The 56518-nt window shown below is 70.0% G+C and carries 54 protein-coding genes (1 of these 54 cut by a window edge); 17 read left to right on the top strand and 37 right to left on the bottom strand.

Features of this window, described 5'->3' with window-relative positions; genetic code table 11:
• The 4 genes from ACIA5C_RS25860 to ACIA5C_RS25845 all read right to left on the bottom strand — a co-directional run.
• A protein-coding gene (locus ACIA5C_RS25860; protein ID WP_396058899.1) for a 2'-5' RNA ligase family protein crosses the window boundary here: on the bottom strand, positions 1 to 148 show its start. The gene continues 371 nt to the left of window position 1, outside the view; 148 of the gene's 519 nt are visible here — the first part of the coding sequence; its start codon is at positions 146 to 148; its stop codon lies beyond the left edge, outside the window.
• Positions 149 to 152: 4 nt separating this feature from the next.
• Positions 153 to 923: an adhesin gene (locus ACIA5C_RS25855; protein ID WP_396058897.1), complete on the bottom strand. Its 771-nt coding sequence runs from the start codon at positions 921 to 923 to the stop codon at positions 153 to 155.
• Positions 924 to 1005: 82 nt separating this feature from the next.
• Positions 1006 to 1524 carry a peptide deformylase gene (gene def, locus ACIA5C_RS25850; protein ID WP_396058895.1) on the bottom strand — a complete coding sequence of 173 codons (519 nt, stop codon included), beginning with the start codon at positions 1522 to 1524 and terminating at the stop codon, positions 1006 to 1008.
• Complete coding sequence (locus ACIA5C_RS25845; RefSeq protein ID WP_396058893.1) at positions 1521 to 2024, bottom strand: glycine cleavage system protein R; 504 nt, start codon at positions 2022 to 2024, stop codon at positions 1521 to 1523. Before ACIA5C_RS25845 ends, def begins: the two co-directional genes overlap by 4 nt.
• Before the next feature lie 20 nt (positions 2025 to 2044).
• Between ACIA5C_RS25845 and ACIA5C_RS25840 the strand changes: the two genes are divergently transcribed.
• Positions 2045 to 2941 (top strand): A/G-specific adenine glycosylase, encoded by an 897-nt coding sequence (locus ACIA5C_RS25840; protein WP_396058891.1) that lies wholly within the window; start codon positions 2045 to 2047, stop codon positions 2939 to 2941.
• On the opposite strand, the gene ACIA5C_RS25835 is transcribed toward ACIA5C_RS25840, so the two are convergent.
• The 12 genes from ACIA5C_RS25835 to ACIA5C_RS25780 form a co-directional block, all read right to left on the bottom strand.
• Positions 2938 to 3864 carry an NADP-dependent oxidoreductase gene (locus ACIA5C_RS25835; protein ID WP_396058889.1) on the bottom strand — a complete coding sequence of 309 codons (927 nt, stop codon included), beginning with the start codon at positions 3862 to 3864 and terminating at the stop codon, positions 2938 to 2940. The two genes, ACIA5C_RS25840 and ACIA5C_RS25835, sit on opposite strands and share 4 nt — an antisense overlap.
• 84 nt (positions 3865 to 3948) lie before the next feature.
• Positions 3949 to 4914 (bottom strand): arabinan endo-1,5-alpha-L-arabinosidase, encoded by a 966-nt coding sequence (locus ACIA5C_RS25830; protein ID WP_396058887.1) that lies wholly within the window; start codon positions 4912 to 4914, stop codon positions 3949 to 3951.
• Between the two features lie 204 nt (positions 4915 to 5118).
• Positions 5119 to 7641 carry an ATP-dependent Clp protease ATP-binding subunit gene (locus tag ACIA5C_RS25825; RefSeq protein WP_396058885.1) on the bottom strand — a complete coding sequence of 841 codons (2523 nt, stop codon included), beginning with the start codon at positions 7639 to 7641 and terminating at the stop codon, positions 5119 to 5121.
• 346 nt (positions 7642 to 7987) lie between these two features.
• Complete coding sequence (locus ACIA5C_RS25820) at positions 7988 to 8344, bottom strand: Lsr2 family protein (protein ID WP_396058883.1); 357 nt, start codon at positions 8342 to 8344, stop codon at positions 7988 to 7990.
• 536 nt (positions 8345 to 8880) lie between these two features.
• Positions 8881 to 9639, bottom strand: coding sequence for a type III pantothenate kinase (locus tag ACIA5C_RS25815; protein ID WP_396058881.1), 759 nt, complete (start codon positions 9637 to 9639; stop codon positions 8881 to 8883).
• 104 nt (positions 9640 to 9743) lie between these two features.
• Positions 9744 to 10601 carry a carboxylating nicotinate-nucleotide diphosphorylase gene (nadC, locus tag ACIA5C_RS25810; protein ID WP_396059648.1) on the bottom strand — a complete coding sequence of 286 codons (858 nt, stop codon included), beginning with the start codon at positions 10599 to 10601 and terminating at the stop codon, positions 9744 to 9746.
• A gap of 26 nt (positions 10602 to 10627) precedes the next feature.
• On the bottom strand, positions 10628 to 10897 hold the full coding sequence (locus tag ACIA5C_RS25805; protein WP_396058879.1) for a hypothetical protein: 270 nt from the start codon (positions 10895 to 10897) through the stop codon (positions 10628 to 10630).
• Positions 10894 to 12588: an L-aspartate oxidase gene (locus tag ACIA5C_RS25800; protein ID WP_396058877.1), complete on the bottom strand. Its 1695-nt coding sequence runs from the start codon at positions 12586 to 12588 to the stop codon at positions 10894 to 10896. Before ACIA5C_RS25800 ends, ACIA5C_RS25805 begins: the two co-directional genes overlap by 4 nt.
• A gap of 62 nt (positions 12589 to 12650) precedes the next feature.
• Positions 12651 to 13538: a septum formation family protein gene (locus ACIA5C_RS25795; RefSeq protein WP_396058875.1), complete on the bottom strand. Its 888-nt coding sequence runs from the start codon at positions 13536 to 13538 to the stop codon at positions 12651 to 12653.
• A gap of 115 nt (positions 13539 to 13653) precedes the next feature.
• A complete protein-coding gene (gene panD, locus ACIA5C_RS25790) occupies positions 13654 to 14085 on the bottom strand; it encodes an aspartate 1-decarboxylase (RefSeq protein WP_396059646.1) in 432 nt (143 codons plus the stop codon).
• Complete coding sequence (panC, locus tag ACIA5C_RS25785; protein ID WP_396058873.1) at positions 14085 to 14903, bottom strand: pantoate--beta-alanine ligase; 819 nt, start codon at positions 14901 to 14903, stop codon at positions 14085 to 14087. Before panC ends, panD begins: the two co-directional genes overlap by 1 nt.
• Positions 14900 to 15763 (bottom strand): Rossmann-like and DUF2520 domain-containing protein, encoded by an 864-nt coding sequence (locus ACIA5C_RS25780; protein ID WP_396058871.1) that lies wholly within the window; start codon positions 15761 to 15763, stop codon positions 14900 to 14902. The genes panC and ACIA5C_RS25780 overlap by 4 nt, the downstream gene beginning before the upstream one ends.
• Before the next feature lie 174 nt (positions 15764 to 15937).
• Between ACIA5C_RS25780 and ACIA5C_RS25775 the strand changes: the two genes are divergently transcribed.
• On the top strand, positions 15938 to 16912 hold the full coding sequence (locus ACIA5C_RS25775) for an SAM-dependent methyltransferase (RefSeq protein WP_396059644.1): 975 nt from the start codon (positions 15938 to 15940) through the stop codon (positions 16910 to 16912).
• Between the two features lie 8 nt (positions 16913 to 16920).
• On the top strand, positions 16921 to 18045 hold the full coding sequence (locus ACIA5C_RS25770) for an NADH-quinone oxidoreductase subunit D (protein ID WP_396059642.1): 1125 nt from the start codon (positions 16921 to 16923) through the stop codon (positions 18043 to 18045).
• 5 nt (positions 18046 to 18050) lie between these two features.
• Here the strand turns inward: ACIA5C_RS25770 and ACIA5C_RS25765 are convergent, their stop codons facing one another.
• The 4 genes from ACIA5C_RS25765 to ACIA5C_RS25750 all read right to left on the bottom strand — a co-directional run bounded on the left by ACIA5C_RS25765 (position 18051) and on the right by ACIA5C_RS25750 (position 22696).
• Positions 18051 to 20021, bottom strand: coding sequence for a hypothetical protein (locus ACIA5C_RS25765; RefSeq protein ID WP_396058869.1), 1971 nt, complete (start codon positions 20019 to 20021; stop codon positions 18051 to 18053).
• Between the two features lie 111 nt (positions 20022 to 20132).
• The gene (locus tag ACIA5C_RS25760; RefSeq protein WP_396059640.1) at positions 20133 to 21107 is read right to left on the bottom strand and encodes a glycine betaine ABC transporter substrate-binding protein; all 975 of its coding nucleotides are present in this window, start codon (positions 21105 to 21107) and stop codon (positions 20133 to 20135) included.
• Between the two features lie 159 nt (positions 21108 to 21266).
• Positions 21267 to 21980, bottom strand: coding sequence for an ABC transporter permease (locus ACIA5C_RS25755; protein ID WP_396058867.1), 714 nt, complete (start codon positions 21978 to 21980; stop codon positions 21267 to 21269).
• Positions 21977 to 22696 (bottom strand): ABC transporter permease, encoded by a 720-nt coding sequence (locus tag ACIA5C_RS25750; RefSeq protein WP_396058865.1) that lies wholly within the window; start codon positions 22694 to 22696, stop codon positions 21977 to 21979. The genes ACIA5C_RS25755 and ACIA5C_RS25750 overlap by 4 nt, the downstream gene beginning before the upstream one ends.
• A 2-nt stretch (positions 22697 to 22698) precedes the next feature.
• Here ACIA5C_RS25750 and ACIA5C_RS25745 point away from each other — a divergent pair, with 2 nt between their 5' ends.
• A complete protein-coding gene (locus tag ACIA5C_RS25745; protein WP_396058863.1) occupies positions 22699 to 23712 on the top strand; it encodes an ABC transporter ATP-binding protein in 1014 nt (337 codons plus the stop codon).
• Between the two features lie 50 nt (positions 23713 to 23762).
• Here the strand turns inward: ACIA5C_RS25745 and ACIA5C_RS25740 are convergent, their stop codons facing one another.
• From ACIA5C_RS25740 to folP, 7 genes are all read right to left on the bottom strand, one after another.
• Positions 23763 to 24254, bottom strand: a complete 492-nt coding sequence (locus ACIA5C_RS25740) for a hypothetical protein (RefSeq protein WP_396058861.1) — start codon at positions 24252 to 24254, stop codon at positions 23763 to 23765.
• 55 nt (positions 24255 to 24309) lie between these two features.
• Positions 24310 to 24597 carry a hypothetical protein gene (locus ACIA5C_RS25735; RefSeq protein ID WP_396058859.1) on the bottom strand — a complete coding sequence of 96 codons (288 nt, stop codon included), beginning with the start codon at positions 24595 to 24597 and terminating at the stop codon, positions 24310 to 24312.
• 31 nt (positions 24598 to 24628) lie between these two features.
• Positions 24629 to 25846, bottom strand: a complete 1218-nt coding sequence (locus tag ACIA5C_RS25730) for an ABC transporter permease (protein WP_396058857.1) — start codon at positions 25844 to 25846, stop codon at positions 24629 to 24631.
• 126 nt (positions 25847 to 25972) lie between these two features.
• Positions 25973 to 26452, bottom strand: a complete 480-nt coding sequence (locus tag ACIA5C_RS25725; protein WP_396059638.1) for a DUF3180 domain-containing protein — start codon at positions 26450 to 26452, stop codon at positions 25973 to 25975.
• Between the two features lie 67 nt (positions 26453 to 26519).
• Positions 26520 to 27044, bottom strand: coding sequence for a 2-amino-4-hydroxy-6-hydroxymethyldihydropteridine diphosphokinase (gene folK / locus ACIA5C_RS25720; RefSeq protein ID WP_396058855.1), 525 nt, complete (start codon positions 27042 to 27044; stop codon positions 26520 to 26522).
• Entirely contained in the window at positions 27041 to 27406 is a 366-nt protein-coding gene (gene folB / locus ACIA5C_RS25715; RefSeq protein ID WP_396058853.1) for a dihydroneopterin aldolase, read from the bottom strand. Before folB ends, folK begins: the two co-directional genes overlap by 4 nt.
• Before the next feature lie 82 nt (positions 27407 to 27488).
• Positions 27489 to 28376 (bottom strand): dihydropteroate synthase, encoded by an 888-nt coding sequence (gene folP, locus ACIA5C_RS25710; RefSeq protein WP_396059636.1) that lies wholly within the window; start codon positions 28374 to 28376, stop codon positions 27489 to 27491.
• 325 nt (positions 28377 to 28701) lie between these two features.
• Here folP and ACIA5C_RS25705 point away from each other — a divergent pair, with 325 nt between their 5' ends.
• From ACIA5C_RS25705 to ACIA5C_RS25675, 7 genes are all read left to right on the top strand, one after another.
• Entirely contained in the window at positions 28702 to 28995 is a 294-nt protein-coding gene (locus ACIA5C_RS25705) for a hypothetical protein (RefSeq protein ID WP_396058851.1), read from the top strand.
• Between the two features lies 1 nt (position 28996).
• The gene (locus tag ACIA5C_RS25700) at positions 28997 to 29359 is read left to right on the top strand and encodes a hypothetical protein (protein WP_364095198.1); all 363 of its coding nucleotides are present in this window, start codon (positions 28997 to 28999) and stop codon (positions 29357 to 29359) included.
• Positions 29360 to 30530: 1171 nt separating this feature from the next.
• Positions 30531 to 33617, top strand: a complete 3087-nt coding sequence (locus ACIA5C_RS25695; RefSeq protein ID WP_396058849.1) for an ATP-binding protein — start codon at positions 30531 to 30533, stop codon at positions 33615 to 33617.
• Position 33618: 1 nt separating this feature from the next.
• Entirely contained in the window at positions 33619 to 35595 is a 1977-nt protein-coding gene (locus ACIA5C_RS25690; protein ID WP_396058847.1) for an MFS transporter, read from the top strand.
• A gap of 5 nt (positions 35596 to 35600) precedes the next feature.
• Complete coding sequence (locus ACIA5C_RS25685; RefSeq protein WP_396058845.1) at positions 35601 to 36146, top strand: hypothetical protein; 546 nt, start codon at positions 35601 to 35603, stop codon at positions 36144 to 36146.
• Positions 36143 to 37264: a M23 family metallopeptidase gene (locus ACIA5C_RS25680; protein ID WP_396058843.1), complete on the top strand. Its 1122-nt coding sequence runs from the start codon at positions 36143 to 36145 to the stop codon at positions 37262 to 37264. Before ACIA5C_RS25685 ends, ACIA5C_RS25680 begins: the two co-directional genes overlap by 4 nt.
• On the top strand, positions 37261 to 37866 hold the full coding sequence (locus tag ACIA5C_RS25675; protein WP_396058841.1) for a hypothetical protein: 606 nt from the start codon (positions 37261 to 37263) through the stop codon (positions 37864 to 37866). Before ACIA5C_RS25680 ends, ACIA5C_RS25675 begins: the two co-directional genes overlap by 4 nt.
• 4 nt (positions 37867 to 37870) lie before the next feature.
• Here the strand turns inward: ACIA5C_RS25675 and ACIA5C_RS25670 are convergent, their stop codons facing one another.
• Entirely contained in the window at positions 37871 to 38251 is a 381-nt protein-coding gene (locus tag ACIA5C_RS25670) for a hypothetical protein (protein ID WP_396058839.1), read from the bottom strand.
• A 270-nt stretch (positions 38252 to 38521) separates the two neighbouring features.
• Between ACIA5C_RS25670 and ACIA5C_RS25665 the strand changes: the two genes are divergently transcribed.
• From ACIA5C_RS25665 to ACIA5C_RS25655, 3 genes are all read left to right on the top strand, one after another.
• Entirely contained in the window at positions 38522 to 41125 is a 2604-nt protein-coding gene (locus ACIA5C_RS25665; RefSeq protein WP_396058837.1) for an FtsK/SpoIIIE domain-containing protein, read from the top strand.
• Between the two features lie 258 nt (positions 41126 to 41383).
• A complete protein-coding gene (locus ACIA5C_RS25660; RefSeq protein ID WP_396058835.1) occupies positions 41384 to 42079 on the top strand; it encodes a hypothetical protein in 696 nt (231 codons plus the stop codon).
• Positions 42080 to 42101: 22 nt separating this feature from the next.
• Positions 42102 to 42362, top strand: coding sequence for a hypothetical protein (locus ACIA5C_RS25655; protein ID WP_396058833.1), 261 nt, complete (start codon positions 42102 to 42104; stop codon positions 42360 to 42362).
• On the opposite strand, the gene ACIA5C_RS25650 is transcribed toward ACIA5C_RS25655, so the two are convergent.
• Both ACIA5C_RS25650 and ACIA5C_RS25645 read right to left on the bottom strand, forming a co-directional pair.
• Positions 42359 to 42760: a RidA family protein gene (locus ACIA5C_RS25650; protein WP_396058831.1), complete on the bottom strand. Its 402-nt coding sequence runs from the start codon at positions 42758 to 42760 to the stop codon at positions 42359 to 42361. The two genes, ACIA5C_RS25655 and ACIA5C_RS25650, sit on opposite strands and share 4 nt — an antisense overlap.
• Before the next feature lie 11 nt (positions 42761 to 42771).
• Positions 42772 to 43227 carry a MarR family winged helix-turn-helix transcriptional regulator gene (locus ACIA5C_RS25645; protein ID WP_396058829.1) on the bottom strand — a complete coding sequence of 152 codons (456 nt, stop codon included), beginning with the start codon at positions 43225 to 43227 and terminating at the stop codon, positions 42772 to 42774.
• Positions 43228 to 43306: 79 nt separating this feature from the next.
• Here ACIA5C_RS25645 and ACIA5C_RS25640 point away from each other — a divergent pair, with 79 nt between their 5' ends.
• Entirely contained in the window at positions 43307 to 43813 is a 507-nt protein-coding gene (locus ACIA5C_RS25640; protein ID WP_396058827.1) for a carboxymuconolactone decarboxylase family protein, read from the top strand.
• Here ACIA5C_RS25640 and folE read toward each other — a convergent pair.
• From folE to dacB, 6 genes are all read right to left on the bottom strand, one after another.
• Positions 43800 to 44447 (bottom strand): GTP cyclohydrolase I FolE, encoded by a 648-nt coding sequence (folE, locus tag ACIA5C_RS25635; protein ID WP_396059634.1) that lies wholly within the window; start codon positions 44445 to 44447, stop codon positions 43800 to 43802. The two genes, ACIA5C_RS25640 and folE, sit on opposite strands and share 14 nt — an antisense overlap.
• Positions 44444 to 46459 (bottom strand): ATP-dependent zinc metalloprotease FtsH, encoded by a 2016-nt coding sequence (gene ftsH / locus ACIA5C_RS25630; protein ID WP_396058825.1) that lies wholly within the window; start codon positions 46457 to 46459, stop codon positions 44444 to 44446. The genes folE and ftsH overlap by 4 nt, the downstream gene beginning before the upstream one ends.
• Before the next feature lie 302 nt (positions 46460 to 46761).
• Positions 46762 to 47337, bottom strand: coding sequence for a hypoxanthine phosphoribosyltransferase (gene hpt, locus ACIA5C_RS25625; protein WP_396058823.1), 576 nt, complete (start codon positions 47335 to 47337; stop codon positions 46762 to 46764).
• 136 nt (positions 47338 to 47473) lie between these two features.
• On the bottom strand, positions 47474 to 48424 hold the full coding sequence (gene tilS / locus ACIA5C_RS25620) for a tRNA lysidine(34) synthetase TilS (RefSeq protein WP_396058821.1): 951 nt from the start codon (positions 48422 to 48424) through the stop codon (positions 47474 to 47476).
• Positions 48425 to 48435: 11 nt separating this feature from the next.
• Complete coding sequence (locus ACIA5C_RS25615) at positions 48436 to 49497, bottom strand: zinc-dependent metalloprotease (protein ID WP_396058819.1); 1062 nt, start codon at positions 49495 to 49497, stop codon at positions 48436 to 48438.
• Positions 49498 to 49550: 53 nt separating this feature from the next.
• A complete protein-coding gene (gene dacB, locus ACIA5C_RS25610) occupies positions 49551 to 51302 on the bottom strand; it encodes a D-alanyl-D-alanine carboxypeptidase/D-alanyl-D-alanine-endopeptidase (protein WP_396058817.1) in 1752 nt (583 codons plus the stop codon).
• A 532-nt stretch (positions 51303 to 51834) separates the two neighbouring features.
• Here dacB and ACIA5C_RS25605 point away from each other — a divergent pair.
• Positions 51835 to 52335 (top strand): inorganic diphosphatase, encoded by a 501-nt coding sequence (locus tag ACIA5C_RS25605; RefSeq protein WP_396058815.1) that lies wholly within the window; start codon positions 51835 to 51837, stop codon positions 52333 to 52335.
• A 54-nt stretch (positions 52336 to 52389) separates the two neighbouring features.
• Here ACIA5C_RS25605 and eccD read toward each other — a convergent pair whose 3' ends face one another.
• Complete coding sequence (eccD, locus tag ACIA5C_RS25600; protein ID WP_396058813.1) at positions 52390 to 53823, bottom strand: type VII secretion integral membrane protein EccD; 1434 nt, start codon at positions 53821 to 53823, stop codon at positions 52390 to 52392.
• A 128-nt stretch (positions 53824 to 53951) separates the two neighbouring features.
• On the opposite strand from eccD, the gene eccCa reads away from it, so the two are divergent.
• On the top strand, positions 53952 to 56518 hold a 2567-nt coding region (gene eccCa / locus ACIA5C_RS25595), incomplete at its 3' end, for a type VII secretion protein EccCa (RefSeq protein WP_396058811.1).

The raw sequence follows: 56518 nt of genomic DNA, 5'->3' as shown, positions 1-56518 counted from the left end.
GGGCCACCGCCAGCGAGACGTGCGGCCGGTGCTTCTGCTCGAGCAGGGTGGCCAGGGTGGGGATGCCGTCGTCTTCGAGCGCCTTCCACAAGCCACGCACGCGGCGGGTTGCCTCGACGTCGACGTAGAGCTCGAGTGCCGCGACCACGCCGTCAGTTGACGAAGGTCAGCGTGATCGGGTTGCTGACCAGCGAACCGAGCCGGCCCCGGAGCTGGAACTGGCCGGGCGGCGGCACCGGACCGGCCGCGACCCCGCCCTCGCAGCTGCTCGACTGGCGGCCGTTCCACGTGAGTTTGTAGGAGCGGGTGTTGCCGGGCGACCACTGGCGTACGTCGTGACCGCCGGCCGCGCTGCACTTGTCGGACGACCAGTAGACCTGTACGCCCGAGCTCAGGTAGAGCTCCTGCGGGTCGGAGCCGACGTCGCGGGAGCAGGTACGGGTCCCGATGTATTTGACCGTGAGCGTGAGGTCGACCGTCGGTGCGGCCCGATGGATCGTCGTCGAGGACGCGCTCGGCGTGATCTGCATCTCGGAGTCGGCGCAGCTGCCGTCGGCCGGCACGTTCACGTTGGTGTTGGTCCCGGTCTGACCCCCGCCGGTCGTGGTGCCGGTGCTGGTGCCGGTCGTCGAGCCGGACTGCTGCGACTGCACCTGGGCCGGGTCGGGCAGCGAGGGGCCGCTGCCGGCCGGCGGGTTGTCGACGAAGGTCGGCTGGTCGTCGGGGTCGGACCCGGCGGGCGCGGGAGTCGGCAGCGACGTCGAGGACGACGCCGTTTTGCCTTTCGGACCGGCCTTGTTGTCGCCGCCGCTCTGCGAGCAGGAGACGAACAGCACGATGATGCCGAGCAGGGCCGCGCCCAGCACGACCGCGCGACGCCGCCAGTAGACGGAGGAAGGAAGGGGACCAACCGTCGTTCGCATGATGGGGCCACCGTAAACCCGTACGAGCGCGGCGTCCGGCGCGACGCGCCGGTTATGCGACACCGACTCGCCTTAGGTTTCGTCAGAGATAGACCTTGCGCTGGTAGACGGCGTGGGCGCCGGCCACCCGATCGAGGAAGAGCTTCCCGTCGCAGTGATCGATCTCGTGTTGGAGGGCCCGCGCCTCGAACGCGTCGGTGGTCACGGTGATCGGCTCTCCGCTGCCGGGGAGCACCGCCGAGACCACGACCCGGCCGGCCCGCTTCACGTCGCCGGTCAGGTCGGGCACCGACATGCAGCCTTCGCGGCCCGCCTTCCACCGGCTGGCCTCGATGACCTTGGCGTTGCAGAGGACGAACGTCCCGTGGATGGTGGCCGCCTTGGGGTGGTCGGTCACGTCCACGACGAAGACCTGCACACCGACCCCGACCTGCGGCGCGGCCAGCCCGACGCAGCCCGGCGACACCCGCATGGTGGCGACCAGATCGGCCGCCAGCTGAACGATCTCCGGGTCGGTCGGGTCGACCTCCTCACCGACCGTGCTCAGCACCGTGGCCGGGGCGGTCACGACGGGCCGGACCCGGCCTTCGGGGCTGGTCACAGGATCTCCGACTCGGCGCGCCGCAGCGTCACCTCGACGCCCAGCTCGGAGGCGGCCACGGCCAGCTGCTCGGCGAGCCCGTTCGCGGTGCCCGGCGGCAGATCGACCTCGGCGACCAGCACGTAGAGCGTGCCCGACAGCCGGGTGCTCAGGTCGGTGATGTTGCCGCCTTCGGCCGCCACGACGCGCGTCACGGCGGCCACGATGCCCAGGCGGTCGGCACCGTGCACGCTCACCACGTGCGGTTCGCCGACGTCGTCGGAGCCCGCCTCGGGCGACACCTGGCGCACCGAGGTGACCACATCGGTCAGCGGCTCCAGGGTTTTCGACACTTCCGGCGCGGACGGCCCGGTGCAGACCAGGGTCATTGTGAAGTGGCCGCGCAGGCGGGTCATGGTGGAGTCGGTGAGGTTGGCGCCGACCCCGGCCAGCGCCTCGGCCACGTCGGCGACGATGCCGGTCCGGTCCGGACCGATGACGGTGATGGCAAGCTCGTGCACCCGCCTACAGTAAGTCCTCTATGACTCTCGCCGACGACGCCATCACCTGGTACGACGCCAATCTCCGCGATCTGCCCTGGCGGCAGCCCGGCACCAGCCCGTGGGGAGTGCTGGTCAGCGAGGTGATGCTGCAGCAGACCCCGGTCGTCCGGGTCGAGCCGGCGTGGCGCGCCTGGATGACCCGCTGGCCCACGCCGGCCGCGCTGGCCGACGATCCGCCGTCGGAGGCGATCCGCATGTGGGGGCGCCTCGGCTACCCACGGCGGGCGATGCGGTTGCACGCCTGCGCGGTCGCGATGGTCGAGCGGCATCGCGGCGAGGTGCCCGACGATCTCGATCAGCTGCTGGCGCTTCCGGGCATCGGGACCTACACCGCGCGGGCGGTGGCGACCTTCGCGTTCGGGCAGCGTCACCCGGTCGTCGACACCAACGTGCGGCGGGTGGTTTCCCGCGCGGTCGAGGGCAAGCCGGACGCCGGCCCGGCGACCACCACCGCCGACCTGGTCGCGGTCGAGGAGTTGCTGCCGGCCGACGTCAAACGGGCCGCGCGGGCCGGCATCGCCTTCATGGAGATCGGGGCGGTGCTCTGCACGGCCCGGGCACCGCGCTGCGCGCACTGCCCCTTCGAGGCGGTCTGTGCCTGGCGGCGGAGCGGTTCACCGGCGCTCGGCGGCCCCTCGCGCAAGCCGCAGAGGTACGCCGGAACCGACCGCCAGGTGCGCGGCCTGCTGCTCGAGGTGCTCCGGCACGCGACGGGGCCGGTGCCCCGGCAACGGCTCGACATGGTGTGGACCGACGATGTGCAGCGCGCCCGGGCGCTGGCCGGCCTGGTCGAGGACGGCCTGGTCGAGCCGTTGCACTCGGGCGACTTCGTGCTCGCCGGGGACGGGCCGCGCGACCGGGCGCAGCCGCTCTAGCCGGTGGTGAGAACGAGCTTGCCCCGCGCATGCCCGGACCGGCTGCGCTCCACCGGGGTGCGCCACTCGCCGAGCGGGTAGACGCCGCCGATCGGGATCGAGAATTTTCCCTCGGCGGCCAGCTGGGCGAACTCGCCGAGCACGTCGTACCGCTGAGTGGCGTTGCCGATACCGCCGCGTACGCCAAGCTCTTGAGCCGCCGCGAAATCGCTCAGGGTGACCACCGACCGCGGCGATCCGGCGAGCTCGATCAGGTCGGGCAGCGCGTTGCTCGGCGGTGCGGTGTCGAGCACCAGGTCGACCGGGTCGCCGCGGAGCGCGCGCACGCGCTCGACGAGGCCGGCGCCGTGGCCGGTGACCTCGGCGCCGGTCGCACGCAGAGCCCCGGCGTACGTCTCTCCGGCCGTCGCGATGACCTGGGCGCCGAGCCGTTGGGCGATCTGCACCGCGGCATAGCCGACGGTGGTGCCGGCGCCGTTCACCAGCATGGTCTGGCCGGGCTTCACACCGAGCTGGTCCAGGCCGCGGTAGGCGGTCTCGACCGCCATGGGCAGGGCAGCCGCGTCGACCGGGTCGAGCCCCGGCGGGCGGGGAACCCAGATGTCGAGCAGAGCGAACTCGGAGGCGCCGGCGGTCGGGCCCCGGAAGGGCGCCGGGCCGAAAACCGGATCGCCGATCTTGACGGCGGCGCCGCCGGTGACGCTTTCGCCGATCGCGTCGACGATGCCGGCTACTTCGAGCCCGATGCCGCGTGGCAGGTCACCGGCGAACAGGCCGCCGCAGAGCGCCCAGTCGGCCGGGGTGAGGCCGCAGGCTTGCACCGCGATGCGGATCTGACCAGGGCCGGGGATGGGCACTTCGGCGTCGGTGAGCCGGAGCACGTCGGCCGGGTCGCCGTAGGTGTGGAAGCGAAGGGTGCGCATGGCGTCTCCAGAAAGTGACGACAGATGCTGTCGTCACCAACGTTACCAAGTGATGACAGCATCTGTCGTCGCGAAGATCTACGCTCAGTAGACGTACGGCCAGCCGGACGAGTCGTACGCGAGCAGGTTGATGCCGAGCTGGGCGGCGCCGTTGTCGGCGTAGTAGTGGTAGACCAGCACGTCGGCGTCCGCATCGGTGAAGACCGACTGGCCGCCCGGCCCGTGAATGCTGCCGTGCCCGGCGAGGATTTCGGTGCCGCCCCCGGAGGCCATCGCGGTGCCGTTCTTGTCGGTGAAGGGCCCGTTCACGCTCGTCGACCGGCCGACCATGATCCGGTAGGTGCTGGACGCGCCCCGGCAGCACAGGTCGAAGGAGACGAACAGGTAGTAGTACGACCCGTGGTGAAACAGGAACGGCGCCTCGATGGCCCCGCCGCCGCGACCCGCGACGAGACGGATCGTGCTGTTGAGCCGCTTGCCGGTCGACGGGTCGAGCTGCACCTGCTGGATGCCGGACCAGAACGAGCCGAAGGTCAGCCACCAGCGGTTCGACGAGTCGACGTACAGGTTGGGGTCGATGGCGTTCCAGTTGTTGCTCGTCGTCGATTCGATGACCAGGCCGTTGTTGGTCCACGTGCCCGGGTTCCCGCTACTGCTGGTGGCCAGGAAGATCGCCGAGTGGTTCGAGCCGAACGTCGAGGCCGCGTAGTACATGTAGTACTTGCCGTTGTGATACGACAGGTCGGGCGCCCAGAGCGACGCACTCCCGCCGGTGTACGCGGTGGTCCACGACGCCCCGCCCGGGAAGGCCGCGCCGACGTCTTTCCACGCCGTCCGATCGCTCGACGTCTTCAGCACGATGTTGTTACCGGTGTACGCGATCAGGTACGTCCCGTCGGTCCGCTTGACCACCCCCGGGTCGTGCACCCCGATGCTCCCGGTGACCTTTCCCGGCCCGGGATAGCCGGCGGCGTCGGCCGCCCCGACGCCGGTGAATGTGGCCGCCACAACGACCGCGAGAGTGACGGCGAGCCTGCGTTTGATCGCCACGGAGTTCCCCTTCCGATGTTTCCTCCGGTGCCTTCTCCGATGCCGGCAGGGCCCACGATGCCGGCACTTGTCAGGCCGTCATTGTGAACGTTCACATCGATGACAGTCAAGGGATTCTGTGCGCTGATCAGGGACGAAGACACGAAACGGCCCGGCTGCGCGAAACGCAGCCGGGCCGTTGTCGTCGTTGCTAGTGGATCGGGCTCACTCCTCGGCGGAGGCCGCACCCAGGTCGGCCGGCACCGCGTCGGGAACCGCGACACCGCGATCGGCGCCGTGGAAGGTCAGCTTCGCCTTCTCGACGTTCGCCGGGTCACCCTCGCAGTCCACGACCACGATCTGGCCGGGGCGCAGCTCGTTGAAGAGGATCTGCTCGGACAGGGTGTCCTCGAGCTCGCGCTGGATGGTGCGGCGCAGCGGCCGCGCACCCAGCACCGGGTCGAAGCCCTTGTTGGCCAGGAACTTCTTCGCGGTGTCGGTCAGCTCAAGACCCATGTCCTTGTTCTTGAGCTGGCTCTCGATGCGGGCGGTGAAGATGTCGACGATCTCGAGGATCTCGTCCTGCCGCAGCTGGTGGAAGACGATCGTGTCGTCGATGCGGTTGAGGAACTCCGGGCGGAAATGCTGCTTCAGCTCGTCGTTGACCTTGACCTTCATCCGCTCGTAGTTGGACTCCTCGGCCTCGGAGGCCTGGAAGCCCAGCGACACCGCCTTGGCCACGTCACGCGTGCCCAGGTTGGTGGTCAGGATGATCACCGTGTTCTTGAAGTCGACGATCCGGCCCTGGCCATCGGTCAGGCGGCCGTCCTCAAGAATCTGCAGCAGCGTGTTGAAGACGTCCGGGTGAGCCTTCTCGATCTCGTCGAAGAGGACCACGGAGAACGGCTTGCGGCGCACCTTTTCGGTCAGCTGGCCACCCTCGTCGTAACCGACGTAGCCGGGAGGGGCACCGACGAGGCGGGACACCGTGTAGCGGTCGTGGAACTCCGACATGTCGAGCTGGATCAGCGCGTCTTCCGAGCCGAACAGGAACTCGGCCAGCGCCTTGGACAGCTCGGTCTTACCGACACCGGACGGGCCGGCGAAGATGAACGAGCCGGACGGGCGCTTCGGGTCCTTGAGGCCGGCCCGCGTGCGGCGGATCGCCTTGGAGACCGCCTGCACGGCGTCCTCCTGGCCGATGACCCGCTTGTGCAGCTCGTCCTCCATGCGGAGCAGCCGGGAGGTCTCCTCCTCGGTGAGCTTGTAGACCGGGATGCCGGTCCAGTTGCCCAGGACCTCGGCGATCTGCTCGTCGTCGACCTCGGACACGACGTCGAGGTCGCCGGCCTTCCACTCCTTCTCCCGCTGCGCCTTCTGGCCCAGCAGCTGCTTCTCCTTGTCGCGCAGCTGAGCGGCCCGCTCGAAGTCCTGGGCGTCGATCGCGGACTCCTTGTCGCGGCGCACCTGAGCGATGCGCTCGTCGAAGTCACGCAGGTCTGGCGGCGCGGTCATCCGGCGGATGCGCATGCGGGCGCCGGCCTCGTCGATCAGGTCGATCGCCTTGTCCGGCAGGAACCGGTCGGAGATGTATCGGTCGGCCAGCGTCGCCGCGGCCACCAGGGCGGCGTCGGTGATGCTGATCCGGTGGTGGGCCTCGTAGCGGTCGCGAAGACCCTTGAGGATCTCGATGGTGTGCGCCAGCGACGGCTCGCCGACCTGGATCGGCTGGAAGCGTCGCTCGAGAGCGGCGTCCTTCTCCAGGTGCTTGCGGTATTCGTCGAGAGTGGTCGCACCGATGGTCTGGAGTTCACCACGCGCGAGCATGGGCTTCAGGATCGAGGCGGCGTCGATCGCGCCCTCGGCGGCGCCCGCACCCACCAGGGTGTGGATCTCGTCGATGAACAGAATGATGTCGCCCCGGGTGCGGATCTCCTTGAGCACCTTCTTGAGGCGCTCCTCGAAGTCACCGCGGTAACGGGAACCGGCGACCAGTGCGCCCAGGTCAAGCGTGTAGAGCTGCTTGTCCTTCAGCGTCTCGGGCACCTCGCCCTTGATGATGGACTGGGCCAGGCCCTCGACGACGGCGGTCTTGCCGACACCCGGCTCACCGATGAGCACCGGGTTGTTCTTCGTGCGGCGCGAGAGCACCTGCATGACCCGCTCGATTTCCTTCTCCCGGCCGATGACCGGGTCGAGCTTGCCCTCGCGGGCGGCCTGCGTCAGGTTGCGTCCGAACTGGTCGAGCACCAGCGACGTCGACGGCGCGGCCTCGCCCGCCGCCGCACCGGCCGCGGCCGGCTCCTTGCCCTGGTAGCCCGAGAGCAGCTGGATCACCTGCTGGCGGACCCGGTTGAGGTCGGCGCCGAGCTTGACCAGCACCTGGGCGGCGACGCCCTCACCCTCGCGGATCAGCCCGAGCAGGATGTGCTCCGTGCCGATGTAGTTGTGGCCGAGCTGCAGCGCCTCGCGCAGCGACAGCTCCAGCACCTTCTTGGCGCGCGGCGTGAACGGGATGTGCCCGCTCGGCGCCTGCTGACCCTGGCCGATGATTTCCTCGACCTGCTGCCGCACTCCCTCGAGGGAGATGCCCAGGCTCTCCAGAGCCTTGGCTGCGACACCCTCACCCTCATGAATCAGGCCGAGCAGGATGTGCTCTGTCCCGATGTAGTTGTGGTTGAGCATCCGGGCCTCTTCTTGGGCCAGGACGACAACCCGTCGCGCTCGGTCGGTGAACCGCTCGAACATGCCCTCGTGCTCCTCACGTGCCGTGCGCCAATGGACTGGCGGGGCCAGCGCACGGGCATCGGTGATACCCGTGCTGTAACTCTATCGCCGCCACGCGGTTCCGCCGGGTCCTCGCGGTCCTGAAGAAGCCGTGCGCAACGTTGATTTAGCCAACTTCGCACGCTCAGACGCTGTTCCCCCACCCGAACGAGTACGCGGACAGCGAAATCAGCGTGATCACCCGTCCACAGGCTGTGGACAACTCCTCCACACCTGTGGATAACCCTACGCACCGCAGCTGGGGAGCGCGCTGAAACGCACGCAGGGCCCGCAGCCGGTGGCTGCGGGCCCTGCGAAAACGTACCGGTCAGCTGCGCCCCGGCCCCTTGGCATGGAACTCGTCGACGATCTCCTGCGGGATGCGCCCCCGGTCGGAGATGTCCTTGCCCGACTTCTTGGCCCACTCCCGGATCGCCTTGTTCTGTTCCCGGTCGGCCGTCGCGCCACCGCGGCCGCGGGCGGCCCGGCCACCGACGACCACGCCGCCACGGGCGACCTTGGAACCGGCGCCGACATAGGGGTCGAAGAGCTCCCGCAATTTAGCGGCGTTCTTCTCCGACAGGTCGATCTCGTACTGAATGCCGTCGAGGGCGAACTTGACGGTCTCGTCGGCGTCACCCCCGTCGAGGTCATCGACCAGCTTGTGAATGATCTGCTTGGCCACGCGCCGCAATCCTCCCGAACACAGGTTCTCCCCAGCAATGGGAAGACAATAACGCCAGGGCCGCATCATCCGTCAATGGCGGTCCGATATTTACTCGCCCTGGACACAACGTTTCGGAGAATGTCCGCCCCGGACCGGGCTTCAACCGCCGACCGATTCCGCATTCCGATGACCGGTCCGGAATCCCGGCCGCGGCGCGGCACCCGGCCAGCCTAGGAATGGGTCGAAGCAGGACCGGCCGGGCGTCGCACCTTCGGGATAATCCCGGACGAAAGCGGGCGGAGACCCGCTGCCCGAGTCAACAAAGTCCGCCCGAAGTGCCGTTCGGTTCCGCGGAAAGGTCATGCTTTTGAGCGGCGTTCTTCACCCAGCGCAGCCGAGAGCGAACCGGCGAGAGTGATCGACACCTGTTCGTAGCGGCCGCATTACAGGTTGATCTCGAACACCGGGCCTTCAAAAACAACTGCGGATAAAGATCAGTATCGACTGCGTTGCTGTCCGTCACAAACTGGCCGACGCAAATTCGGGGCCGTCGCTCAGATGTTCCGCTCGTACACCATCCGCAGACCGATCAGCGTGATCATCGGTTCGTAAGCGGTGATCGTGCGGCACTCGTCCTTGACCAGCCCGGCCAGTCCGCCGGTCGCGATCACCGCGGAAACCGGGCCGATCTCGGCGATCATGCGCTCGACGATCCGGTCGACCTGCCCGGCGAACCCGAAGTACATGCCCGACTGCAGGCACTCGACCGTGTTCTTGCCGATCACCGACCGCGGCTTGGCCGGCTCGACCTTGCGCAGCTGGGCCGCCCGGGCAGCGAGCGCGTCGAACGAGATCTCGATGCCGGGCGCGAACGCGCCGCCCAGGAACTCGCCGCGCGCGCTGATCACATCGAAGTTGGTGGTGGTGCCGAAGTCGACGACGATCGACGGACCGCCGTACAGAGCGTGCGCGGCCAGGGTGTTGACCACCCGGTCGGCCCCGACCTCCTTGGGATTGTCGATCGCCAGCTGCACGCCGGTCTTCACACCCGGCTCGACGATCACGTTGGGCAGGTCGCCGTAGTAGCGGGCGAGCATGGTGCGCAAACTGCGCAGGGCGGCCGGCACCGTCGAGCAGGCCGCCACCCCGGTGACCTCGACGTTGTCCGAGGCCAGCAGGCCGCGGAACATCAGGCCCAGCTCATCCGCGGTCGACCGGGCGTCGGTCTTGATCCGCCAGCTGTGCACCAGTTTGTCCCCGTCGAATGTCGCGAGGACCGTATTCGTGTTACCGATGTCGATACAGAGCAGCACGACAGATCAAAACCTTTTTCTCGTACGCGGGCGCGACTCCCCGACCGCACGAGAACCCGTGACGGGCCCGACGACCAGAGAGCTCCATGGTTCCACCCGATTCGTCACGCCCGCGGGCGCAGGTCCATCGCGATGTCGAGAATCGGCGACGAGTGGGTCAGAGCACCCACCGACAGATAATTGACGCCGGTCGCCGCGTACGCCGAAGCGGTCGAAAGCGTGAGATTTCCGGTGGCCTCGAGTTCCGCCCGGTGGCCCACGGCCCGAACCACCTCGCCGAGCAGTTCCGGCGACATGTTGTCGCAGAGCAGGAAACCGGCGCCGGCCTCGACCGCCTCCTGCGCCTCGGCCAGGCTGGTCACCTCGACCTGCACCGGCACGTCCGGGAACTTCTCCCGCACCAGCCGATAGGCCGCGGTGATGCTGCCCGCCGCCAGCTTGTGGTTGTCCTTGATCATCGCAACGTCGTAGAGGCCCATCCGCTTGTTGGTGCCCCCACCGGCACGAACCGCATACTTCTCCAGCGCGCGCAGGCCCGGCGTGGTCTTGCGGGTGTCGAGCACGGTCGCCTTGGCGCCCTCGAGCAGGTCGGCCCAGCGGCGGGTGTGCGTCGCGACCCCGGACATCCGGCTGATCAGATTGAGGGCGGTGCGCTCGGCGGTCAGCAGCGACCGCGTCGGCCCGACAACCGTGGCCAGCACGTCGCCGCGCTGAACCCGGTCGCCGTCCTCCACCCGCTGGTCGAACTCGGCCGTGCCGCCCGACGTAACCGCGAAGACCTGAGCCGCCACCGGCAGACCCGCGACCACGCCGTCAGCCCGGGCAACCAGGTCGGCGGTGTCGACCTGCCAGGCCGAGATGGTGGCCTCACTGGTCACGTCCCGCGGCGGGTCGCCGAGATCCTCGGCCAGCGCGGTGTAAACCACCCGCTCAACCTCGCTGAGATCAAGCCCGCCGTCCAACTCGGCCGCTCCGCTTCCCCCGCTGCTCACCGCTGCGCCTCCATGACCATGTCGTTTCGGCCCACGCCCGCAGGGCCCTCATCAAATGCACCCGGCCGCCACCCAGCCCACCCAGCGCGCCCGGTCCGCTCGGCCTGGCCGATCCGGTCGGCGCGCTCGGTCTGGTCGGCCCGCTCGGCGCCGGTGGGCACGGCGCGGTCGGCGCGGTCGGCGCGGTCGGCGCGGTCGGCGCGGTCGGCGCGGTCGGCGCGGTCGGCGCGGTCGGCGCGGTCGGCGCGGTCGGCGCGGTCGGTCACGGCATTTCCTCGAAGGTCTGGGTCAGGCGGCCGGTCGCGTCCAGGCCGTCCAGGAGGTGGCCGCGCCATTCGTCCTCGGCCACCGGGTGATCCTCGCGCCAGTGGCAGCCTCGGGTCTCGCGACGGGTGGTTGCGGAAGCGACCAGCGCCGACGCCACGGTCAGCAGGTTCGTTGCCTCCCAGGCCGCGTTGCGCGGGGTGGCCCGCAACCCGGCCAGCCGCGACAACTCCGCGGTCGTTCCGGCCAACGAGTCGGCTGAGCGCAGGACGCCGGCGCCGCGGGTCATCGCACGCTGCAGGTCGGGGCGGATCGCGGCGTCGGCCACCCAGGCGGGCTCGGGCGGCGGGGACGCCGGGTCGGCCTGTGGCGGCAGGTCGCGGGCGATGTCGTCGGCGATCCGCTTGGCGAAGACCAGGCCCTCGAGCAGCGAGTTGCTGGCCAGGCGGTTGGCGCCGTGCACGCCGGTGCAGGCCACCTCGCCGCAGGCGTAGAGGCCGGGGATGCTGGTTCGGCCGGCCAGGTCGGTGCGGACGCCGCCCGACGCGTAGTGGGCGGCCGGGGCGACCGGGATCAGGTCGGTCGCCGGGTCGATGCCGGCCGTGCGGGTCGACGCCATGATCGTCGGGAACCGGTGCTCGAGGAACTCGGCGCCCAGGTGCCGCGCGTCGAGGTAGACGTGGTCGCTGCCGGTCGACAGCAGCACCCGGTGGATGCCCTTGGCCACCACGTCGCGCGGGGCCAGTTCGGCCAGCTCGTGCTGCCCGACCATGAACCGCTTGCCCGCCTCGTCGACCAGGTGGGCGCCCTCGCCGCGCAGCGCCTCCGAGATCAGCGGTCGCTGCCCTTCAAAGCCGGCTCCGCCGGACTGCGACAAGGAAGCCCGATGAAGCACCGACGTGACGCTCGCGCTGACGAACGAGGTCGGGTGGAACTGTACGAACTCGACGTCGGTGACCGCCGCACCGGCCCGCAGGGCGAGCGCGACCCCGTCGCCGGTGGACACCGAAGGGTTGGTCGTCGACGAGTAGATCTGGCCCATCCCGCCGGTCGCGAGCACGACCGCGCGGGCCAGGATCGCGCCGACGCCGTCCTCCGAGCCCTCGCCCAGCACGTGCAGGGTGAGGCCGCAGGCGCGCCCGTCGGCCGCGCGCAGCAGGTCGAGCACCAGGGCGTGCTCGACGAGGCGGATCCACGGGTCACGGCGTACGGCCTGGTGCAGCGCACGCTGCACTTCGGCGCCGGTGGCGTCGCCGCCGGCGTGCACGATCCGGTCGGCCCGGTGACCGCCCTCGCGGGTCAGCATCAGCGAGCCGTCGGTGTTGCGGTCGAACTCGGCGCCCATGCGGATCAGCTCGCGTACGCGGGCCGGCCCCTCCTCGACCAGCACCCGCACCGCCGCCGGGTCGCACAGCCCGACCCCGGCGATCTCGGTGTCGTTGGCGTGCGCCGCCGGGGTGTCGAGCGGGTCGAGCACCGCGGCGATGCCGCCCTGCGCCCACCGCGTCGAACCGTCATCGATGTTGACCTTCGTGACCACGGTGACGTGCAGGCCCTGCTCGCGCAGGTGCAGCGCGGCGGTCAGCCCGGCGACGCCCGAGCCCACGACCAGCACGTCGGTGGTCTCGCTCCAGCCGGGTTCGGCCGCGGCGAGCCGGCGCGGCAGCGGCGGCAGGTCGGCGAGGGTAGACATGGACGTAGTCAACTCCGCCGCTACGCCGAATTTCGCGGCGGGGGTGCCGGCAGTGGGGACCATTACTTGTACTGGACAGGAAGACTCTTGGTGCCCTTGCCTTTGAGCGATCCGGTCAGCCCGGCGCTGTCCAGCCACAGGTAGCAGCGCACGCCGCGGTCGCCGAGGGCCCAGACGTCCTCGCCGCCGGGCAGCGACACCACGCCGGTGCGGTACTGCAGGTCGGCGTCGTCGGGTACGCCCACATAGGTCGCGACCAGCTTGCGGCAGCCGTCGTGGAACCGGGTCCAGTCCGCGTCCTTCTTCGGATACTCGAGGTTGTCGCCGGCGTACCAGGTGCCGACGTACTCGGCGTTGTGCTTGGCCGTGCACCCGACCGGCGGCATGCTCTGGATCGCGCCCGCGTTGTCGAGCTGGATCGCGTAGCAGGTCAGCATCAGGTCGGACGAGCCGTCGGACAGCGCGTTGCGGAGCGAGCCGATGCGCTGTACGACACCGCCGTCGTCCTCGACCGAGCTGAGCTCGAGCACCTCGCACCGGAACCAGCGGGCGCCGCCGGACCAGGCGGGCGGCGTGGGGTGGGTGACGCCGATCCACAGCCGGGCGTTGCGCCACGGTCCGGCTACGTACTTGGTGGTCTGGTCGTCGCAGGTCCGGTACGCGCTGCGGGCACCCGCCGAACCGTCCGCGGGCGGATCGTCGGCGTCGGCCGCCGGTGAGTCGTAGGTGCCGACGTACACGGTTTCGGTGCGGTGCTGAAGGTCGCAGCCGACTTCCTCGTACGTCGACCGCGCGCCGGCCGTCGCGAAGTTGGCGGTGTGGCAGGTGTCGCTGGCGGGCGTGAACCCGACGGCGGGGGCCATCGGTCCCCATCCGTTGGTCAGGTTGCCGTCGACCCCGCCCGGATTGCCACACCCGGCGACGAGCACCAGCAGGATTGCGGAGGCCATGATCCCGAGCCGGGTATGTAACCCGTCGCGCATGACCACCTTCCCCGCATGTCGTCGATGTCCGCTTTGTCGATCATAGGGGGATCGACGAGGCCACCGAGGCGGTTCGGGCGAATCAGGGACGGGCCGCGAGCGTCATGTCACCGCGTACGGGATCACCGGCCGTGCCCGGCACCGCGGCCGCGGCGTCGGCACCCAGCTCGATGATCCGGTTTTTGGGGTCGACGTGCACGATCCGCGGCTTGTAGGTGCGCGCCTCGGCCGTCTCCATCTGACCGTAGGCGATGAGAATGACCAGGTCACCGGGGTGCACGAGGTGTGCCGCGGCGCCGTTGATGCCGATCACGCCGGTGCCCCGCTCCCCTTCGATCACATAGGTCTCGAGGCGGGCGCCGTTGGTCACGTCGACGATCGCCACCTGCTCGCCCGGCAGCAGATCGGCCGCCTCCATCAGATCGAGGTCGACCGTCACCGAGCCGACGTAGTGCAGGTCGGCCTGGGTCACCGTCGCGCGGTGGATCTTCGACTTGAGCATCGTGCGGAGCATCATTTGTGCAATCCCAACGGAACGTTGTCGATGAGCCGGGTCGCCCCGACCCGTGCCGCGACCAGCAGCCGAGCGGGCCCCTCGGCCGGCGGCTCGCCCAGGTCGGCCCCGGTCAGCGCCAGGTAGTCGACCCGGACGCCCGGCTCGTCATCGAGGATCTTGCGGGCGGCCTGGAGCACGTCATCGGCGGTCGTGCGGCTCGCGCCCTCGCGGAGCGCACGGGACAACGCGAGCGCAGACCGGCGCTCGGACGGCGACAGGTAGCGGTTGCGGCTGGAAAGGGCGAGGCCGTCCGGCTCCCGCACGGTCGGCACGCCGACGATCTCGACACCCAGCTCGAGGTCGCGAACCATCCGGCGGATCAGCGCGAGCTGCTGGAAGTCCTTCTCTCCGAAGTACGCGCGGCCGGCCCGGGTGAGCAGCAGCAGCTTCTCGACGACGGTCAGCATGCCGCCGAAATGGCCGGGGCGGCTCGCACCCTCGAGGATCTCGCCGAGCTGACCCGGGGTCATCGTGACCTGCGGCGGCCCGTCCGGGTACATCTCGTCGCGGCTGGGCGCGAAGACCAGGTCGACGCCCTCCTCCCGGCACGCCTCGACGTCGGCGTCCAGGGTCCGCGGGTACTTCTCGTAGTCCTCGTTCGGCCCGAACTGCAACGGGTTCACGAAGATCGTGGCCACCACGTAGGGGTTCTGCTCGCGCGCCACCCGCATGAGCTCGCGGTGACCCTCGTGCAGGGCGCCCATGGTCATCACGACCCCGGTGCCCTCCGGCGCTTTCGCCGAGATCTCCTCGCGGGTGTGCACGACGACGGTCACGAGGGGCTCCCCACGGTGGCCCGGGACAGGACATCCATCAGCAGCGCCGCGTCCTGCGGACGCAGGCGCCCGGCGGCGATCGCACGGTCGGCGGTGCGGCGCGCCAGAGCGAGGTACGCGGGGATCGCGTCGGACGGCATCCGGTCCAGGTGCTTGCCGACCGTGCCGGCGTCACCCCGGGAAACCGGACCGGTCAGGGCCGCGTCGCCGAGCCGGAGCGCGTTGTCGAGCGCCGCGTGCAGCAGCGGCGACAGCACCCGCTCGGGCCGGTCGACGCCGGCCGCGCGCAGCAGGTCGGCGGCCTCGTTGACCAGCGTGACCAGGTGGTTGGCGCCGTGGGCGAGAGCGGCGTGATAGAGCGGGCGGGCGTCCTCGGCGATCCACTCCGGCACGCCGCCGAGATCGGCGACGAGGCGGGTGGCGAAGGCACGGTCGGAGGTGGTGACGCCCCAGGCGATGCCGGGCAGCCGCTCCAGATCGGCCTCGGTGCCGGTGAAGGTCATGGCGGGATGCAGTGCCATGCCGTTGATCTGCTGGAAGACGGCCAGGCCGTGCGCACCGCTGGTGTGCGCGATGAGTTGCCCGGGTCGCAGCGCATTTGTGGCGTTCAACCCGCTGACCACGCTCGCGAGGGAGTCGTCCGGCACCGCGAGCAGAAGAAGATCGGTGGCCGCCCGGGCGACCTCATCGGCCGGCCGGATCGCGGCGTCGGGCAACAGCCGGGCCGCCCGCTCCCGGGACGCGGCCGACACCGCGGCAGCGGCCACAACACGATGCCCGGCGGCGTTCAGCGCGGCACCCAGAACGGCGCCGACACGACCCGCGCCGACCACCCCGACAACCAAAGGGCGTGCGCTCATTTTCGTGGATCCAGTCCTCGATAAGGGGTACCGGTCGAGCGCAAGTATGCGCTGCCGTGGCGCTTGCCCGACAAGGGTCTGTGAACAACCCCATGGTCGGCCCGAGGTCGGTCGGCCGCCGCTCGGTTCGGCGGGGGACGACCGGGGGCGGCCGGGACCTAGGGTGGCCGCATGATGGGGTGGCGGCAGGCGATGGCTGCGGCGCTTTACGGGCCGGACGGGTTCTTCGTACGCGGTGACCACGGGCCGGCCGGACACTTCCGGACCAGCGTGCACGCCTCGCCGTTGTTCGCCGGGGCGGTGCTGCGGCTCGTCCAGAGGATCGATGACGCGCTGGGCCGGCCCACGCACTTCGACATCGTCGACGTGGGCGCGGGACGCGGCGAACTGCTGGAAACCCTGCTCGCGCTGATGCCGGACGATCTCGGGGCGCGGGCGCGGCTGGTCGCGGTGGAACTGGCGCCGCGGCCGGCGTACCTCAGCGCGCAGATCCTGTGGCGCAGCGAGCTGCCGGAGGCCGTGACCGGGCTGCTGGTGGCCACCGAGTGGCTGGACAACGTACCGCTGGACGTCGCCGACCTGGACGACCAAGGACGGCTCCGGAAGGTGCTCGTCGACCCGGGCAGCGGGGACGAGACGCTCGGCGGCCCGGTCGATGCGGCGGACCGGTTCTGGCTCGACCGGTGGTGGCCGGAAGCCGGGCGGGTGGAGATCGGGTGGCCGCGGGATGCAGCCTGGGCGCACGCGGTCGAGCGGGTACAGCGAGGGTGTGCGCTGGCAGTCGACTACGGGCATCGGAAACCGGCGCGGCCCGCCGGCGGGACCATGACCGGATATCGGGGCGGGCGGCAGGTGCGGCCGGTGCCGGACGGCGGATGCGACGTCACGGCGCACGTGGCGGTCGACAGTGCGGCGGGCGCGGCCGGCGCGGCGTACGAAATCGTCACCCAGCGCAAGGCGCTGAAAGCGCTCGGGGTCGACGGCGGCCGGCCGTCGTTGGAACTTGCCCGGCAAGATCCGGCCGGTTACGTCCGGAGGCTGGCCGCGGCGGGCGCGGCGGCCGAACTGATCGAGCCGGGCGGGCTCGGTGGGCACTGGTGGCTGCTGCACACCATCGGGATCGACGCACGTGGGAGCATGCTCGGGTGACGCGTGAGATGACGGTCGGCACCGGTGCCGGGCTCGACACCGCCGACATGGTGCTCAACATCGGGCCTCAGCACCCGTCCACCCACGGCGTTCTGCGGCTCAAGCTGACGCTGGACGGCGAGCGGGTGGTGACGTGCGAGCCGATCGTCGGCTACATGCATCGGGGCGCCGAAAAACTGTTCGAGGTGCGGGACTACCGGCAGATCATCGTGCTGGCCAACCGGCACGACTGGCTGTCCGCCTTCGCCAACGAGTTGGGCGTGGTGCTCGCCGTCGAGCGGCTGATGGGCATCGAAGTTCCAGAGCGGGCGGTCTGGCTGCGGATGGCGCTCGCCGAGCTCAACCGGGTGCTCAACCACCTGATGTTCCTCGGGTCCTACCCGCTGGAGATCGGCGCGATCACCCCGATGTTCTACGCGTTCCGCGAGCGCGAGACGCTGCAGGCGGTCATGGAGGAAGTCTCCGGCGGCCGCATCCACTACATGTTCAACCGGGTCGGCGGCCTCAAGGAAGAGGTGCCGGCGGGCTGGACGCGCCGGGCCCGGGAGGCGATCGCCCTGGTCCGGTCGCGGCTGCCCGACCTCGACCATCTGATCCGCAAGAACGACATCTTCCTCGCCCGCACGGTCGGCGTCGGCGTGCTCACCGCGGCCCAGGCCGCTGCCTACGGCGCGTCCGGGCCGGTGGCGCGAGCCAGCGGACTCGACATCGACCTGCGGCGGGACGAGCCCTATCTGGCGTACGACCAATTGAAGGTGCCCGTGGTGACAAAGACCGCGGGCGACTGCCATTCCCGGTTCGAGGTGCTGCTCGACCAGGTGTACGTGTCGCTCGACCTCGCCGAGGAATGCCTCAACAAGGTCGACACGATCGCGGGCCCGGTCAACGTGCGGCTGCCCAAGGTGGTCAAAGCGCCGGAGGGACACACGTACGCCTGGACCGAGAACCCGCTCGGCATCAACGGCTACTACCTGGTGTCGCGGGGCGAGAAGACGCCGTGGCGGCTCAAGCTGCGCACCGCGTCGTACGCCAACGTGCAGGCGCTGGCCACACTCATCCCCGGCTGCCTGGTGCCCGACCTGATCGCGATCCTCGGCTCGATGTTCTTCGTGGTCGGCGACATCGACAAATAGCGGCCCTACCAGCGGCCATAGCCGTTGGGGTCATAGCCCTGCACGTACCGCTCGTCGGCACCCCGGTCGTACCCGCCGCCCGACGACCGGTCATAGCCTCCGTACGCCGCGAAGTCGGCCAGCGTGCCCACGTTGGTGTCGTTGGCGCTCGGCCGGTGCCGGCGGGCCTTGTAGTTGGGGTCGCCGGTAGCCAGGGACGGCTCGTCGTAGGAGTCGTCCGCCGAGGCGTAACCACCGTCCTCGTACCCGCTGTCAACCCCGTAGTCGCCGCCGCCCGACCCGTAGTTCTCCACGCCGTAGTCGCTGCCGGCCTCGTAGCCTTCGCCGTAGCTCGCATCGTCGGTGCCGCCCGAGGGCCGCCCGTAGGTGTTGCCGACCGGCGCCGCCCCGATCTGAGCCGAGCCGAGCTGCGCGCCGCCGCCGTAGACACCGGGGGTTTTGGGTGCGGGACCGGCCATACCGACGGGTCCACTCATGCCGCCCCGGGCAGTCATACCGTGCGGGCCGTTCATCCCGTGCGGGCCGTTCATCCCGTGCGGCCCGTCGGACCCATGGCCGGCGTCCGCATAGCCACTGCCGGCGCCGCCGGGTCCCTGGCCGGCGTCCGCATAGCCGCTGCCGGCGCCGCCGGGTCCGTGGCCAGCGTCCGCATAGCCACTGCCGGCGCCGAAGTCACCGTCGAGCGAGTCCGCCGCGCGGCCGTACTGGCCGCCTCCGCTCACCGGCCCCGGCCGCACGCCGGCCGCCGGACCGGGCGGGACCGCAGCCGCCGCGGCGGCACCCCGCTGGCGTGGAATGGCCGGCCCGGGACGGCCTCCAGGACCGCGCCCACCGGTGCTCATGCCAGGCTCACGCGCCCCGGGGGCCATGCCGGACCCGCTCGGGCCACCCGACACCATGCCCGGACCGCCCAGACCGCCGCCGCCCATTCCCGCGCCATTCGGAACGTCGGGCGCTATGCCGGGACCGCTCAAGCCGCCGGGCCTCATGCCGGGACCGCCCGGACCGCCCGGACCCATGCCAGGACCGTTCAGAGCACCCGAGCCCATGCCGCGACCGCTCGGGGTGGCCGAGCCCATGCCGGGGCCGTTCAGACCGCCAGGGTTCATGCCGGGCCGGTTGAAGCCACCGGATGCCACGCCGGCACCGCCCGGTCCGCCGGGATGCATGCCTCCGCCGTGCGGACGCGCCCCGGGGGCCACGCCGGCGCCCCCCGGGATGCCCGGGCGACCGGGCGCGCCCACGCCGGGGTCCCTCGGGCCGCCCCGCTGGCCGCCGGTGGTCATGCCGGGCTGGTCGGGGTCGGGCTGGTCGTCCCATCCGCCGTCGCCGGGCGGCGGGACCGGCCGGACCGCTGCCGCCGCGGAGGCGACCGGCACGGACGCCCGGCCACCGCCCGCCGGGGCGGGCGCGAAATCCTCGCTCGGCGCCGCGTCAGCGCCGAAGCCGTCGCCGGCCTCGTAGCCGTCGTTCTGATAGCCGTCGCCCGGAAACCCGTCGCCCTCGAAGCCGTCGCCCGAGAGGCCGCCGGCCTGGTATCCGCCGGCCTGGTATCCGCCGCCGCCCTGGAAGCCGCCGCTCGGCTCCTCGTCCGGGGTATAGGCGCCCGGCTGGGACGGGAGCATCGGCTCGTCGCGGAAGAAATCGGACCGGTCGGCGCGGGCGCTCTGCGGCGGGCGGCCGCTCTTGCCCGGGCGGCCGAACTCGGCCCGCAGCTCGCGGCGAAGTTTGCGGACCTCTTCGGTGACGCGGTCCTCGACGTCCATGCGCTGGAGGGCCGGGTCGCTGCGGATCAGCACCGAGGCGCCGACCAGCACGACGCTGACCGCCAGGAGCAGCACGGCGAAGCGCGTCGAGCCTTGGCCGCCGCCGATGAGCACGACGGCGGCGGCGAGCGGGGCAAGCCCCACACCCGCCCAAATCAGGCCACGAAGCAGCCCGGCACTGTGTCCCGCGGTCGGTTCCCGGTCCGGCATGGGCGCTGATGTTACTCAGAGGACGCTTGCGGCGAAACGGGCAAGCGTCGGGCTTCAAATAGGTGAAAACCCGACGCTTGCCCGACAAAACGTTTGTGACCAGGAGGAACGTCAGCCCGCTGCCAGTGCACTGTCGGAGCTGAAGACCACGCCCACGCTCAGCTTGCCGGTCTTGAGCGCGGTCTTGGTCAGCGGGCCGCCGGCGTCCAGCGACTGGAAGCTGCCGGCGTTGAACTTGTAGGTGCTGACCAGGCCCTGCTGGCACTCGGGCCGCTGCGGGCACTCGGCCGGACCGCCCAGGCTGGTCGCCGCGCCGGAGCACTTGGAGGCCAGGTCGGACAGGGTCTTCACGCCATTCTTGTCGGAGAACGCCTTGGTGACGGCGAACGCGTTCTCGTCCTGCGCCTGGGAGGCCGCACCGAAGACGAGGCCGGCCTTTTCACCGAGGGCCTTGAGGTTGGTCACCGTGGTGTCGAGGTCGGACGAGGCCGGTGCCTTGCCGCCCTTGTCGTACTTGCCCTGCAGGAACGTGGCCAGTGAGGCCGCGTATTCAGGGACGATGGCGATCTGTCCTTTTTCCAGCGCGGGCTCGTACAGCTCGCGGTTGCCGATCGTCTGCACCTTGACCGTGTAACCGGCGGCGGTGAGGGTCTGGGCGTAGACCTCGCCGAGCGTGGCGCTCTCGCTGAAGTTAGCCGCGCCGACCGTGATGCTGCCGCCCGGGCCCTTCTGGATGCCGGCGACGACGTTGTTGGCGGCGATGAAGTCGGTCGCCGCCTGCTTCGAGGACTTGCGGTCGACGTCGACCGCCTTGTTGAGAGCGATCAGCTTGGCCGTGTCGAGCGCCGCCGAGGCCTTGTCGAGGGCCGCGATCAACTGCGGAGAGGACTTCTTCTTGTTGATCGCCGGGATCACGTTGTCCGTGGCCTGCAGGTTTTTGTCGTCGGTGAGAGCGACCAGGTCGGTCCCGGCGACCGGGGCGCAACCCGCGCCCGCGGCCGAGGACGGCGGGGCCGCGGTGCCGGAGGAGCCGGCGCTTCCGCAACCGGCGAGGGAAACGACGGCCGCCGTCGCACTGGCGGCCATCAAAAGCATGTGTCGACGCATACTGCCGCCTTCTGTGTCCCGGCATGACCGGTGTGGTCATGCCGCGTGTCCGACGGGCAGCCGAAGTGAGTGCCCGTATGTATGCCCTGAAACTTCTACCCGCTGGGTATGACAACTTCGGAGAACGATGCAGGAGCGTTACCCGGCGGGAGCCGCCGCGGACGGCTTCCGACGCCATGCCGAGCGTAACGGACGGGGCGTGACCAGGCGTTGTACGCCCGCGAGCCCGATCTCGAAGGCGAATGCGAGGAACGCCACAACGATGCCTCCGCCGACGATTTCACCGCCCCCGACGTTGATGCCGAGGCCGAATCCGGCGCTGATGATCTCCCCGAGCCCACCACCGTTGACGAACGCGGCCAGCGCCGTGGTCGCCACCACCTGGACCGTCGCCGTCCGCAGACCGGCCGCCAGGTACGGGACGGACAGCGGCAGCTCGACCCGCCACAGCACCTGCCGGCCGGACAGCCCCATGCCCTTGGCCGCTTCGAGGGTTTCCGGGTCGATCGAGCGCACGCCGGTGTGGGCGTTGGCCAGCAGCGGTGGCACGGCAAAGACGGCCAGGGCGACGATCACCGGCGGCTTTCCGAAACCGAGCGGGGTCAACGGCAGGATCGTGAGCAGGGCCAGGGTCGGGATGGCCAGAGTGATGTTGGCGATCGAGATCGCCGGGCCACCGCCGCGCCCGCGGTGCCCGAACCACACGCCGAGCGGCCAGCCGATCGCGCAGGCGATCAGCACCGCCCAGAAAGTGATCTGCAGGTGCTCGATGAGCCGATCGAACAGGCCGCCCGGATTGGTCCAGTTGAGCGGGTCGTTCAGCCAGAGGATGCCCTGGTGCAGGTAGTTCATGACGCCCTCCGGCGGGCCCACGGGGTCAGCACCCGGCCGATCCCGGCCAGGATCAGGTCGAGGACGAGCGCCAGCGCGACGGTGAGGATCGTTCCGGTGAGGATCTCGGCCTTGTAGAAGTTGTTGCGGAAACCGCCGAGGATGAGTTCACCGAGGCCGCCCTTGCCGATCAGCGCACCCACCGTGACCAGGGCCACGGTCGAGACCGTGGCCAGGCGGATGCCGGTGACGATGCTCGGGAGCGCCAGCGGCAGTTCGACGTGCCAGAGACGGCCGAACCGCCCGTAGCCCATGCCCAGCGCGGCGTCCTTGACCTCGGCCGGGACCTGAGTGAGGCCGTTCAGCGCGTTGCGTACGAGGACCAGCAGCGCGTAGAGCACCAGGGCGATGAGGACGGTGAGGTCGGTCGTCGTGCCGACCACCGGAGCGAGCACCGAGAGCAGGGCGAGCGACGGGATCGTGTACAGGAAGCCGGAGAGTGCAAGAATCGGCCCGGTCAGCGGTTTGATCCAGTAGGCGACGATCGCGAGCGGCAGCGCCACCACCAGTGCGACGATGACCGCCCGTCCGGTCAGCCCGGCGTGGTAGAGCAGTGCACTACGCAGAGCGCCGGCGTTGTCGTGGATGTAGTGCCAGGAAAACCACGGATTTCCGGGCCCGTCATCGGCGGGTGCGGCGAGCGGCCGGACGGCCGGCAGGGCCCACAGGAAGGACATACGTGGACGCTACCGCGATCAACGAGGTGGGCGCCGACCGCAGCGCGGCCTCGATCACGCTGCAGGACGTCGGGAAGGTCTATCCCGACGGCACGGTCGCGGTCGGCGACTTCAGCCTCGAGGTGCGCTCGGGCGAACTCACGGTGCTGATCGGACCGTCCGGATGCGGCAAATCGACCATCCTGCGCATGATCAACCGGTTGATCGAGCCATCCAACGGACAGATCCTCATCGACGGGCGGAACATTCTCGATCAGGATCCGGTCGAGCTGCGGCGGCACATCGGCTACGTGATCCAGAACGTCGGACTGTTCCCGCACTACACCGTCCGCAAGAACGTCGCGACCGTGCCCACGCTGCGCGGCTGGGAGCGCAAGAAGGTGCGCGACCGGGTCGACGAACTGCTCGAACTGGTCGGCCTCGACCCGGCCCGCTACGGCGATCGCTACCCGCAGGAGCTGTCCGGCGGCCAGCGCCAGCGCATCGGGGTGGCCCGCGCGCTCGCCGCCGACCCGGTCGTGTTGCTGATGGACGAGCCGTTCTCGGCGGTCGACCCGATCGTGCGGGCCCGCCTGCAGGAGGAATTCCTCAAGCTGCAGGCCGAAGTACGCAAGACCATCGTGATGGTCACCCATGACATCGACGAGGCGGTACGTCTCGGCGACCGGATCGCGGTGCTTGCCCAGGGTGGCAAGCTTTTGCAGTACGCCCCGCCGGCCGAACTTCTGAGCCACCCGGTGTCGTCCACGGTGAGCGATTTCGTCGGCACCGACCGCGGCGTCCGCCGGCTGGCCGTGACCGCGGTGCGCGGCGCCATGCGTCCGCTCGGCGAGGCTGCGCCGGCCGCCGGGGCACCGACCGTTCCCGAGGACGGGACCCTCTACGACGCGCTGTCGGCGATGCTCACCACCGATTCGGCCGAGGTCGTCGTGGTAAAGGACGGGAACCCGGTCGGCGTGGTGTCGAGGAGCGCGATTTTCGACGTACCGAATCAGGGAGCGCAAGCAAAGGTCTGAGAGCCACCGAATGGCCGGTCCGGGGCGCAGTGGCGCCCCGGACCTTGCCGTCAGCTCTTGCCGCGATAGCCGCCGAGGGTGGCCAGACCGATGATCCAGCCGACGAACAGGCCGTAGGAGGCACCGTCGCCGGCCGAATGGAAGGCGCCGAGAAGCGACGGGTTCTTCAAGAAGAGGGTGGTCAGCAGGGCGGCGAAGCCGCCGGCGAAGATGTACGCGGCCCAGCCCGCGAAGAACTGGCTGATCGTGCCGCGCGCCCGGGCCAATTGCGAGCCGGGCAGCAGAAGCAGAAAGACCAGGGTCAGCACGACCAGCAGGATCGCCTTGAGGTCGCCGACGATGATCGAGCGCAGGGAGTCGTTGGAGTTGAACTGCCAATGCGGCCACGCGAGCAGGCGGAGCCACCAGCCACCAGCCGTGTTGGCGTTCGTGTTCTTGCTCGCCCAGTCGGAGTACCACGGACTGCCGAAGACCAGGACGAGAATGAGTGCGGCCAGCGTGCCCGCACCCGGCGCAGACTTGTAACGGTTACCGAGAGCCATGGCCGGTAAATTCCCAGCCGGGCTTGCTTTTCAAACGACGTCGGTAAATGCCCTTTTACTGGTGTTTCTGCAGGTAATCGATGAAGGCGGCGCGCAGCAGCGGCTCCTGATCGCCGTAGCCGTGCCCCTCGAGCTCGCGGTACAGAGCAACCGCCTCCTCGATCGTCGGACCGATCGAGTTGGGCGCGCCGTCCAACTCGGCCGCCTCGTCGGAATCCGGCAGGTGCTTGAATACCGACCAGAAGAAACCGATGTCGCGGTGGTGCCGGGCCAGGGCGAAGGCGCGTTCGCGCAGCTCCTCGGTGGGCAGGGCGTCCAGCTCGGCGAAGCTCGGTGAGGTCATGACGGCAAGCATAGGGCTGCCGGTTCGGGCCTCAGCGGGAAGATCCCCAGGGTCCGTCGTCCCAGGTCTCGCTGCGCGCCGCGGTGGTCGTCGGCGTCCAGTTCTCCGGCAGGTCGGGCGTCCAGTTGCTGCCGTTGGTGGTGGGCGGCGAGTTCCAGTCGGCACCCGCCCCGGCGCCGAACGGCCGCCCGTAGGTCTCGACGAGCCGGGTCACGATCAGACCGCCGCCCAGCACGCAGGCCGCGATCGCGAACAACGAGATGTCGTAGTGCTTGCGGTCGGAGTAGTCGAGGAACAGCGTCAGCCCGGCGACCGCGAACAGCGTGCCGAAGATGCCGCCGCGCCGCCCGTACGCGCTGGTGCCCGCCAGCAGGGCGAGGCCGACGCCGATGCCGGTCCACTCAAGACCGGTGCCCGGCACGATCGGGCGGGTCGCCTGCGCGGCGAACAGGGTGCCGGCGCCGACCGCGAAGACCGACGAGAGGACCAGCGAACCGAGCACCGGTACCGCGGCGGTCCCACCGCGGCGGTAGGCCGGGTCACCGGCCGGGCGCATGCGCCCGAGCCACCGGCGTACAGGAGTGATCGTGCCCAGTGCACCGCCGATCACGGCCAGCAGCGCGAAGCCGCCGAACAGGAAGAACGCCTGCTTGGTCGGGTCGTACTGACCCTGTAGGGCGACCGGGGCGGCGCGCAGCTGATCGAAGACGACCACGCCGAGGCCGGCCGCGAGGGTGGCCACCCAGCCCGGCACGTGCAGCGCGAGGATCACGACGCCGATCACCAGGCCGCCCGCGGCGGCGATCAGCACTGCCGGAAGCATGCCCTTGACCAGGCCCTGGTCGCCCTGCTCGGCGTACTGCAGGGAGGCGGCCAGGGCGATCGGGCCGATCGCGAGGTTGGGCACCGCGGCCCGCAGACTGAGTCCGGCGCCCATCGCGAGCAGGCCGATCGCCGCGCCGGCGACCAGCAGCGTGTCCAGGGCGGGCCGCTTCAGCGTGCTCGGGTCGAGGCGGTAGAGAAGAAACGCGAAGACGGCCGCCGCGACCAGCAGCACGACCTCCCATCCGAGGTGGACGCCGAGCCGGTCGCGGCCGTCGTCCTCGAACTCGGCCGCCGCGGCTCCGCCGGCCGCGTCGGCGGTCGTCTCGTCCATCATCTCGGCGGCACGGCGTCGCTGCTCGGTGGCGGCAAGCGTATTGGCCCGGTAGGCCGCCGGGTCGGACGGAGTCTCGTCGTCGTACGCCATGTCGTCCGCCTCCTTGGGTGCGCCTCGATGGGGCCGGAAGCGCACGCCGAAATCGGGGCCTGGGTAGCCCGTGCCCAGAGCATACGGATAGAACGGGGGCTCAGTTCAAGGCCCAGAAATGAGCGATCACCGACGGCCGGACGGCCGATCCGAATCACTCTCGTCCGTACGGTCGGGCTCGGGCGGGACCCGGCACGCCCGCTCCAGCCAGAGCGCGGCGCCGACCAGCAGCACGGCGGCGATCAAGCCGCCGATCGCGGGCGGGCGGTCGTCGCGGGCGGCCTTGGTCGGCTCGAGCACCAGCCAGGCCAGCAGGCCGGCCGAGAACCCGGCGGACAGGGCGCCGACCAGCGCCGACGCCTTGGCCAGCGCGACATAGCGGGCGACGGCCAGCGGGTCGACCCGGGGCGCACCCGGCTTGCGCTGGATGCGGGCGCTCGTGTTCTGCGCGAGCAGGCCCTCGGCCACCGCCAGCACCGCCAGCACGATCACCGGCGACCAGGGCAACTGGGGCAGCAACGAATAGGAGAAGCTGAGCAGGAGCCAACCCACCGCGGCGGCGGCGAGCGCCGCGACGATCAGCACCGAGACGCTGGTCGGACGCATCGACGGGTCCGACCTGGGCGACTCCGGGTTGCTGCTCACGTCATCTCCGGTGGCTAATGGCGTCTGCTCATGTCGACTCTAACGGGAGGTCGCCGCGCGGCTGCATCGCGGCGATCTCGTCGGCCAGCGCCGGGGCGTTGAGCAGATCAGTGAGCCAGCCGTGCCCCGGCAACTGCCCGTAGGGCTGGATGTCGATCCACGGGCGGAGCACGAACGCGCGCTCGTGGGCGCGGGGGTGCGGCAGGACGAGATCGGGCTCCTCGCGGATCACCGGCTGGTCGTCGGCGTCCCAGACCGCGATCACGTCGACGTCGAGCGTGCGCGGGCCGAACCGGCGAGCCGGATCGCGTACCCGGCCGGCCGCCGCCTCGCAGGCGTGCGCCCGCTCGAGCCAGTCGCGCGGTGCCGCCCCGGGGTCGGACGCCAGCAGCACCGCGTTGAGATAGGGAGGCTGGTCTGGATCGCCCCACGGCGGTGTCTCGTAGACCCCGCTGGCCAGCACCACGCTGTCGCCGAGCAGCTTGACTGCCAGCCGCAGGTTGGCGATGCGGTCGCCGAGGTTGCTGCCGATCGAGAGGACGGCCCGGCTCATCGGTTTTGTTCCCGTCGTAGGACCACGGCCACGTCGGCGAAGTCGTGCGGGATCGGCGCCTGCGGCTTGTGGACGGTGACCTCCGCCGCGGCGACCCGCGGATCGGACAGGCAGACCTCGGCGAGACGGCCGGCCAGCGTCTCGATCAGATTCACCGGCTCACCGGTGATCACCGTGACCAGGCGCTCGGCCAACTCGCCGTAGTGCACGGTGTCGGCCACGTCGTCGGTCGCGGCCGCCTTACCGAGATCGATCTCGAGAACGACGTCGACCAGGAAATCCTGTCCCTGTTCCCGCTCGAAGTCGTAGACGCCGTGCCGGCCCCGGGCCCGCAGGCCGGTCAGCACAATCCGGTCGCTCACCGTCAGCCCCTCCATCCGTCGCTACCCACCTTGCCGTACGGGCCGGGCGGTTTGGCGCCCCTCACCCGTTCCGGTGGCCGGCTCACTCCTCAGCACGCCCGGAAGGCCCGGATCGGTTCGACGTCATGGCCTTGAACTTCGGCGCCCCGGTGGCCCGCCAGACCGCGAGCGCGTCGGCGGTCGCCCGTACGTCGTGGACCCGGATGCCCCAGACGCCGGCGGCGGCCGCCAGGACCGAGGTCGCCAGCGTGGCCGCCTCGCGCTCGTCGACCGGTCGCGGGGTGCCGTCCGGAGCGGCCAGCAGCCGGCCCAGATAGGTCTTGCGGCTGGCCGCGAAGAGGACCGGGAAGCCGAGATCGATCAAGGCGTCCAGGTGCCTCGTCAGGGCCCAGTTGTGGCGGGCGTTCTTGGCGAACCCGAGGCCCGGGTCGAGGATGATCTGTCCCGGGTCGACACCCCTACCGACCGCCTCGTCGACCCGTTGCAGCAGCTCATTGCGTACGTCCCCGACGACATCCGCATAGACCGCGAGCTCGTTCATGTGGCGCGAGTGTCCACGCCAGTGCATCAGGATCCACGGGCAGCCGGCGTCGGCCGCGACGCCCGCCATCGCCGGGTCGGCCAGACCGCCCGACACGTCGTTGATCACAGTGGCGCCCGCGGTCAGGGCCGCCGCGGCCACTGAGGCACGGGTGGTGTCGATGCTCATGCGTACGCCCGCAGCCGCAAGCCCGGTGATCACCGGGACCACCCGGGCGGCCTCGGTTGCCGCGTCCACCCGCTCGGCGCCGGGCCGGGTGGACTCCCCGCCGACGTCCACGATGTCCGCCCCGCCCTGTTGCAAAGCTATGCCATGTTCGATGGCAGCATCCACGTCGGCGTATCGGCCGCCGTCGGAAAAAGAGTCAGGCGTGACGTTGAGAATCCCCATCACGACCGGGTGATCTTCGCTAGCTGACTCGGCACCCATGAGCAGGGCATCCCTCGGGTTGGTCGTCACGGAAGGAGGGTACGGGGACCATGTCATTCGAACATGTGTACGATACGTCGTGACTCATTTTCATCCACGCCTTTACCTTGCGTAACGAATCAGACGCTTGTAGCTAAGAAGTACGGGCCGTACTCTTCGGAACTGCGGCATCATGAAAGAACCGAAGAGAGCAGATGAGCATGGCAAGCCCGCAACCGCTCACTCGACGCGGTGAGCTGGAAGTAGCACGATATGGGCGACGCCGTGAGGCTTCACAACTGCAGCGTGTCCGGCACCCCCTAACCGGACGCGGGGAGGTTTACCAATGATCGCCACCGAGCTCACCGCTTACGCCTTTACGGCGTTCCAGCACGGTACGCTCGCCGCAGCGGCGCCGACGGGTATCGACACCACGGGCGTCGTCACCTTCTTCGCCAAGAACATCGCCCCGATCCTGCTGGCTGTCCTAGGTGTGATCTTCATCGGACGCGCCAGCCGAGGCGAGATCTCCAAGGTGCTCACCAGCTCCGCGATCGCCATCGTCGGCCTCGCGTTCATCGCCGGTGCGGCCACCCTGTTCTTCCTCGGCGACTATCTCGTCAAGCTGATCTTCAACTGAGATGCGCCTCCGGACCGACGACGACATCTACCGGGCGCGCCTCGTCTATCTGGGGCCGCCCGGCTACACCCTGCCCATGCATCTGCCGTACGCGCAGTACGGACTGTTCGTGGTGCTGGTGCCGCTGTTCTGGTTCATCCACTACCTGATCACGTTCCAGTTCGATCCGTTCCCGGCCTGGGAGATCGCGCTGGCCATGGTCACGACGTCGTACATCTTCCGGCACGTGGACCCGGACCGGCCGGCCCGCATGGTCATCCGCACCGCGTTCACCGATTGGCGCCGCACCCGTGAGCCCACGGTCGAGCAGCGCGATCCGAGACTTGTCGCCACTCGCATCCGGGTTCGGGAGGAGTTGGTATGACCAGTTCAGCGGTGCTCTCCTTCGGGGCCGGCGCATGACCGAATCCTTCCCGCACGGGCATCCCCGGGCGGATGCCCTTGACTCCGGCAGGCAGAGTAACGGTATGCGTTCGGACAACTACTCTCCGCCAGATTCCGGCGAACCGGTCGACGAGTTCGTCGCCGACCCCGGCCACGGTGCGGTGGGTGTGTTCCAGGCGCCGCAGCCCGTGCGGCCCCGGCCCGCGCCGGTCGACACGACGCTCGACATCGACTCGCCGTTCCTCGACCTGTTCGGAGGAACGCCGACACCGGTGTCGACCTCCCCGGGGTCGGGGACGGCCGGCGCGGCACCGCCGGAGTCCGATAATGATCTCGACTTCGGTTTCGAATTCGGCGACCCGGCGGCGCCCCCGCCAACCTTCGACGCGCCTCGGTCTTCTGAGGAACGATCGGCGCGGCCCTTCGACGCGCCGGCGTCTTTCGAGGCGCCCCCCGAGCAGTCCGTTGACGGCCCGCCGGCGCGGTCCCCGGAGGCGGGGCCCGAGCGGTCCTTCGATGCACCGCCGGCGCGGTCGGTTGACTCGCCTGGGCAGTCCTTCGACCCCGCGCCCGTACGGTCGGTTGACTCGCCGCCTGGGCAGTCGTTCGAATCCGCCTCTGAGCGGTCGTTCGGCTCGTCACCTGAGCGGTCCTTCGACTCCGGGCCGGAGCGATCTTTCGACTCGCCGCGTGGGCAGTCCTTTGACTCCGCGCCCGAGGGAACCTCCGATTCGCTGTCTGAGCGGTCATTGGGCTCGCTGCCCGAGCGCTCCTCCGACTCCTCAGCCGTTGAGACGCCGGCTGCTTTTGGGGCGCCCTCTTTTGAGGCGTCTCGTGCTTCGTCCACTGAGGCGCCGCCTTCCGCCACGCCCTCGCCGGCCGCTCGCTCGTCCGCGGCCCCTTCGTCCGCGCGGCCTTCGTCTGCTCCGGCGGCCGTTCCTCCGCCGTCCGGTCCGGCTGCGGTTCCGTCGGCGCCCGGGTCGCGGGCTTCCGGGTCACCGACCTCCGCTTCGACTGCGTTCGCCTCGCCGGCTTCCGCGCCGCCGATCTCGGCTCCGCCGGTGTCGGGGTCGCCGATGTCCGGCCCACCGATGTCCGGGTCGCCAGTGTCCGGGCCACCGATGAGCGGGTCGCCTATGTCCGGGTCGCCTATGTCCGGGCCACCTGCGTCTGCGGCACCTGCGTCTGCGCCGCCTGCTTCCGGACCGCCTGCCTCGGGGCCGCGGTGGCTTTCGAACGGGGCGGGCTCGGTTCCGGACGGGCCTGACTTTGCTCGGGCTCCGGCCGGACCCCGGCCCGACTACTTCGACTCGGCGCCCTCGTCGGCTGCCAACGGTGACTGGCCCAACTTCGACGACTGGCCGGCCTCGCCCACTGCACCCCCCACGGTCGAGCAGGCTCCGCGGTGGCCGGCGGCGGGGCTGCCCTCCGCGCGTACGGGAAGGGAGCCGGAAGCGTCGGCGCCCGGCGTGACCACGATGTCGGCGGACGCGCCCGCGGCCTATGCCGCGCCGATGCGCAGCGAGGCCGAATCGGCGCTGGTCCCGGCGACCGAGACCCGACCCGCCAAGCGCAAGGAGAAGGCCCCGGCCAAGCGCAAGGAGAAGAAGGCCGAGCCGCGCAACCTGCCCGTGCGGCCGCGCCCGCAGGACGTCAAGCCGCTGCGGCCCAACAAGATCAAGTTCAGCGACCGCGACCCGGCCATGGAGTTGGCGATCAGCGAGATCGCCGGGCACCTGACCTTCACCCAGAGCACGGTGACGGCCTGGTACTACCTGCCCGAGGTCCGGTGGGCCTTCCGGCCCGACGCGGAACGCGAGGCGCTGCTCAGCGCCATCTCCGAGCAGTACGCCGGGTTGGCCGGGTTCCGACTGCACCTGCGCCGCACCAACCGGCCGTTCCCGGCCGACGAATGGGCGCGGACGGTCGACTCGTTCACCGCCAAGCCGCTGCCCGACGTGCAAGGCGGCACCTCGTGGTCCGATCACCTGGTCGCGGCCCAGCGGCACCTACTGTCGGTCAACCACGCCGAAGGCCAGACCTATCTGGGTGTGACGTTTGCCCGCCGATCGCTCGGCGACACCTTCTCGGAGAGAATTCTTCGGGTCTTCGGGCGCGGCACATCGGACGGCGAACGGCGCAAGCTGGGGCGTACGGTCGAGCAGTTCGACGAGGTGCTCAACGCGTTCGGCATGCGGGGGCGCCGAGTCACCCCGGCCGAGCTGGAATGGCTGCTCTACCGGTCGGTCGCGCTCTGCATGGCGCCGCCGAGCATGCTCTCGCCGATCTCCAACGGGCACTGGGAAACCGGTGACCTGCTGGCGCTGACCGAGCAGGTGGAACGCTACCGGACGCCGTACGGGTCGACGGTCAAGCTGGTCAACCGCATGACCGGCGAGGAACGGCACGTCGCCGTGCTCTCGGTCGGCCGGATGGAACCGCTCGAGATCCCCGAGAAGCACGAGCCGTGGCTGCACTTCCACGAGCGGCTGCCGTGGCCGATGGAAATCTCGTCGCGCCTCGACATCCTCGGATCCAACAGCTCGTTCAAGAACCTCGAACACCGGCTCCGGATGATCCGGTCGCAGCAGCTCGACTACGCCGAGCACGGCATCGACGCCCCGCCCGAACTGGAACGCCTCGCCAAGCGCGCGCTGGTGATCGGCGACGAGATGACCACCGGCCTGCCGGTCGAATCGGCCCGCGCCCACGGCTGGCACCGGATCGCGGTCGGCGGCGCCACCCGCGAAGAGTGCCTGGAGCGGGCCCGCCGGCTCATCCAGCTGTACTCGCGCGAGCTGCGGATCTCGCTGCAACACCCCAAGAACCAGGACCAGCTGGCCCGGGAATTCATCCCGGGCGAGCCGATCGCCAACACCGGATACGTACGCCGGATGCCGGTCAAACTGCTGGCCGCGGCGCTGCCCCAGGCCGCGTCCACGGTCGGTGACCGGCGGGGCGACCTGATCGGGCGTACGTCCGGAACCTGTCGCCGTCCCGTCTTCCTCGACCTGCACTTCCCGATGGAGGTGCGGGAGCGCTCCGGGCTCGGCGTGTTCGTCGCCGAACCGGGCGGCGGCAAGTCGACCCTGATGGGCGCGCTCGGCTACCTGAACGCCCGCCGAGGCGTCCAGGTGACCCTGCTCGACCCGTCCGGGCCGCTGGCGCGCCTGTGCCAGATGCCGGAACTCCGGCCGTACTCGCGGGTGCTGAACCTGACCGGTTCCGAACAGGGCACGCTCGCGCCGTACGCGCTCATCCCGACGCCGATCCGCACCGAATTCCCCACCGGCCCCGGAGGGGACCGGGAATTCGAGATCGCGGTCTCCAACGCCCGGGCCGAACGTCGCATGCTGGTGCAGGACATCTGCTCGATGCTGGTGCCGCCGCAGGTGGCCAAGGAGGCGTCGACCGCGACGCTGCTGCGGCACGCGGTGCGACAGGTGCCGGCTGAAGAAACGTCGACGCTCGACGACGTGGTCCGCACCCTCCAGCAGGTGGACAACGACGAGGGCAAAGAACTGGCCAACCTGCTCCTCGACACCGCCGAGATGCCACTCGCTCTGCTGTTCTTCGGATCGCCGCCGCAGCACCTCCTCGGCGCCGACGCCGCCCTCACCGTGATCACGATGGCCGGGCTGCGACTGCCCGACCTGAAAATCGAACGCGAGTACTGGTCGGCCGAGGAATCGCTGGCCCTGCCGATGCTGCACACGGCTCACCGGCTCGCCGTACGCCGCTGCTACGGCGGGTCGATGTCGTCCCGCAAAATGGTCGGCCTGGACGAGGCGCACTTCATGGAAGGCTGGCGCTCCGGCCGGTCCTTCCTGGTGCGCCTGGCCCGCGACTCCCGGAAGTGGAACCTGGCCGCCCTGGTCGCCTCGCAGAACCCGCGCGACATCCTCGGTCTCGACGTGCAAAACCTGGTCTCCACGGTGTTCGTGGGCCGGATCGCCGAAGACCAGGAGATCGCGTCGGAGGCACTGCGACTCCTCCGGGTGCCGGTGCACGACGGGTACGAGGCGACGCTGGCCTCGCTGTCTCAGATCGACACGTCCTCGGCCAGCCGGCTGGGCTTCCGCGAGTTCGTGATGCGGGACGTGGACGGGCGCGTGCAGAAGGTCCGGGTCGACGTGTCGTACGTCGACGGTCTCCTGGACCATCTCGACACGACGCCGACGACGGTTAAGGCGGCACCGACGGCCATCTCGATGACGCCGTCCGACCTGGAGGACTGACATGGTGCGGCGGGCGTTGGCGCTGGTGATGACGATGCTCGTCACGGTGGTGGCGTCGATTGTCTGGGCGGTGGCCGCACCACCCGCTTCGGCGGCCCCGATCGAGGGCCCGTTGAGGGCGCCGGGAGGCGCCTGCAGCACCGACGAGTGGAAACAGGACTTCAAGTCCTGCGTGGGTCGCCTCGCCGACGTCAGCGCTAATCGCGCGCAATGCCTGGTGCCTCCTACGCCCAGCACTCCAGACTCAGGTCTCGCCGGTTGGTTCGCGGAACGTCCCTCGTCGTCTACTGCGCCTGGGCCGCAGGGCATGTATAGCCAATACGGATACGCTGGGTACAGCTATACGACTTACGACCTTGAGGGAGGCTGCGCCTCAACTTTTACGCAGCCAGACGATAAGTTTGAGACTACGGTCGCCAATGGCGAATTCATGATCGCCACATCGATCATCGGAGCCTCCAATGCCCTGCGGGAGCGGGCTTGGAATCCTCAGTCGCTGTGGGGATGGGCCAATCCATTGGTCGACCAGGCCACCAAGGCGGTCTACCAGAAAGTCTTCAGCGTATTCGGCACAATTACGCTGGCAATTGTTGGGCTATATCTACTCTGGCGTTCGAGGCAAGCCGATATGGGCGCGGCGACCACTACCGCCGGTTGGGCGATCTTGGTCATGGTCGCGGTAACCGCCATTGCGGCGTGGCCGGTTCGCGCAGCAAACCTCGCTGACAACAGCCTCGTGACAGGGCTCGGTGTCGTCCACGACGCCGTTGGTCCTCGATCGGAGACTCTGCCACCGGGTCAGTGTGACGATCCCACCCCCGGCGCTTGTGACGACCATCGTCCGCCAGCGGTGCGCGCCAGCGACACAGCGACCGAGACGATGCTTTACCGAAATTGGCTCCGCGGCCTGCTGGGCTCGGCCGACAGTCCGACAGCACAAAAGTATGGGCGAGCGCTTTATGACGCCCGTTCGCTATCTTGGCGCGACGCCGAGCGGCTGCGGACCAATCCGGCCGACCGCGACGCTACGTTTACGGCCAAAAACACTCAGTGGGAGAAGGTCGCCGAACAGATCAAGCACGAGGACCCGGAGGCATACCAATATCTCCAGGGCGCAAACGGGATGGATCGGATAGGTTCCGGATTCATCGCGATGCTGGCAGCCGCCATGTTCGCGATGTTCGATCTCACTGCGTCCATTCTGGTTCTTCTCGGCTTCTTGATCTTCCGTTGGGCGGTGATTGCAGCACCAATTCTTGGCACCGTCGGTCTTCTGCGCCCGGCCAGCTCCGGAATCCGCCGATTGGGCAACGCCGTCGTTGCGGCCATCTTCAACATCGTGATCTTTGGAACTGGTGCAGCAATCTATCTCTTCGCGGTCGATCTCATCATGAATACCGCAACGTTGCCGGGGTGGCTCCAAGTAATCCTCGTATGGCTCACCGGCATTGTGGGATGGCTGCTCTTGCGACCCTACCGCCGGATCACCCAACTGGGCGGCAAGGACGGTACTGCCGCGATCGTCTCGGCCGGCGGCTGGCATCGGCGCTTTTTCCGCGACATGCGGGAAGCAGCCAAGCTCGAAGTGGCCGAGGGCGGCGGTACCCGGGAACCGATCATCGGCCGCGGCGGCCGCACCGTCTACGCAGACCAGAGCAATCTCCGGCCCGAGGCGCGTCTTGAGGATCCGGCGCACAACACTGCGGGTCGTCGCGAGCTCGAGCCGGCCACCGACAGCGGTCGCCTCGCCCTGACGGCGCAGACCCGGCCGGACGGCAAGGAGAGCGCCCACGAGGAGCCTCGTCGCGACGGCGATCAACGCAGCTTGCCCGGTCCGGCTCGACGACGCGGTTCGTCGCCGTCCTGGACCGAACCGGACGTGGCCGAGCAGCCGGCGTCGTACGCCATCTATCGGCCGGAAACCGGGTCGACCAGCAATGAGCCGACCACTCCGCGGGTGCGTTCCGAGGCGCGGTGATCTAGATGCCCCGGACAATGGAACTCGGCCTCAACAAGATCTTTCGATCGCGGTGGGGCGTGGCGATCGTGCTCGTCGTCATCGTGTTCGCGGTGATCGGGCTCGGACGGCTCTTCTCCGGCGGGAAGAATGACAACCCGGTGGTTGGCGGCAGGGGCTCGCCCGCAACCGTGGCCAGTGTGAACCCGTCGGAGGACGACGGCGACATCTCCTCCGAGGCGCCGCCGACTCCTTCGACCGGTCCAGGTAAGGCTCAGCCGGAGGCGGTCGCCTATGCGTTCGCCTCGGCGTGGGTCGACAAGAAGGTGTCCGCCAAGACGTGGCGCGACCAACTGTTGCCGAACTCGACCCAGAAACTGGCCGACGAGCTCAAAGGCGTGGATCCGGCCAGTGTCCCGGCTGATCGACTGATCGGACGTCCCAGCGTGGCCGCCGTGAACTCGGATCTGGTCACCGCCGTCGTCACGATGGACTCCGGAAAGCTCAGCCTCCGCCTGACCGCGCCGGACGGCCAGTGGCTGGTCGACGCCATCGACTGGGATCCGGCATGAGCCTGCCACGGCCGCGACCGGTGGTCGTGCTGGTCGCCGCGGTGGCCACCTTCGCCCTGCTCTGCTGCGGGGGCAGCTTGGCCGCGTTGGCATACAGCTTCTACAGCCAGAAGCAGAACGACAGCCAGCTGAACCTCTCCGGCGGTTGCGGTCAGGGCAGTCCGATCAACCCGGACGCGAAGCTGCCGAGCATCCATGACTACGGCCCGGCTCAGATTCGTAATGCCGCGATCATCATCAATGTGGGGGCCAAGCTCAAGCTGCCACCCCGGGCCTGGGTGATCGCGGTCGCCACCGCGATGCAGGAGTCGGCACTGACCAACTTAGGCAACCTCGGCAAGAACAACGACTTCGACTCGCTCGGGCTCTTCCAGCAGCGACCCAGCACCGGTTGGGGCACCCCGGCCCAGGTCACGGATCCGGTCTACGCGAGTACAAAGTTCTATCAGAAGCTGAAGACGATCTCCGGCTGGCAGAACCTTCCCTTGACCGAGGCGGCTCAGAAGGTGCAGGTCAGCGCCTACCCGGACGCCTACGCCAAGCACGAACCGGTTGCCACGCAGATCGTGAACATGCTGGCCCATGGCGCGGCCAACGCGGTCGGCAACTCGGTGGCCATGGTCTGCACGCAGGCCGGTCAGATTGCCGCCTCCGGTTGGACCGTCCCCGTCAAGGGCGCGACCGTGGGCGACCGATTCCGCACACCCCAACGGCCCAAGCACAACGGCGTCGACCTGATCGTGGATCGCCATACCCCGATCATGGCTGCGGCGAGCGGCGTGGTCGCCCGGGTGAAGTGCGATCCCGACTTCCGCGGCCGGTTGTCGTGTAATTCGGACGGTTACGTCGGCAAGGGCGGATGCGGCTGGATGGTGGAGGTCCTGCATGCCGGCAATGTCATGACCCGGTACTGCCACATGGTGCAGCCACCCGACGTCAAGGTCGGACAGGTGGTGAAGGCGGGACAGGTTCTGGGCCAGGTCGGTATGAGTGGAAACGCGTCGGGGCCGCACCTTCACTTCGAGGTGCATCTGAACAATGATCGGTCGAGTGCCGGGGCGACCGACCCGGTAGCGTTCATGAAGCAGCAGGGAGCCCCGTTGGGAGGTGCCGGATGAACGGCGGATCGCTTCCGGATCCGTTCGCCGGGCACTCGGAGTGGACGCCCGAACCGCCTCGACCGGTAGTGCCCACGCCGGCCACAATGGGTGGCCAATTGCGAGGCCGGAGGGTAATCGTCGGGCTGCCCGGACACGGCTGGCGCGGAGACCTACGGGCCGACGAGAAGGTCGTCCAGGGCAGTCGCACCTACGTGCCGGTGATGTCCGAGGGCGAGTGGTACCGCGCCGAGGCCGAGCAGACCGAGGTGTTCGCCCCGTTGGTGCCGGTCGAGCGGGTCTGGGTCGAGGAGTACGGCATGGCCGGCGCGATCGCGTCGAGCCCGGACGTGATGTCACGCCTGGTCTCGCTCGACGAACCGCCGCGGCGCGAGCCGGTCGCGTCACTCGATGCCGGCTCGTTCACCGGCCGACGGGTCGTGCAGCTACTGGAGGATGGTGGCGAGCGACGTGATCTGCGAGCCGTGACCGAGCTCCACACGAACCAGGACGGCGATATCTGCGCGCGCGTCGCGCACGAGCTGGACTGGTATCGCTGGGGGTGGAGCGGACGCGCGCCGCGCACGCTTGAGGTTCCGGTCCATCTGCTCTGGATCGAGTGAACGGTCAGCTTACTTTCGTTGCCGAGCAGACTCGCCAGCCGCTCTCATCGACCAATCCGAAGGTCCACGATTCGGTGTGGCTGCTGACCTGCTGACCATTCTTCGCTCCGCTGATCGCAAGATCGACGGCGACAGATTTGGCGTTCTGGCTGGCTGTGACCTTGAGCGACTCCCAGGTCGCACTTACGGTAGTGCCAAAATTCTTCTCTCGGCTGACCATGTCACTTCGGAGCGTAGCTAGGCCGCCGAGCTGCGGTTGCTTGCAGGTATAGAGCGACGCTTCTTTGTCATCCCGATCGAGAAGATAGGCGCGCAAGAAACTTGACGTGACCTGGTCGGGCGCAGCACGGTCAATTTTCGTTGAGTTGTTGTAGAGCAAGGCCACGACCCCCGCCCCACCCAAGCAGAGCAGCGCCACGATCCCCCCAATCACGGCGACCCACAACCGCGCCCGAGACCGCTTCGGCGCCGTCTTCGTCGGCGCCGCGCTGACCCCCGGCCCCACCGCCGGCGGGGGGATCTGTCCGGTTGATGGCTCCTGCGGCTGCACACATACGACAGTAGTGCCTTCGTCCCACCCCGGCGCGAAAGGACCTGTGGACCGGTAGCGCAACGCCAGGCCCGGTCTGGGATAGGTTTTATCCGCACACAGGAGGTGAGAGCGGTGGCGGATTCGGCTCTGCGGGTCCAGCAGGCTGCGGCTCTGCACCGGCAGGCAGCAGCGGTCGTGGATGCGGCGTCGGTGGCGCTCGAGGGCGACTCGGCGGGCGCCCCGTCCGACCCGCTGGAGCAGCACCGCCTGGCCGAGGAGTTGCGGGCCGCGGCGGCTGCCCTCACGCCCGGCTGGCTCGGCGCCGAGCTGGCCGCGCAGTCACCTCAGGCGCCGCTGGGCGGCACCTTTCCGCCCCAGTTCGTACGCCTCGGCATCGCCCAGCCGCTCGACGATGCCCGTTTTCCGGCCGTCGTTCCGCTGCTCGGCACCGGTCATCTGACGGTCGACCAGAACGTCACCGATCCGCGGGTTTTCGGGCTTCTGCGTTCGCTCCTGTTGCGCCTGCTCGCCGCCGCCCCGCCCGGTTCGCTGCTGGTTCGTGTTGTCGACGGGGTCGGTGGTGGCTTGGTCTTTCAGCCGTTCGCCGATCTCAATGACGCCGGCATCATGTCGCCTCCCGCGACCGACCGGCAGGGCCTGCGGGAGGTGCTCACCGAGGCCGAGAAGTGGTTGCGTCCCGGCCGCAGCGGGCCGCCGAAGCGGGGCCGTCGCGATCGGATGATGCTCGTCGTGATCGCCAGCCTGCCTCAGATGATCGAGGGCGAGGAGCTCAACCGGATCGCCGCGATCGCCCAGCAGGGGCCCGAGTCGGGCCTTCACCTGATCGTCGCCGGCTGGCCGCCGCCTCCGCTGACCGCGGAGACGACCCAGCCGGCGCTTCCGCGGACGACGTCGGTTTCGCTCCGCAATCCGTACGCGGTGATCGGTGACCCGCCCACCAGTTCGTACGGTTCGATCCCCGATGCGAAGTGGCTGAACGCCCCCGTGTTCCTGGACGACGATCCTCCGCCGTACCTGATTGATGCCGTTTGCCGTGAGCTCGCGGCGCATTCCGCCGCGAGTTCGCAGGTGACCTTGGCCGATCTTCTGCCTGAGGAGGCTTCGGAGCCGTTCTGGAGCGGTGACGCGGCCGACGGGCTCGGCACCGTCGTGGGGCACGACGGTGACACGCCGCTGGTGCTGCGCTTCAACGATCTGACCCCGCATTGGATGGTCGGCGGACGGTCGGGTGCCGGCAAGACCGCGTTCATCATCAACGTGCTGTACGGCTTGGGCGCCCGTTACAGCCCGGCCGAGATGGCCCTCTACCTGCTCGACTTCAAGGAGGGTGTGTCGTTCGCCGAGTTCGTGCCGACCCGGCGCGACCGCACCTGGCTGCCGCATGCGCGCGCGGTCGGGGTGGAGTCGGACCGCGAGTACGGCCTGGCGGTTCTCCGCGAACTCGACGCCGAGATGACCCGCCGTTCGGTGGCTTACAAGCGGGCCGGCGTGACCCGGTTCGCCGATCTCCGCGCCTTCGCCCGGGAGGAGGGCAGCAGCAAGCCGCTGCCGCGCATCCTCTGTGTCATCGACGAGTTTCAGGTGCTGCTGGCCGGCAAGGACCCGATGGCCACCGAGGCGGTGGGCCTGCTCGAGTCGCTGGCGCGCAAGGGCCGGTCGTACGGCATCCACCTCGTCCTGGCCAGCCAGACCGTGCTGGGCGTCGAGGCGCTCTTCACCAAGCGTGACTCGATCTTCGGCCAGTTCCCGGTGCGGATCGCCCTGCCGGGCGGCGGCGACGTGCTGGAGCCGACCAACGACTCGGCGGCTGGTCTGCCTCTGGGCACCGCGGTGGTCAACACGGCCGGCGGGCTGGGCGGGCCGCGCGGCGCCACCCGTGGGCACGAGCGGATGGTTCGTTTCCCCGACCCGCACGCCGACCGCAACGTGCTCGGCGATCTGCGGCATCGGCTGTGGGCCGCCCGCGACCCCGAGGCCCTGCCGCCGCGCATCTTCGCCGGCTATGCCCACCAGCACCTGGCCGACGACCCGACCTTCCGGGGCGCGCTGGCCGGCCGTTCCGGCCGCCCGGCGGCACTGCTCGGCCGCGTCATCGACGTCAACCTGACGACGGCCGCGTTCCCGCTCGACTCCTCCCCGGGGCGGCACCTGGCGATCTTCGGTTCGCAGGCGTCCGGCTCGGAGGTGCTCGACGCCGCCGCGCGCAGCGTCGCCGCGTTCCACGCCCCGCGCACCGCACGCTTCGTCATCGCGTCGCTGGTCGCCGAGGGTGACGATCTGGCCCGTGCGCTGGCCGCCGAGATCGCCCAACGACAGGAGGTCGTGGTCGTCGACGCGGCTGGTCTGGCCGCCGAGATGAACCTCGACAACCCCGGTTACCGCGTGGTTTTCGGCATGGACGCGATCGCCTCCGGCTCGCTGCCCGGCCTGCGGCAACTGCTGCGCGACGGTCCGGGCTGCGGCGTGCACCTGCTGTCGTGGTGGCGGGGGCTGCGCCGGTTCGGCGAGGAGACGGGCGGCAGCACCGGCCGGGAGGACGTGGCCGGTCTGCTCTTCCTCAACGTGCCCCAGGCCGACGTGCAGCTCATGCTCAACCGCACGATCGACTGGCAGCCGCGCCCCAACCGCGCCCTCCTGCACGACCGCCACTCGGACCGCACGGTCACGATCGTCCCGTTCCTCCAGCCCGAGGGTGACGACCGGTGACACCGCACCGCAACCGCTCACGAGGGGTGACGCCGCTGCGCAAGCACCCAGGCCTGGCGACAGCCTTACGGGCGCACCCACCCTCGCCAACCGCCCACCGCGAGCACACCAAACCGGTAACAGAACTGCGGGTGCGCACACGGCCGGCCACGACCCTGCACCGACCGCCCGTAAGCGCGGAAGATCGGCAACGGTGGCAAGCGGGCAGGCAAGATCGGTGGCAACCAGAGACAAGCGCAGGAGCGGGGGTAGGGCGTCATGACTGAGCAGCAGCAGGAGCGGGGCGCCGCCACCGAGGCCTCGATCCCGGTTCAGGCGACGCCGCCGGCGCCCGGGCCGTGGGCCGACTATCTGGCCGCCGCGCAGCGGCTCGATGCGGTTCGGCGGGCGGCCAGCGCCGCCGCCGGGGAGCAGCAGGCTACCGTCGCGGCCGCGCAGCATGAGCTGGCCGGGGTCCGGGATCGGCTTGCCCCGCAGCGTGCGCGTCTGGTGCGCGACTTCGGCGTACCGGAAAGCGAACTGATCCCTCAGCCGGCGGAGATTGCCTCGGCGCGGCAGGCGGTGGCGGGCGGAGCCGCCGCCGCGCTGGCCGCGCTTCGCCAGGCGCGAGGCACCGCCGACGCCGCGGATGCCGCGATCATCGGGCCCGGGCCGGCCCGTCCGTGGCGCCCGTGGGCCCGCAATCTGCTGGTCTACGGCCCGTTCGCGGCGACCGTCCTGGTCGTGCAGATCGTGCTCTACCTGGTCGCCCCGCAGGGGTCGGTGCCCAAGCTGGCCCTGCTCTGCGGGCTCAGCCTGCCCGTGTTCGCCTTCGGCCTCGGCTGGGTGACCATCGGGTTCGTCTGGGGCGGTGACGGCAAGGTCGACCGGACACCGATCGCCGGCGCCATCGCCTGCCTCACTCCGGTGCTCCTCACCTGCATGGGTGTCGGGGTGCTCGCACTGTTCCATTGAGGAAGCGAGGAGAGGAGCGAGGATGGCGAACGTCGAAGAGGTCAAGGCCAACGTGGCCGCCTCGGTGGACGGCGCGGGCCGGGCGGTGACCGGCATCCGGCAGATCACCGATCAGCTGGACGACGCGCTGGCCCTGCTGCGGATGACCGCGATCGGCTCCTTCCACCCGTCGGTGGCCAACGCGATCGCCCAGCTCGAGCAGGCCCGCACCCGGCTCGACGAGGCGACCCAGCTGACCCGGGCGGCCATGGACGCCGCCAACACCTTCCGCACGGTGATCTAGGGCAGGGCGGCTGTCAGGTCGATTTCGACCAGCTGGCCGCGGTAGCCGAGGGACGCGACCCCGAGCAGGGTGCTCGCGGTGGTGAAGGCGGGCGCGAGCGCCGACTCGGTGAGCCGGTGCCAGACGCCCGCGAGCACGCTGCTGTCGGGGCTGACCACGTAGATGATCGAGCGGACCACGTCGGACGGCTGGGCACCGGCCGCGGAGAGCACGGCGAGACAGTTGGCGATCACCTGGTCGGTCTGGGCGTCGAAGTCGCCGGGCTCGCCGACCACCTGGGCGTCGAGGTCGAGCGGGCACTGGCCGGCGAGGTGGGCGAGGCGCCCGGCCGAACTGATCGTGAGGTGGCTGTAGCCGGCGGGTTCGTGGACGGTCGGCGGGTTGGTCTTGGTCAGCATGAGGACCAGAATCAACCAAACCATCCGGGGACGTCGACCGGAAATCCGGTCGCGGGCACGACCGTACGCAACGACTCCTCGACAACCGCAAGCCGCTCGGCCCCGAGTTTCACCGCCCAGCTCGCGTGCAGTTCGTCGAAGATTCGTGCCGCCTGCGTGAGTGAGTCGACGCCGCGGGCCGTGAGCCGGATCAGTTTGCGTCGCGCGTCGGCCGGATCGTCGACCCGTTCGACGTAACCGAGCCGTTCGAGCCGGTCGACCGTTTTGCCCGCCGCCTGCTTGGTGACGCCGAGCCGCCGCCCGATCTCGCTGGCCGTGGCCCCGCGCACCCCGATCGCCTGCATGGCGAACCCGTAGGCGGGCCGCACGTCGGGGTGGCCGCGCCGGGCCAGTTCGGCGTGCAGGTCGTCGATCAGCGCGCGGAACCCGGCGAAGAGCAGCAGCGGCAGCTCGAAGCCCTGAGTCAACGAAACCCCCTTGGCAGATTCGACAACCTGGTTTACGTTTTAGAACGACAACCAGGTTGACCACCTTACCGGAGGAATCATGTTCCGCTCGCACACCGTCGACTCCGCCCCGGCCGCCTCGCGCCCGCTGATGGAGGCGACCATCGCCGAATTCGGGCAGCTCGCCGAGCCCGTCGCCCGGCTGGCCGAATCACCGGAGACGCTGGACGGATTTCTGCACGCCAGCCACCTCTTCGAGTCGAGCACGCTCGATCCGCTCAGCCGCGAGGTGGTGGTCATGACGATCGCGACCCGCAACGGCTGCCGCTTCTGCGTCACGATGCACACCGGGCGGCTGCGCAAGCTCGAAGCACCCGCCGAGATGATCAAGGCGCTCCGGGCCGGTGAGCCGCTGGAGATCGAGAGGCTCGAGGCGCTCCGGCAGTTCACGGCCCGGGTGCTCGCCACCACGGGCGAAGTGCCGGACGAGGAGATCGAAGAGTTCCTGGCCGCCGGTTACACGACCCGCAACGCTCTCGAGGTGGTGCTGGGAATCGGCACCTACACGATGTCGACGTTCGCCAACCGGCTGGTCAACGTGCGTTGATCAAGGCCATCGCCTCGGCCCGCACCTTGCCGTCGGTCTGGAAGGCGCCCCGGACCGCGCTGGTGACCGTGCGAGCCCCGACCTTGCGGATCCCGCGCATCTCCATGCAGAGGTGCTCACACTCCAGCACCACTATCACGCCCCGCGCCTCGAGCCGGCTGAGCAGCAGGTCGGCGATCTGCGAGGTGAGCCGCTCCTGCACCTGGGGCCGGCGGGCATAGACCTCGACGAGCCGGGCCAGCTTGGACAGGCCGGTTATGCGGCCGTGCGTGCCCGGGATGTAACCGATGTGCGCGACGCCCTTGAACGGCAGCAGGTGGTGCTCGCACATGCTCATCAGCTGGATGTCGCGTACCAGCACCAGCTCTTCATGGTTGGCCTCGAAGGTGGTGGTCAGCACCTTGGCCGGGTCGACGCGGAGCCCGGCGAAGAGCTCCGCGTACGCCCGGGCGACCCGAGCCGGGGTGCGCTCCAACCCGTCGCGGTCGGGATCTTCACCGATCGCGATCAGGATCTCGCGCACCGCCTTCTCGATCCGCCCGAGGTCGACGGCCTGCTCGACCGGGGTTCCGGTGAGCTTGCCGTCGACCAGACGGGCGGCGAGATAGTCCAGCTCGTCGTCGTCGGAAATCAGTTACTGCCTTCCAGACCGTTGCCGTTCGGGTTCGGACCGACCGCGAACTGGCCGTCAGCCTCCGCCTGGGCCCTCAGCTTCTCCCGCTCGGCGGGGGTGAGCACCGGCGGCGCGTCCGACGGCAGCCGCTTGCCGAAGCCGTTGAACGGCGACATCGGCGGCCGCTTGGCCACGCGCTCGCAGATCCGGTCCATGTCCTCGCGGGTGATGGTTTCCTTCTCCATCAGCTCGAGGACCATGTTGTCGAGCACGTCGCGGTACTCGACCAGGATCTCCCACGCCTCGTCGTGCGCGAGCTCGATCAGCGCGCGCACCTCGGAGTCGATGTCGGCCGCCACCGAGTCGGAGTAGTCCCGCTCGTGGCCCATGTTGCGGCCCATGAACGGCTCGTCCCCGCTGGTGCCGTACTTGACCGCACCCAGCTTGAAGCTCATGCCGTACTGCGTGACCATGGCCCGGGCAAGCCCGGACGCCTTCTCGATGTCGTTGCCGGCGCCGGTGGTGGGCTCGTGGAAGACGAGCTCCTCGGCGGCCCGGCCACCCAGCGCGTACGCCAGGGTGTCGATCATCTCGGCGCGGGTCTGCGTGTACTTGTCCTCGGTCGGCAGGACCAGCGTGTGACCCAGCGAGCGGCCACGCGGCAGGATCGTCACCTTGTGCACCGGGGCCGAGTGCGGCAGGGCGTAGGCCACCAGGGCGTGGCCGCCCTCGTGGTACGCCGTGATCTTCTTCTCGTTGTCGCTCATCGCCCGCGTGCGCCGCTCCGGACCCGCGATGACCCGGTCGATCGACTCCTCGAGGAAGTAGTTCGAGATCGCCCGCTTCTCGTTCCGGGCGGTCAGCAGCGCGGCTTCGTTGATCACGTTGGCCAGGTCGGCACCCGAGAAACCGGGCGTCCGGCGAGCCACCGAGTCGAGGTCGACGTCGGGCGTGAACGGCTTGCCCTTGGCGTGCACCCGCAGGATGGCCTTGCGGCCCTCCATGTCCGGGTTGTCGACCGGGATCTGGCGGTCGAACCGGCCCGGGCGCAGCAGCGCCGGGTCGAGGATGTCGGGCCGGTTGGTGGCCGCGATCAGGATGACCCCGCCCTTGGTGTCGAAGCCGTCCATCTCGACCAGCAGCTGGTTGAGCGTCTGCTCGCGCTCGTCGTGGCCGCCGCCCATGCCGGCGCCGCGGTGCCGGCCGACCGCGTCGATCTCGTCGACGAAGACGATCGCCGGCGAATTCGACTTGGCCTGCTCGAACAGGTCGCGGACCCGGCTCGCACCGACACCGACGAACATCTCGACGAAGTCGGAACCGGAGATCGAGTAGAACGGCACCCCGGCCTCGCCGGCGACCGCGCGGGCCAGCAGCGTCTTACCCGTTCCGGGCGGCCCGAACAGCAGCACGCCCTTCGGGATCTTGGCGCCGAGCGCCTGGTATTTCGCCGGGTTCTGCAGGAAGTCCTTGATCTCGTGCAGCTCCTGGACCGCCTCGTCGGCGCCCGCCACGTCGGCGAACGTCGTCTTCGGCGTGTCTTTGGTGATCATCTTGGCTTTGGACTTGCCGAAGTTGAGCACCCGGGAGCCGCCGCCCTGCATCTGCGACATGAACAGCAGCAGCAGGATCACCAGAATGGCGATCGGCAGCAGGTTGATCAGCAGGCTGAAGAGGATGTTGTCGCCCGAGACCGTGGCGTTGATCGTCCCGGTGATGCGACCGGCGGTCTTGGCCTGGGTAACCGTCGCCCAGACCTCGCTCGTCACCTCGGCCGGGAACTGAGTCTCGATCTTGTCGGTGCTCTTGCCGTCGAACCGCTCGGGGTTGGCGAGATCGATCTGGAGCGTCTGCTCCTTGTCTTTCTCGACGACCTTCTTGATGCCGGGCTGGTTCAGCCGATCGAGCGCGACCGACGTATCAACGCGCTGGTAGCTCGGACCACTGGTGAAGATCGAGCTCAGCGCAATCACACCGATGATCACAAGAATGATCCAGACCACCGGGCGGCGGAAGAAACGCGTACGTTCCATACTGTTGTCGGGCGCCAAGCGCCCGGACCCTCCTGATCGGCGTCCTGGTCACCTCAATGTCGGACACAGGCTTTACCCGCGTCGGAGCGGCGAAACGTGCACCGCGCCGGCCGGGCTCCCGCCTCCGACCCCTCCAGCGCTAGTGACACTGCGCCATCGGTCACTCGACGGTACACCGTACGTGCCCAGTGCGAACCCATGAGCCCGCTCGCCGGACACCCGCACGCCCCCGCCCGTTCAGCCACCTTTACTGCTAAAACCGCCCATAAAGACGATTTCTGAGAAGAGGCTGAGAAAGTGGTTCAGCTACGGGCGTAGACCTCGGGGCGCAGCACCCCGACGTACGGCAGTTCCCGGTAGCGCTCGGCGAAGTCCAGGCCGTAGCCGACCACGAACTCGCTCGGGATGTCGAAGCCCACGTATTTCACCTGGACCTGCACCTTTACCGCGTCGGGCTTGCGGAACAGGGCGACCACCTCGACGCTCGCGGCCGAGCGCGACTGGAGATATTTCATCAGCCAGGACAGCGTCAGACCGGAGTCGACGATGTCCTCGACGACCACCACGTGCCGGCCGGTGATGTCGCGGTCGAGGTCCTTGAGGATGCGGACCACCCCGGACGACGTCGTGCCCTGCCCGTAGGACGAGATCGCCATGAACTCCATCTCGGTGGACGGCCCGTGCGGGGCCAGCGCGCGGGCGAAGTCGGCCATGAACATGACCGCGCCCTTCAGCACGCAGACGAGAAGGATGCCGCCCTCGGCGTCGGCATGATCCGCGGAGACCTGCTTCGCCAGTTCGTTGATCTTCTCGCGGATCTGCTCCTCGGAGATGATCACGTGTGCGATGTCGGCGTCGTACCAAGCGCCCTCTGCCATGCGCCTAAGAGTGCCGTATGAAGGTTGCCGTCCGTCGCGAGGGGCAGCGCTCACCTCACGCTCAAACCCTGGTTATCGCCCTGTTCCGCCGGAACTGCCCGGAGAAGCAGACACCCAGAGTGACAACTCTCACAAGTCACTCGGACACCCGGACGAGGACACCGCGGTTCCTTGCGGCAAGGATGCCGCCCGGCAGGTGTACGGGGCCCTGACCGCGCCAGTGCATCACCAGGGCGTCGAGGGCCTCGACATGCTTGTGGGACAGAGCCGACCCGGGCGCACCCAGGCGCCGTGCCCAAAGGTGCAGCACCCGCCGGCGGACCGCCGTGTGCAGGCCGCCGATCTCCGCCACGTCGAGGGCGGTCGCCTCGCCCAGCGCCGCCGACGCGAGGGCGTCCAGCGCCTCGTTGTCGGCCGCGATCATCGGCGCCGACCGGGCCAGGTTGTCGACCACGGCCGGCCCCAGCGCCGCGACCAGCGCCGGCAGGGCATCGGAACGCACCCGCGCCCGCGCATAGGACGGGTCGACGTTGTGCGGGTCGTCCCACGGCACCAGACCGAGGGCCGCGCACGCCTTCCGGGTGTCGGCCCGCGCCACGTCCAACAGCGGCCGCAGGAGGATGCCCCGCCGCACCGGCATCCCGGCCAGCCCGCGCGGGCCGGCGCCCCGGGCCAGCGCCAACAGCACTGTCTCGGCCTGGTCGTCGCGGGTGTGCCCGAGCAGCACCGCCGAGGCGCCGTGCGAGGAGGCGGCCGCCGTCAGAGCCTCGTAGCGGGCGGTGCGGGCCGCCGCCTCGGGACCACCCGGCCGGCCGTCGGTCCGCACCGGCGCGACCACCACCGGGTCGAAACCGGCCGCCCGGGCCCACCCGGCCACGTCCGAGGCCCGCTGAGCCGACCCCTCCTGCAGCCCGTGATCGACCGTCACCAGCCCGACCCCGCGCCCGCGGCCCACGAACCGGGCCGCCGCCGCCAGTGCCAGCGAGTCAGCCCCGCCCGAGCAGGCGACGAGCACCAGCCCGTCGGCCGGCATGACCCGGCGCACGGCCGCCCGTACGGCGGCGACCGACGCCGGGATGCGCGCCATGGAAAACCGGCTCAGCTGCCGAGAGCCGCCCGCGACCCGTGCACCCGGGCCACCCAGGCGTCCGGATCGCCCAGCTCGTCGAGCCGGGGCAGGGTCAGCGGCGACTCGAAGACCTTGTTGAAGCCGGTCATGCCGACCCGCTCCACCACGCCGTGCACGAACTTGCGGCCCTCCGCGTACTGCCGCATCTTGACCTCGATGCCGAGCAGTCGCCGGATCGCCTTTTCCAGGGGGTTGCCGCCCTCGCGGCGGCGGTTGAACTTGGCCCGGATCGACTCGACGGTCGGGATGACGTCGGGGCCGACGCCGTCCATCACGAACTCGGCGTGCCCCTCGAGCAGCGTCATCAGCGCGGTCAGCCGGTCGAGCACGGCCTTTTGCGCCGGCGTCTGCACGATGTCGAGCACCGACGAGCGGCTCTCCGGGTCGCGCAGGGCGTCGGAGAGCGTCGCCACGCCCCGGCGCAGCCGCTCGAGGATGTGCTCGCCGCTCTGCGACGCGTCGACGAACGCCTGCACCTCGCCCAGGAAGTAGCCGCGCATCCAGGGGACCGCGGTGAACTGGGTGCGGTGGGTGACCTCGTGCAGGCAGACCCAGAGCCGGAAGTCGCGCGAGTCGGCGCCGATCTTGCGCTCGACCTCGACGATGTTGGGCGCGTTGAGCAGCAGCTGACCCGGGTCGCCGGAGAACACCTCGTATTGCCCGAGGACACGGCCCGACAGGTAGGCCAGGATCGTGCCGGCCTGCACCCCGGTGACCCGGGAGCCGATCGCCTCGGTCAGGCCGCCCGACTGCTTGTCGCCGGTGAGGCGGCTGACCAGCGGGCCGATCACCTGCTTGAGCCCCTCGATGTTGACCGCGGCCCAGTCTTTCCGGTCGACCACCCGCACCGGCGGGACGTCGACCTGGGAGATCAGGCCGGTGTAGCTCGCGACGTGGCCGGCGGCCTCGTCGGTGAGTGCCCGCAGCTCGGACACCACCGCCATCGCATCGTCGTAGGAAACCGCGGGGCCGGATTTTGACAGCGCGCCTGCGGTCGCGGCGGCCAGATCCCAGTCAACGAACTGCGCCATGCAACCCACCGTACCCGCGGGATTCCAGCGTGCACTCCGGTGAAACCCTGAGGTCAGCAGCCGCAGGCCACGAGCCGGGCGGGCACCTTGTCGAGAGCCTGCTTAGCCGCCGACGAGCTCGCCCCGCCCTTCGCCATGATCGCGAAGACGAGCAGCCGGCCGTCCTTGGTGACCAGGTCACCGGACATCGTGTTGACGCCGCTGAGCGATCCGGTCTTGGCCCGCACCACGCCCTGACCGACCTTGTTGTCGGCCGGTTTCAGGAAGCGGTTGGCGAGCGTGCCCGACCAGCCGGCGACCGGCAGGCCGTCGAAGAGCCCGGTCAGCGCGGGCTGCTGCCCGCTCGCGGCGAGCGCCAGCGTCTGGGTGAGCAGGGTCGGGCTGATGCCGTCGTGCCGGGACAGGCCGCTCGCGTCGTAGAGGTCACCCTCGTCGGACGGCAGGCCCAATTCTTTGATCTTGTCGAGCATGGCGGCGCTGGTGTCGTCGAAGTTCGCCGTCTTGCCCGCGGCCAGCGCGACCTGGCGTCCGACCAGCTCGGCGATGGTGTTGTCGCTCTCCTGCAGCATCCAGTCGGTGATCTGCACGAGCGGCGGCGACTGCACCACGCCCAGCTGCTTGGCCGACTTGCCGGCCTTGCCGTGCTCGACCGCGCTGCTGGGCACGCCGAGCAGCTTCGCGAACGCCCTGCCGGCCGACTGCGCCGGGTTGGACGAGCGCGGGTCGCCGCTCTCGTTGTGGGTCGGCTTGACCCGACCACCGTTGACCATCAGCGACTGGATCTTGGAGACCTGTCCGCTCGGGATCACATCGCCGTCCCAGCCCAGGCCGGTCTCCGGCCCGTCGAACAGGCTCGTGTCGTACAGCACCCTGGTCGGCCGGGTGCCGCCCAGCGCCGCCTTCACCTGGGCCGCCAGCTGGTCGAGCCGGGCCACCCCGGGATAGATCGACTTGCTGTCGATCGCCAGCGTCGGGTCACCGCCGCCGACCAGCACGACCTCGCCGGGCGAGCTTCCGGCCACCACCTTCGTGCTGATCCGGTAGGCCGGCCCGCGCGCGGCCAGCGCGGCCACCGCGGTCAGGATCTTGGTGGTCGAGGCCGGCGTGATCGGCACGTCGGCGTTCTCGGCGTACAGCACCTGGCTGTTGGCCGGGTCGAGCACCGCGACGTGCACCTCGGTGCCGAGCGCCGACGACTGCACCAGCGGATCGAGGGCGGCCTTGACCGCATCGGCGCTGAGCTCCTTGCCCCGGCCGGCGGCACCGGCGAGCACCGGCGTCGGCTTCGGATCGGGACCCAGCCCACCGGTCGACGAGGCGGTCGTCCCGCCTCCGAACAGGCGTTTCGCCGGCCCCGGCTTCGCGAGCGCGAGAATCCCGCCGATCATCACGAGGATCGCCAGGACCGAAACGGCAGGGACCCAATTCGTACGGGAGTTGCCAGAGGGTCCCGCTTCGACCGGGCGATCGCCGTCGTTGGTCCGGGCCGTAGCGCCCGCATCCGGCGTTGGTGCAACACCGGGCCGGGCGCCCGGCGGCATCGGATCGGCCGGCCCCGGCTCGGGCGCCGGCGGCGCGGTGTTGAGCGGCACCGACGCCCGCCCGTAGGTGCCACCGTGCGGGTCCCCCGGCGCCGACGGACTGCTCGGCGGCGTGGCCCACGCCCCGCGCGCCCGCTCCGGCGACTCACCCGGCCGCTGGTCACCCGGCCGTGGGGGTGGGCCGCCCGGCCAGGCGGAGCCCGGCGACTGCGCCGGCCAGGGCTCTCCCGCCTGCTGGGACGGCGGCTGGCGCCAATCCGACACTTGCGGCGGTTTGGGTTGCTGAGCGCCGGGGCGCCCCTGTCCCCACGACGCCGGCTCGGGGAATTCCCGGCCCGGTCCCTGCGGCTGCATCTGTCGATCTTCCCCGTCTGCGCCACGCCACCGCGTCTGCTGAGGGTTTCCCCAGCTCACAGGGCTTAACTGCGGAGCACTCGGCGGGACACGGGGCGGCGCTTCCCCACCCGTACCCCCGAGGCCGCCGGGCGATATGCCGTATTGATCCATTTTATCGAGGCCGCTCGCCACCGGGCCGGGGAAAGGCACACCCCGGCGACCGGGCACCGAGTTACCGTGGGGAGAGTCGCGCCGGGGTCCGGGCACGCCGCCGTCGGCGGGATCGCTGTGTGAATCTTGCCTCCCCACGAGCCCCTCCTCGTTCTCGGCGACAGACTTAGGGGAGACTAGCGACATCCGGCACACCGGCGCGCGCGGATCCTGTCGGCGAGCTGTTACCGCCGCGGTTCTCCGCCTGTGGTGACCGGCATTCCAGGCGGGCGAACAAGGGAGCATGACGATGGATTTCGACGTACTAGTTGAGATCCCCAAGGGTCAGCGGAACAAGTACGAGGTCGACCACAAGACCGGACGCATCCGGCTGGACCGGACCCTCTTCACCGCGACGCAGTACCCCGCGGACTACGGCTTCATCGAAGGCACCCTCGGCCAGGACGGCGACCCGCTGGACGCCCTGGTCCTGATCCAGGAGCCGACGTTCCCCGGCTGCCTCGTGCGGGCCCGCGCGATCGGCATGTTCCGCATGCGGGACGAGAAGGGCCCCGACGACAAGGTGCTCTGTGTGCCGTTCGAGGACCCGCGCCAGGAGCACCTGCGCGACATCCACCACCTCGGCGAGTTCGACCGGATGGAGATCCAGCACTTCTTCACGGTCTACAAGGACCTCGAGCCGGGCAAATCGGTCGAGGGCGCGACCTGGGTCGGCCGCACCGAGGCCGAGGAGGAGATCCGGGCCTCGTTCAAGCGGGCCGAGGCCGCCGAGCACCACGACGACATCTGATTCACCGCCGCCCGCAACATCCAGGCGCCTCGCTGATGCGGGGCGCCTGTTGCATCAGTGGCCCAGGTTGCCGACGGCGCCGTAGAGGCCGACCACCGCGCAGGCGATCGGGATGACCGAGACCACGGTCAGGGTGTCGACCAGGTCGGCGGCCCGGCCCAGATAGGGCGACGGCGGCCGCCGGGAGTACGTCGCCCCGGCGGCGACGGTCACGATCGCGAGCACCAGGCCGATGCCGACGACGCCCAGCAGCACGGTGGAGTCGGCGTGGGCCAGCATGTTCCAGCCGAGCGAGAACACCCCGGCCAGCCCGCCGACGACCAGCGGCACCCGCTGGCGCAGGGTCACGAAGAGCCGCGAACGCAGCAGCAGCGCGGCCGCCGCGACCCCGGTCAGGAGGCGGGCCGAGAGCGCGTCCGACGTGGCGAGCACCAGGAACGCCCCGAGCGCCAGCACGGCGTGACCGAGCAGCATGCCCGCCAGCAACTCCTCGGTGCGGCTCACCGCGGCGAAGACGGTCGCCCGGTCGGGCCGCTCGCGGGCCGCGTCGAGGGCCCGCTCCGAGCTCACCCCGGTGAACCCCTCGGCCGCCTCGCTGCCGGTGGGGAGGGTGACCGGCGGCGTCGGCATCTTGCCGAACCGGATCGCCATCAGCGGCAGCGCGCCGATGCCGCAGACCAGGATCGCGGCCAGCACCGCCGCCGCGCCGGATGCCGGGGTGAACATGCCGACCACGGCCGTGACCGCGGTGAACAGGCCGACCACGCCACCGGCCGTGAACAGTCGCAGCGACGCCGACACCCCGACCCCGGCGAGCGCCGCGATCAGCAGCAGCGCGACCGCGCCGCCCAGCAGTTCGGAGTCGCCCAGCCAGGGCAGCCGGCCGAGCACGCCGACCTTGTCGTCGGTCGCGACCAGGGTGGCGCCGCCGACGAACGCGTAGGGCATCGCGTACGCCCCGAAGGCCGCACCGGCGCGGGCGTCACCGTACGCCCGGGAGGCCGTGACGCCGGCCAGCGCGAGCAGCACCGCGACGCCGAGCCCGGCGAAGGGCGCCCCGGTCATCGCCGGGCCGGCCCGGAGCAGGCCGATCAGGCCGAGCAGCAGCACCACGCCGGCCGCGACCAGGGTCGCGGTCCGCGTCGAGGCGGGCGACCAGACGCTGCCGCGGCGGCGGGCGCCCTCGGCGATCGCCTCGACGACGTCGTCGTACTCGAGTTCGGGCCAGTCGTCGCGGGCCGGCACGAGGTGCAGCACCTCGCCGTCGCGTACGCCCTGGGGGAAGAGCCCCTGACCGGTCGCGAGAGCGACCCCGTCGGTGCGCCGCAGCACCCAGCCGCCGTGCTTCTCGCCGTCGTCGGCCAGGCCCTCGCCGGCGTGCCGCAGGACTTCGGGCAGCAATTCGGCGAGCGGCACATGCTCGGGCAGCGCCACATCAACGCGGCGTTGCGGAGCGTTGATGGTGACCCGGGCTAGACCGACGCTCATGACTGCTTGGACCCATTTCCCATCGATGAACAGGAGGCTGCGGAGATGAGCGCACTTTACCTACGATGGGCCCGTCGCGATGTCCGGAGACCGGCGCGCGCACGGGTGGACGAAAGGGACAGACCTCGATGAGCACGGTGGTGATCAAACGGTCGGCGCGGCGACCGGCCCCGGAGATTCCGACCGGGGAACTGGCCGTCGAGGCGCCGCCGGAGATCCCCCAGGCCGCGGGCGGTCGCTGGCAGCAGGCGATGATGGGGCTGCCGATGCTCGGCGGCTCGGTCGCGATGGCGATGATGATGAGCCAGGGCGGCGGCGGTGCCTATCGGTACGTGATCGGTGGCCTGTTCGGCTTCTCGTCGGTCGCGATGCTGGCGACCAGTTTCGGCTCCAGCGGTTCGCCCAAGAAGGCCGAGATGATGTCGGCCCGCCGCGAATATCTGCGCCATCTGGCCGGTCTGCGCCGCCGGGTCCGCGAGACCGCCGGCATGCAGCGGGTCGGCCTGCTCTACCGGCACCCCGACCCCGGTCAGCTCTGGTCGACCGCGGGCAGCCACCGGGTGTGGGAGCGGCGACCGGCCGACCCCGACTTCGGCGTGGTGCGGCTGGCGGTCGGCCCGCAGACGCTGGCCACGCCGCTGATCCCGCCGGTCACCCGCCCGCTCGACGAGCTCGAGCCGATGACCGCGGGCGCGCTGCGCCGCTTCCTCGACGCCTACTCGGTCGTACCCGACCTGCCGGTCGCGGTGTCGCTGCGCGGCTTCGCCCGGGTCTTCCTGCGCGGCAGCGGGGCCGGCGGCGATCGCGACGCCCGCTCGCTGACCCGGGCCGTCCTCACCCAGCTGGCCACGTTCCACGCCCCCGACGACATGATCATCGCGATCTGCGCCGGGCCCGAGCGGCGGCCGGGCTGGGAGTGGGTCAAGTGGCTTCCGCACAACCTGCACCCGTCGCGCACCGACCGGCTCGGGCACGTGCGGCTGGTCGCGAGCACCGGGCCGGACCTGGAAAAGCTGCTCGAGGACGTGATCGGCAACCGGCCCCGGTTCAACTCGGCCGGCTCCAGCCACACCGGACCGCACGTGGTGATCGTTCTGGATGGGGTCAACCTGAAGGGCGCCACCCAGCTCGACGACGGCATCGACGGTGTCACCGTGCTCGATCTCGACGAGCAGCCGCCCCGCCTGCTCGACCGGTCGCTGCTCGTGCTCGAAACCCATAACAAGGCCCTCTATACGTACGCGATGGACCACGAGGCCGAGGTCGGCACGCCCGATCAACTGACCGTCGAACAGGCCGAGGCGGTCGCGCGACGGCTCTCGCCGCTGCGGCTGGCCGCGATGTCCAAGTCGTCGGACACCCCGCTGGCGGCTCAGCTGGGCCTGGCCGAACTGCTCGGTCTGGGCGACCCCGAGACGTTCAGCGTCGCCCAGCACTGGATGACCCGGCCCAACCGCGACAAGCTGCGGGTGCCGATCGGGGTCGGCGTCGACGGCAGCCCGATCGAGCTCGACCTCAAGGAGTCGGCGCAGGACGGCATGGGCCCGCACGGCCTGCTGATCGGCGCGACCGGCTCCGGCAAGTCGGAGCTGCTCCGCACGCTGGTGATGGCGCTCGCCTCGACGCACTCGTCGGAGACGCTCAACTTCGTACTGATCGACTTCAAGGGCGGCGCAACGTTCTCCTCGCTCGACCGGTTGCCGCACACCGCGGCCGTGATCACCAACCTGGCCGACGAGCTCGTGCTGGTCGACCGCATGGTCGACGCCATCGAGGGCGAGATGACCCGGCGGCAGGAGCTGCTGCGCAGGGCCGGCAACTACGCCAGCCTGCGCGACTACGAGAAGGCCCGGCTGGGCGGGGCGGCCCTCCCGCCGCTGCCGTCGCTGCTGGTCATCTGCGACGAGTTCTCCGAGCTGCTGTCGGCCAAGCCCGACTTCATCGACCTGTTCGTCCAGATCGGACGCCTCGGCCGGTCGCTCGGCGTGCACCTGCTGCTGGCCAGCCAGCGGCTCGAGGAGGGCCGGCTGCGCGGCCTCGACACGCACCTCTCCTACCGCGTCGGCCTGCGGACGTTCTCGGCGCTCGAGTCGCGGGCGGTCCTCGGCGTTCCGGACGCCTATGAGCTGCCCCGATCACCCGGCCACGGTTACCTCAAGTTCGGCACCGAGCCGCTGTTGCGCTTCAAGGCGGCGTACGTCTCGGGGCCGATGCAGAAAGCCGGCGCCGGCGCCGCCGGAGCGAGTGGCGCGGGTTCGGTCCCCCAGGTGCTCACCTACTCGACCAATTTCGTGCCGGTGCCCAAGCAGGCCAAGCCGATCGAGCCGAAGCCGGAAGAGGTGCCGACCGGCGCGAGTGTGCTCGACGTGCTCGTCGACCGCCTCAACGGTCAGGGGCCGCCCGCCCATCCGGTCTGGCTGCCCCCGCTCAACCAGTCGGCCGCCCTCGACGAGCTGCTCGGCCCGGTGGTCGCCGACCCGGCCCGCGGCCTGGCGTTCGCCAACCCGGAGCTGCACGGCTCGCTGCAGGTGCCGATCGCGCTGGTCGACAAGCCCCGCGAGCAGCTGCGCGACGTGATGTGGCTGCAGCTGGCCGGCGCGGCCGGGCACGTGGCGATCGTCGGCTCGACGCTGAGCGGCAAGTCCACCGCGATGCGCTCGATGATCTGCGGGCTGGCGCTCACCCACACCCCGGC

The organism is Actinoplanes sp. NPDC051343 (genome assembly GCF_044455125.1).
Lineage (GTDB): Bacteria > Actinomycetota > Actinomycetes > Mycobacteriales > Micromonosporaceae > Actinoplanes.
The sequence above is the reverse complement of the archived record's forward strand: the minus strand, read 5'-3'. Positions and strand labels throughout refer to the sequence as shown.

Excerpts from the sequence above, each read along its gene's own strand:
- ACIA5C_RS25640 (WP_396058827.1), top strand. The coding sequence starts at position 43,307 with ATGTTCCGCTCGCACACCGTCGACTCCGCCCCGGCCGCCTCGCGCCCG.
- ACIA5C_RS25760 (WP_396059640.1), bottom strand. The coding sequence starts at position 21,107 with ATGGCCGCCAGTGCGACGGCGGCCGTCGTTTCCCTCGCCGGTTGCGGA.
- tilS (WP_396058821.1), bottom strand. The coding sequence starts at position 48,424 with ATGGCGCGCATCCCGGCGTCGGTCGCCGCCGTACGGGCGGCCGTGCGC.
- ACIA5C_RS25855 (WP_396058897.1), bottom strand. The coding sequence starts at position 923 with ATGCGAACGACGGTTGGTCCCCTTCCTTCCTCCGTCTACTGGCGGCGT.
- ACIA5C_RS25750 (WP_396058865.1), bottom strand. The coding sequence starts at position 22,696 with ATGTCCTTCCTGTGGGCCCTGCCGGCCGTCCGGCCGCTCGCCGCACCC.
- ACIA5C_RS25705 (WP_396058851.1), top strand. The coding sequence starts at position 28,702 with ATGATCGCCACCGAGCTCACCGCTTACGCCTTTACGGCGTTCCAGCAC.
- ACIA5C_RS25775 (WP_396059644.1), top strand. The coding sequence starts at position 15,938 with ATGGGGTGGCGGCAGGCGATGGCTGCGGCGCTTTACGGGCCGGACGGG.
- ACIA5C_RS25825 (WP_396058885.1), bottom strand. The coding sequence starts at position 7,641 with ATGTTCGAGCGGTTCACCGACCGAGCGCGACGGGTTGTCGTCCTGGCC.
- folP (WP_396059636.1), bottom strand. The coding sequence starts at position 28,376 with ATGGGTGCCGAGTCAGCTAGCGAAGATCACCCGGTCGTGATGGGGATT.
- ACIA5C_RS25680 (WP_396058843.1), top strand. The coding sequence starts at position 36,143 with ATGAGCCTGCCACGGCCGCGACCGGTGGTCGTGCTGGTCGCCGCGGTG.
- folK (WP_396058855.1), bottom strand. The coding sequence starts at position 27,044 with ATGAGCCGGGCCGTCCTCTCGATCGGCAGCAACCTCGGCGACCGCATC.
- ACIA5C_RS25740 (WP_396058861.1), bottom strand. The coding sequence starts at position 24,254 with ATGGCTCTCGGTAACCGTTACAAGTCTGCGCCGGGTGCGGGCACGCTG.
- ACIA5C_RS25675 (WP_396058841.1), top strand. The coding sequence starts at position 37,261 with ATGAACGGCGGATCGCTTCCGGATCCGTTCGCCGGGCACTCGGAGTGG.
- ACIA5C_RS25730 (WP_396058857.1), bottom strand. The coding sequence starts at position 25,846 with ATGGCGTACGACGACGAGACTCCGTCCGACCCGGCGGCCTACCGGGCC.
- ACIA5C_RS25700 (WP_364095198.1), top strand. The coding sequence starts at position 28,997 with ATGCGCCTCCGGACCGACGACGACATCTACCGGGCGCGCCTCGTCTAT.
- ACIA5C_RS25690 (WP_396058847.1), top strand. The coding sequence starts at position 33,619 with ATGGTGCGGCGGGCGTTGGCGCTGGTGATGACGATGCTCGTCACGGTG.
- ACIA5C_RS25755 (WP_396058867.1), bottom strand. The coding sequence starts at position 21,980 with ATGAACTACCTGCACCAGGGCATCCTCTGGCTGAACGACCCGCTCAAC.
- ACIA5C_RS25685 (WP_396058845.1), top strand. The coding sequence starts at position 35,601 with ATGCCCCGGACAATGGAACTCGGCCTCAACAAGATCTTTCGATCGCGG.
- ACIA5C_RS25660 (WP_396058835.1), top strand. The coding sequence starts at position 41,384 with ATGACTGAGCAGCAGCAGGAGCGGGGCGCCGCCACCGAGGCCTCGATC.
- ACIA5C_RS25615 (WP_396058819.1), bottom strand. The coding sequence starts at position 49,497 with ATGGCGCAGTTCGTTGACTGGGATCTGGCCGCCGCGACCGCAGGCGCG.
- ACIA5C_RS25650 (WP_396058831.1), bottom strand. The coding sequence starts at position 42,760 with ATGCTGACCAAGACCAACCCGCCGACCGTCCACGAACCCGCCGGCTAC.
- ftsH (WP_396058825.1), bottom strand. The coding sequence starts at position 46,459 with ATGGAACGTACGCGTTTCTTCCGCCGCCCGGTGGTCTGGATCATTCTT.
- panD (WP_396059646.1), bottom strand. The coding sequence starts at position 14,085 with ATGCTCCGCACGATGCTCAAGTCGAAGATCCACCGCGCGACGGTGACC.
- ACIA5C_RS25800 (WP_396058877.1), bottom strand. The coding sequence starts at position 12,588 with ATGTCTACCCTCGCCGACCTGCCGCCGCTGCCGCGCCGGCTCGCCGCG.
- ACIA5C_RS25725 (WP_396059638.1), bottom strand. The coding sequence starts at position 26,452 with ATGCGTCCGACCAGCGTCTCGGTGCTGATCGTCGCGGCGCTCGCCGCC.
- ACIA5C_RS25835 (WP_396058889.1), bottom strand. The coding sequence starts at position 3,864 with ATGCGCACCCTTCGCTTCCACACCTACGGCGACCCGGCCGACGTGCTC.
- eccD (WP_396058813.1), bottom strand. The coding sequence starts at position 53,823 with ATGAGCGTCGGTCTAGCCCGGGTCACCATCAACGCTCCGCAACGCCGC.
- ACIA5C_RS25770 (WP_396059642.1), top strand. The coding sequence starts at position 16,921 with ATGACGGTCGGCACCGGTGCCGGGCTCGACACCGCCGACATGGTGCTC.
- ACIA5C_RS25695 (WP_396058849.1), top strand. The coding sequence starts at position 30,531 with ATGTCCGGGCCACCTGCGTCTGCGGCACCTGCGTCTGCGCCGCCTGCT.
- ACIA5C_RS25655 (WP_396058833.1), top strand. The coding sequence starts at position 42,102 with ATGGCGAACGTCGAAGAGGTCAAGGCCAACGTGGCCGCCTCGGTGGAC.
- ACIA5C_RS25840 (WP_396058891.1), top strand. The coding sequence starts at position 2,045 with ATGACTCTCGCCGACGACGCCATCACCTGGTACGACGCCAATCTCCGC.
- ACIA5C_RS25780 (WP_396058871.1), bottom strand. The coding sequence starts at position 15,763 with ATGAGCGCACGCCCTTTGGTTGTCGGGGTGGTCGGCGCGGGTCGTGTC.
- ACIA5C_RS25765 (WP_396058869.1), bottom strand. The coding sequence starts at position 20,021 with ATGCCGGACCGGGAACCGACCGCGGGACACAGTGCCGGGCTGCTTCGT.
- ACIA5C_RS25605 (WP_396058815.1), top strand. The coding sequence starts at position 51,835 with ATGGATTTCGACGTACTAGTTGAGATCCCCAAGGGTCAGCGGAACAAG.
- hpt (WP_396058823.1), bottom strand. The coding sequence starts at position 47,337 with ATGGCAGAGGGCGCTTGGTACGACGCCGACATCGCACACGTGATCATC.
- ACIA5C_RS25795 (WP_396058875.1), bottom strand. The coding sequence starts at position 13,538 with ATGGCCTCCGCAATCCTGCTGGTGCTCGTCGCCGGGTGTGGCAATCCG.
- ACIA5C_RS25735 (WP_396058859.1), bottom strand. The coding sequence starts at position 24,597 with ATGACCTCACCGAGCTTCGCCGAGCTGGACGCCCTGCCCACCGAGGAG.